Here is a 57,671-nt window from a genome sequence, read left to right on the forward strand (position 1 = left end):
AAGTATAATAGGTATCTTCATAGGTCTAGAAATAAATCCATGATGAAATAAAGGATACACTATTGTGAAAAATCCTCTTTTCTACATTTCATTTATTTCCATGTTAATTTTTCCTATTTAGAACCTAATACACTCACAAAAACACCTCATATTTTATTAAAAAGTTTTTTACTCATTGAAATCTGCCTTATACATAATATAGTACTCATTATTTATATAGAATGTCAACTTTATGCTTAATCAAATATAGCTGAAGAAGAGACTGCAGGGACAAAGTTTAAGAGTTACCAAACATGATTGTGGAAAATCCTCGCTTTGGAAATGTATTTCATTTTATTGTACTTTCTTCAATCATTTAAGATGAAAATTTTCTTTTGTCCCGCCTTATCTTTATCATTATTTTATCCATAACATGAGGATGGATACACTAAAGCTTTACATAAACCGCTCATTATTCACCTAAGAAATTTCTCAATATCTGCTCACCGGCATTTGTTAAAATAGATTCTGGATGAAATTGTACGCCATAGATTTCATACTCAGCATGTTTTACAGCCATAATTTCTCCATCATCAGCTTCCCCTACAATCAAAAGCTCTTGCGACAATGTTTCTTTATTAACTGCAAGCGAATGATATCTTCCTACTTCAATTGTTTCAGGGATGTCCTTAAATATTGTAGCTTCATTATTTACCTTAATTTTAGATACTTTGCCATGCATCAGTTGATCCGCATACGTAATTTCACTTCCAAACACTTCACAAATTGCTTGATGTCCTAAACATACGCCAAATATGGGTATCTTACCTTTGAAAAATTGAATTGCTTCTTCACAAATACCTGCGTCTGAAGGTCTTCCTGGTCCTGGTGAAATAATTAAATGGCTAGGATTCATTTTTTCAATCTCTTCACAAGTAAATTCGTCATTTCTAATTACTTTTATGTTTGGATTTATTCCACCAATCAATTGGTATAGATTATAAGAAAAACTATCATAATTATCTATTAATAAAATCATGATTATCTACCTCCTGAGCTTGCTCTACCGCATTTACTACTGCTTGTGCTTTATTTATACATTCCTCATATTCTTTTTCAGGAATACTGTCAGCAACAATACCCGCACCAGAACGAATAAATACCTTACCATTCTTCTTATAAGCAATTCTTATCGCAATACATGTATCCAAATTTCCTGTAAAATCCATGTATCCTACTGCTCCGCCATAAATTCCTCTTTTATTATTTTCTAGACGATTGATAATTTCACATGCTCTGATTTTAGGTGCTCCAGATAATGTACCTGCTGGTAGTACTGCATCAATTGCATCCATTCCTGAGCAATCCTCTCGAATTATCCCTTTGACGGTGGAACCTATATGCATCACATGGGAGTATCTTTCAATGGACATATATTTCTCCACTTCTACAGAACCGAATTTACTAATTCTCCCTAAGTCATTCCTACCCAAATCTACTAGCATATTGTGCTCTGCAAGTTCTTTTTCATCTGACAGTAAATCACTTTCTAATGCTTTATCTTCTTCCTCATTTGCACCTCTAGGTCTTGTTCCTGCTAACGGAAATGTGTGCAATGCTCCATCATTAAGTTTAACTAATGTTTCAGGTGAAGATCCTGCGACTTCTATTTCATCACCACTAAAATAAAACATGTATGGAGATGGATTCGATGTACGAAGCATTCGATAAGCATCAAACAGACTCCCTTCAAATTCCGCTTCTAATCGATTTGACAAGACGACTTGAAAAATATCCCCTTCAAAAATATATTTCTTCCCTTCCTCGACCATCTGGCAAAATTCTTTTTTATTAAATAAAGGCTTAAATTCTGACTTCAGTTTAGAGGTCGGTATTTTAGAAGTAACTTCTTTACGTATAATAGAAACTAATTGTTTGATATCTTCCACCGCTTGCTTGTAACCAGTTTCCATATCATCTGTCTTGGCATTCGCAATTAGAATGATTTTCTGTCTTAAATTATCAAAGCATATTACCTTATCGAATAACATTAAATCAAAATCATGAAACCCTTCCTCATCCTTCCCATCTAATACCAACGTAGGTTCTACGTATTTTATATAATCATAGGAAAAGTAACCAACTAGACCACCTGTAAAAGTTGGTAACCCTGTTAACTTTGGACTAGCATATTCCTTGAGGAATTTCTTGATATGTTCATTCGGCTGAAGTGTCTTCTCTTCCTGAATAATATTACCTTCCACATCCTTCACCTTCACAACTCCATTTGAACAGGTAATATTTAAAGTTGGATTATAGCCTAAATAAGTATATCTACCACTGTATTCTTGATTGACAACACTTTCTAAAATATAACAATGCTCACTTTCTTGCTTTAGTTTTCTTAATAATTCGATTGGTGTAATGACATCAGACATTATTTCATAACAAATGGGTACTACCTTATACCCCTTGGTTGCTAACGCTTTTGCTTCTGAAAATGTTGGTTTCATCATCTTTATCATCTCCTTATGAAATAACAAAAAAACCGTCCTTGTTTTATATAAATTATATAAAACAAGGACGGGTTATTATTTAACTCGCGGTACCACCTAAATTGATGCATAATGCATCCACTTTACTAAGTGTACTAACATACACTCTTCATTGATAACGGACGAATTTCCGTTGGGTATTACTCGGCAGCTGCCTTTCTTCCCACCCTTATGAGCCCATTCGTCAAACATTTCCTGCTGCAATCTCACCATCTGCAACTCTCTGAATATCAATTATATTTGACTACTCTTCTCAATCATTGGTTTAAATTATTTTTTTATAATAATCTAAGATGAAGGTATATGTCAATATTTTTTATTTATTTTCTTAAAATTCGAAAATCATTTACAGAAAATCACTAAACTTGATCTCCCTTATTTTTATTCATTTGGTGCAATAGCAAAGCAGCGTGCGGTAAATCCTGGCGCATCTACAACAGCAGGGAATGTACAAAAGATTAATGCTCCTTTTGGTGGAAGCTGATCTAAATTACGTAGCATCTCCACTTAATACTTATCTTGTTGTAAATAATATAGCTCACCTGCCCATAGTGCTGTTTTGGCTGTGATAGCTGGGTCAGTATCTGGTGGTTCATGACCAATTGCCGCTACTTTTCTTACCTCACATAAATATTCTAAAGCAGCCTTTGTCCAACCTGGATAATGGGGATCTCCATTTTCATCTTTATTAAAGAAGGCCTCTCCCTCACGCTTGGACCAATCAGTACGCATAGCAACAAAGCAATCTTCTGGAATCTCTCCGTGCTCTGCTTCCCATTTCTTAATGTCTTCTACATCCATACCAAAATCATGATTTTCAGCCACTTCTTTAGAAACATCAATAACACATAGTGGATAAATCATCTCTTTTACACCAATTTTATCGAGTGCTTTTCCATCTTCAATAAAATGGAAAGGTGGGTCAATATGTGTGCCAAATTGACTGATCATCGTATATTCTCTAGCACTTACTTTTTCTTTATCAAAAGTCATAATATCTTTAACCTGCAAATCACGAAATCCTTCATAATGTGGAGTATTTTCGTCGACTTTATAGCTTAAATCCACCCATTTATATTGATCAGACTTCATTTTTTCTAGCATCTTCCATAATTCCATGTAGCCGTCCCCTCTCTTATTTCTCTATCGTTTGAATAATTGCTTTTGTACCTTCTATAAATCGATTAACTTCTTCTTTTGTATTATAAGGGGCAAGCCCTGCACGAATAAATGAACCTTTATCTCTGATTCCTAATTTCTCAGCTAATGTTTTAGCATAGAAATCACCTTCAGCAATGAACACACTATGCTCTTCACACATACGGATACAAAAATCTTTAGGTGAAATACCTTCTACCCGAAATGCAATGGTTGGTGTTTTAGGTACAGAAGCATCAGCCTGATATAATGTCACCTCATCTATTTTTGAAAGCTCAGATCGCATCAAATCAGCCAAATTATTCTCGTAAACTTCGATAGCATGGTAGCCAGACTTAATCTGTTCTTGTAATGTTTCTCCATGACCAAGACTTGCTATAAACTGAATCGCACTTGATACAGTTGGAATTCCTTCATGATTTTGTGTTCCCATTTCAAGACGATCAGGTACATCATCTGGAGCAGGAACAACCTTATAGACATCTAAGTCTTCAAAAATCTCTTTACGGATAATCGCCATTCCGACATGAGCAGCAAAAAACTTATAAGCAGAAGAAAAGAGCATATCAATGTTTTGATCTTCCATATCAACATACATATGTGGGATGGCATGAACTGCATCGACTGCAACTAATGCGCCAACCTTTTTTGCTTGTTCAGCAATCGTTTTCACATCAGTAATTGTCCCAATACAATTAGAAGCAGAACCAACTGCCACTAGCTTTGTTTTAGAAGTTAACAGCTTAGGTAAAACCTCTAAATCTAAAGTGAGTGTAGAAGGATTAAAAGGAATATATTTTACTACAACCCCTCGATCATCAGCAGCTGTTCTCCAGGAATCAATATTGGAATGGTGCTCTAATTCCGTGAGGATAATTTCATCCCCTTCTTCCCAAGAACGTGCTATAGCTCGACTTACCGCAAACATTAAAGTAGTAGCATTAGGTCCAAAAGCAACTTCTGCTTTGTCTGCATTAAATAAGGATTTTATATCTTGTTTTGTCGTCGCAATTAACTCTTCTGTTTCATAGCTTGATGGAAAGTTCCCATGTAGGTTTGCTCCACCTCGAGTAAGGTAATTTGTAATTGCATCGATTGCGCTCTGGAGTGTTTGTGCACCACCAGGACCATCAAAATAGACAGCTGTTTTATCTCGATAAGTACGTTTTAGTGAAGGAAATTGTTTACGAATCTCTTCTATAGGATAAGTTGAAGACATCAAATCTCTCCTTTAATCTGAAATTTTAGTTAATTCTATTTTGTTTACTGCTTATATAAATGATATAATAACGTTCAAGTTAGTGTCATCATGCAATCAATTGACCAAATTTTTTTATAATTAGTATCGTAAAAAGCACATAATATAAAATTTTAACTATAAAATGAATCGAAAAAAGAACAATCTAGAAAAGAGGGACAGACCATCATGCGAAATGATTATCTGAAGGAAAAACTAGAAAAAAATCCCTTTATTGTCTTAGGTGAAGAAGTATATAAAGTTTTATATAATGATATTATTCAGTTAAACATCCTGCCGGGAACAAGATTAAGTGAATCAAAAATTGCTAAAGAGTTTGGTACAAGCAGGACACCAGTTAAAAATGCGATTGATCGCCTAAAAGAAGATGGTTTAGTTATTACGGAACAAGGAAAAGCACATGTAATTACTTTAAATAAAAAAGAAGGACGTCAGCTTTATGAAGCTAGATTAGCTTTAGAAGGATATGCAGTTTTTCTAGCTGCAACCAGAATCAATGAATCACAGTTAGAACAATTACATCAACTGGTCATTGAATATAATCATTCAGCAAATACAGAAGACTTCCTAAATCATGCCTACTATGACCATGAATTTCATAAAATAATTATGAAAGCAGCAGATAGCCCCTATATCATGAATTTATATGAAACAATTGAAAGTAGAATACTGCATTATCGAAATTCTTTATTAATCAATGTACCACCTGATCGCTTTCGTACAATTTTATCACGAGCTGGGAAATGCCATACTGCTATTTACAATGCGATTCGATTAGGGTTTGCTGAAATTGCAAAAAATGAAATGGAACGAGATATTAATGGAATGATGGATGTGTTTGTGGAATGGAATTAGATGGGGAGATTTTATTTAAGAAGAGGAAATCATCCAGTGAACCTCAAAATAAACAAGAGGAGTTAGATAAATCATCTGTCTCCTCTTTTTTTGTATTGCAGGCATTTTTATAAGCTGCAATTCCAAATACTTTAATAATTGGAAATAAATATCAGTATAATTTTGATCATTTTTATTAAAACTAAAAGTGTATTACTTTTTGAATCTAAATAACCATAAAAAGGACGATGACTTTAATGAATAACCGTGTGATTACTTCTTTACTAGCTGTAGGTGCTGCTGGTGCCACAATTTATGGAATACGCAAAGGAATTCAAAACGGAACGTTTCAACGTTTACCTCAGCAACTTTCAAATGCAATGAATAATCCAGCAGCTCAACAATTCGTGCAGAACTTGGGAACCACTAGCCAAGACATGCAACAGTTATCAAGTGTGTTAGACACTGATAAACCAGAGCAACAAGGGGAAACCAATAACCTAAATAATCAATAATGGGTAATCAGAAATTAAATAATAAAAAATTCAACCAGGTGAATACAATGAAATTTAAAAAACTTCTATTAGCTTCTCTTACAGCAATTCTTTCTACTGGATTATTGTTTGGGTGTGGTACACCTAATGATGAACAGGAGCCTGATCCAACTGAAGAGCCTTCAGAACAACGTGATCAAAGAGATAACGAACTAAAAGAAGAGCAAAATCAATAATTGCGGAACAAAGGCAACAACTCCCATTTAGCAACACACTAACTAGTAATGAGATAAAAGAAACATAGCAAACGTAGAGATTTGATATTGATTTATCCTTTGAAGGAGTGTGCAGTTTATACATTGCTTGGTACTGGAGCCAGACAAAACTATAATTGCCAGTTCAATTTAATACTTCTAAGACAAGGGATGAGTTTACGTGTTGTGCGTTTTCAATCCAAATAATCTCCTCCAAAAGCAAAAGGTTTCATTTCCGCCCATTCTCTCACTCAATAAAAAGCGTAAGTAAAGACCATCTACTTAGGATGGTCTTCCTTATGAGGTAAAGTACTTCTGATATAATGTGTCCTTCGACATAAGTAAATATCTAGGCTCAGGCATACTCTTTGACAATGTTGATGATGAAATGAAATGGATAGAGAATAAAGCAAGTTGTTTAAACCATTTATAATATGGGTTTTGTATTGAATATACCTCAAAACCTAATTTACGACATCCTTTATACAGCGATGTAATACCTATCATTCCTTTCACTCTATCGTTATAACCAGTTGTCTCGAGATATTGCACTAAATAGGGGAGTATATCCTTTACTTTCTTATAAATAATCATTGCCCTCCGAATATCATTATTATAGACTTGGAATTGCTTCAACAATTCGGCATTATGAAGATGTATTTTTAACAACAAATCATTTTTATGGATTATTGTTCCATCCTCTAATGTTAAGGTCCTTCCTTTATACTTCGTTAATCGAACACGCATAATAGTTCGTTTACCATCCCTGTCTTCTACATAATTCAGCCTAGTAAATCGAAAATATAGCGTGTCAATTAAATTCCAAAAGAATAAGCAATTTCTTCTAATATTTAAATTCATGTCCTACTATACTCCTTAAATCTTCATTTACCGTTATATTTTGCCTCTATTGATTTGAACTTATGTTGGTAATTAAAGGCTGGGAATAAAATAGAGTTTACTTGAAAAACTAATTTGTAAGGAGGCGTAGTATATGTATCGAGTTCTCTTTATGCCATTATTACAAATTCCATCTGGGCACCACCATGTAGCCGATTGTATCAAAGAGGAGTTAGAACAATTTTCAGGAGTGTTTCAATGTGAAAAAGTAGAGATTCTCTCCTATTGCTATGGCAAAGCAGAAACTTTGATTTCGATTGTCTATTTACAATGGATTCATAAGCTACCACACTTATACAGCAAAGTGTATAAAAAATCTGCTGTGAAAAATGCTAAAACCAACAGACTAATACTTACCTATAAATGGTTATTTTATAAAAAAATTCTTCATTTACTTAGGCAAGTAAATCCAGATATCATTCTTTGTACGCACGCCCTTCCTTCCCATATACTAAATTGCTTAAAAAGTGAAAAACTCTGGTCAGGAAAGGTAATTAATGTGTATACTGACTATTTCATTAATAATTTATGGGGAATCGATCAGATTGATTATCACTTTGTTCCTTCTCAACGTGTCAAACAAGAGTTAATACATAAAGGGGTCAAGGAACAACAGATCTTCATTTCTGGAATCCCCATTCACCCTGTTTTTAAAAAAGCTAAACCATCTATTAAAAAAAGTAAACCGGTTATTCTAATCAGTGGCGGAAACTTAGGTATAGGTTCCATTTCACAGTTACTGCATCGGTTAATCCCATCTGGAACGATACAGTATAAAGTGCTTTGTGGAAAAAACCAGATTCTTTTTGATTACTTAACCAAATTAAATCACCCACACATCCTCCCCATCCCCTATATAGATTCAAAGGAAGAAATGAATAGCTTCTATGAGAAAGCAGACGCGATTCTTACTAAACCCGGTGGCGTTACGGTTGCAGAATGTTTATGGAAGAGATTGCCAATCTTTGTCTATGAAGTATTGCCAGGACAAGAGGAATACAATCTAGAGTATTTAAAGGAACAAGGACTTGTATTCCATTTAGATAACTGGAGTTCTTCCATGAACATAGAAAAAATTGTAATTCATTACTTACAAAATAAATTGGTACACTTTTATAAAAGTGTAGACAGTTTTAATCAAACTTTGGAGGACCATAATACGTCAAATATCATTAGAAATTTTATTGTTTAATCAAAAGCTGTTTAGATAATAAAAAACAAGCCTTACCCCAATATTTACGTGGGAGTAAGGCATTATCTACTTTATTGAACAATTAAACGAAGCACAAATTCTTTAATATCTACAAAACGTGGAAACAAAGGTTTTTCATCTGTACCTGCGATTATCAATGGTACCAGTGATTCCTGTCTGTGTATGGATCCATGTGCTGCACCTGCAAGATGAAAAGGCGTAGATTGGGCTTTAAATTCACAGCCCGGCTTCGCATTCACCACAATGAATCGTCCCGAATGAGAGTGTAATGCACCATACAAACGTGCTAACGCGTCTGGGTAATCTCCATAGGACAATATATTTTGATTAGACGAGGTCAATTGAAGAAGTTCATGATTTCCATCTACGTTCCATGTTTGATTATACACATCTCTATACTCTCCATTCGGGCTATATCGCAATGAACCTTTTCTCAACCCCGATTCAATGTTTACTGAAATCCCATCTTCGTTCTTCCAAGCAATGATATCGATACGATGATCCTTTTTTAGCATTTGAATAATAGGCAGCAATGAGAGACTTTCATCAAGCACATAAATATAAGCCATACGTTGATTCACACTAAAGGCTAGCTGATTACTTTTATGTACTGGCCGTTCAATTCGTGCTATACGGTATTTTTTCAGCAATTTACGTAAATCAATAACAACTTCTCGATATTTGTAACCTGTTGGAGAATGACCGTTATCCCCAATAATCAACCAGACATTCTGGTTAAGCGCTTCCTCTCAACTTGAAAATAAATTCAATGTTTTTTGTATTTCTTTGTCTATTTTAGTAATCCCCTTTATATCCATCGGACCTTTAAAATGAATCCGGGTGTCCATATCCTGAAAGATACAGAAAGTAAACCATGGTAGTTTATTTTTACGAATTAAATATCGGAGTTCCTTGGCTGTATATTTACGATTTCCTGCAGCTATCTTCGTCGGAAAACTCCATGGTCTTAACTTTGAAAAAGTACCTAACGAGAGGATAGATGGGCCTTCAGCTATCCACTTACCATCTTCAAAATGAGTCAACGTGCTAAGTAGCCGCGGAACACGCAAACGTTTAGGAGTATTTCCTCGATAGACAAAGGAGTTAATAGAAGCCGAGGGAATCCCCTTAGAAGCCAATTCTTCATAAATAGTAGTGACTTCACTACTCAAATGTTCATTGTTTAATCGGTACAGCATATTATGAACAGATTTTCGCATACCCATTCGAAATGTTTCACGAAAACCCGTACCGTAGTTAATAAACTGGTTTTCCGAATCATCAAACCAGTTTAAACCTGGAATATGATGTTTATCCGCATATGCACCTGTCAAGAGACTACTGTCAATGGTTACAGACATGGTTGGAAATGAAGTTACCATATTAGATATATAATTTCCGTTTTCCATTAAAAATTGTAGGGCAGGAGCACGTCCTGTTTGGGTAGCTACTTCCAATGGGCCGCTCATCAATGAATCAATATTTAGTAAAATAACTGGTTTTCGAAAAGATTGGGATTCTTTCATGTCATTTTCATCCTCACCGCGTTTGTTTGCAGAAAAATAGAAATTAAGAGTAGTTTTTCTTGAAAATATTGTATCCTTTTGATGATAAAATTATGCCACTTATCTCGCGTCCTATCCGACTACATTTCCATTTTTTAGATAATCAAATTTTTCCAACTTAGAAATCAAGTGAGTTTTATTAATAGACAATGACATTGTTGAATTTGTCCAAAAATGAAAGTTTTCAAAAGAATAAAAACCATAAAAAATAACCCCTCATGCACTTTAGCAGGTTCGTGAGGGATTATTTCTTCTCGCCGCCTGACCCCTCTTGTCGGGGTTCAGTCTATTGCTAACCGATCCATGTTCCAGCATGGCCGGTCTTTTTATGCATTAAGAACAGCTATTTATTTCCATCCTATTGAATGGGGAGATCTATGTTATTTGTCTTCGCATTATCTTAAACCATAAGCATTGAGCATTTCTTCAATGTCGCTATTGAGATTTTCTATTGAAAAATCTAATTTCTTTTCAGCTTCTAAATGATATTCTTTTTTCAACTGTAGGATACGTGTTAAACTCTCATTCAACCTTTCCTCTGTAATATCACCATTTTCAACAGCACCCTTTAATGAATTAAAAACGGTAGCGATATCCTCATAGTTATGAGCGACTAAAATAACATCTGTTCCTGCTTTTATCGACTGGACAGCCGCTTCACCAATATCGAAATGATTCGTCAACCCTTCCATTGTCATATCATCTGTCATTACAACCCCATCAAACGCCAGTTCTTCACGTAGTACACCCTGAATGATATTTTTTGAAATGGAGGCCGGATAATCCGGATCTATCTCCGGCAGTAAAATGTGTGCTGTCATGACAACATCAGCACCTGCTTCAATGGCCTGTTTAAACGGTAGTAATTCAAGTTCCTCTAATTCTTGTAAGGTTTTATTAACTTGTGGCAACTCAAGATGTGAATCTGTATCTGTATCGCCATGACCTGGAAAATGTTTAATGACTGGAATCACATTCTCAGATTGAATTCCCTTCATCACTTCAACACCATGCTCCCCTACTATTTCTGGTCTAGTACCAAACGAACGATCACCAATCACCGGATTATTTGGATTGCTATTTACATCAAGTACAGGTGCAAAATCAAGATTAAAACCATACAATTGAACTTGTTTGCTTAATAGCTCACCGAATTCAAATGACAAATCCAAATTATCTTGCTCTCCGATTGATGCTGCGGTGGGTAATTTTTCAACCTCTTCTGAAAGCCTTACAACCCTGCCTCCCTCTTGATCGACACCTAAGAAAAGTGGTGTATTGTTTTGATCATTTTCATGCTCTATTTCCTCTAACAATGCTGATGTCTGTTCCTGACTTTCAATATTATCAGAAAACAGGATGATACCGCCTACTTTATAATCGTTAATCAAGCGTTTTGTTTCATCTGTCATCATTGTTCCATCAATCCCGGCGAACATCAATTGCCCTATTTTTTCATCTAAAGTCATATCATCAATCCACTCAGAAATAGGATGCTTCTTTTTTGGCATGTTTTCAGCTGTTTTTTCATCCATTTCTTCACCATCCATCACAAAGTAAAAAAAGATAACAAGGAATAATAAACCGAATAAAAGTAAATAACCTACAATTTTTCTCATTCATCTTCCCCCATTCTTGGTGTATAACTTTCTAAGATAGGCCACTTGCTTTAGGGTTCTTTTACTGACTACTTCAGTTGTATGCTTAATGAAAGCCTGTCTTTATCCATCTACTGCAAACAAGGCATTAAATGCTTCTGTCATTACTGGGTGATTATATACCTGATCTCTTAAATACGTATAAGGAATATCAAAATCCATAGCTAACTTTATCAGATTAATTATTTCTGGGGACTCAGGTCCAAACAGACTGGCACCTAGAATTTTATTTGTCTGTTTATCGATAACCACTTTAAATATTCCCCGCAAGTCATTAATTACATGCGCTCTAGGATGAGATGCAACTGGCATCTTCCCTTCTACGATAATATATCCCTTCTCTTCTGCTTCTTTCGCTGTAAGTCCTACTCTAGAAAAAGGAGGATCAATGAAAATAGAATAAGGTATATTTTTTCGACTTTCTAAAGTATATTTTTTATCGCCAAATAGATAGTCCTCCACAATTCGATCGTCATCTAGCGAGATATACGTGAATTGCATTTCTCCTCGTACATCACCAAGTGCCCATACATTATTCGCTGTTGTTTCAAGATGTTTATTAACCTTAATTGCTTCTTTTTCTGTAAGCTCAATCGTTGTATTTTCAAGCTCAAGATTTTTCACATTGGGTTTTCTGCCAGTAGCAAGCAACACTGCATTCGCCTTTACCGTTTTATCATTGGATAATGAAATCGAAACCTCATCTTTACTTAACTCATTGATTTCCTCTGCTCTAGCTCCAAATATAAAACAAATCCCTTTTTCTTCCATCTCCTTCTGAACTTCTGCAGTAATTTCATGATCTTCACCAACCAAGAGTTCTTCATCAGGAGTAATTACCGTGACCTGGGAGCCAAAGCTTCGATACATCGAAGCGTATTCCATTCCAATATATCCTCCACCTATAATCGCAAGGTTTGGCGGAAGCTCTTTACGCTTAATCAAGGACGTACTTGTATAGATTTTATCTAAGGTTAGATCTCCTTTAATCGATGGAATATTGCTGATTGCACCTGTATTGATAAAAATATGTTCAGCTGTTAAAACCTCCGTACTTCCATTTAACTCTATTTCTACCTCTTTATCAGAACGAAATTTTGCTTCAGAATCATAAATAGTAATATTTCTATTATCAGCTAAGCTTTTGTAGTTTTTCTCACGTAGTACTTCCACCACATTGTCTTTTCTTTCTATCGCTTCTTGATAAGGAATACCCTTCAATCCATCCTCCACAAGCGCCTTTGTAGGAATACATGCAATATTAATGCACGTCCCGCCGTACATATTGGAATCTCTTTCAATTAGCGCTAACTTCCAATCTTTTTGAGCTAGGTTTCCAGCTAAAGTTTTCCCTGCTTTACCAAATCCAATGATTATTGCATCATAAACTAACATTTACATATACACTCCCATTAATCGTATTCAATAATCTGTCCAAAAATAGTTAAAATATGTCTATTATTAGTTGCTATACCCTTTACTGTAAGAATTCAAGCTGATGAACCTATCTAGTTTGTTTCTAAAGAAAAGCCGCAAAATCATACATACTGTAGATTCAGTTGGAGGTGTTTCAAATGTTGGTACCAAGCAACCCTCAAATACTAAAACTTTATATTTATTTCTCCTTCCGTCGGAGGTCACATTTGATATGAATTTCTTTATCTGTACATAAAATAACGATCAAAGGAGCTTGTTTTAAAAGACCTAGAGCTCTAAAAAATGTAGTTCTAGAAATGAATGTCAACGAATAATGAAAAAATATGTCTTCCTAATTGGTAAAAACCTATCACAAATCCTTTCCATAATATAGAAATTATTCTTTATCTTGTGATACAATACGCAACTATGGAGGGAAATATAATATGGAAAGAAAATTATTATTGCCGCTAGTAATACTTATTACATTACTAGCCGCTTGTTCTAATGAAACGAAGGAAGCGGAAAGTAAAGATACAGAAGATAAGGAGGCGACGAAAAAGGTTGAGGATAGCATAGAAGAGTTGGCATCCTATGAAATTTCAAACGAAGATATGTTCGACATGTATAATTTTAAATCTACATATGAGGGTGACAAGCTCATCTTTTCTGGTAACAGAACAAACAAGAGAGATGACATCCGTAAACGATATGTTATCACTGCAGATAAAGCGTTAATTTCCACAGAAGATTTAGCGAAAGAAGACAATGAAAGAGATCATTGCATTGATGGCGAGCTATCCCCTGACGGTAATTACTTTGTATTTAATTGCTCGAATGATAATACAGTGTTCTCCTTGTACGACTTTGATAAAGAAGAAGTAATCTATCGCGAGGAGAATGAGAATCAAACATTTGATCACTATGAATCATCGACATTACACGCAATGGCCATAACGAATGATCAAGAGATTATTTTAGGTCAAAAACATGAAGGCTACTTCAAAATTTATGATTTGAAAGACGCTTCTATAAAAGAAGTAGATGTTGCAAGTGAAATAAGTGATGATGACCGATTAGTTGACATAATACTTACGGATGACGATTCGAAGATATTCATTAGTACTGAGCAACAAGTATTTGAATATGATCGTTCTACCGAAAAGTTTCATCCACTGATAGATGATACAGACGAAGAAACTAGAGTAAGCTCCTTTAAAATGTCTGAAAACGGCAAGTATGCAACATACCATAAAAAAGAAAACAGAATAAATGGTCCACTTCAGGAATATGATGTATTTGTCAATCTGGAATCTGGTGAGCAAAAGGCATATGATAAACTTGATTATTCAGGCTATTCTACACCTGATGATAATGGAAATATTGTATTCTATGATGCTAAAGAGCAAGCAATGTTCTTATATAATTTTGAAATAGAGGAGAACAAAATAATCCCTATTGATAAGGACAAGCTTTTCATGGCGGCAAATAACTTCAGCTTCTCTTCCAATGGTAAACACTTATTTGTTTATGATATAGACTATGGAGATGAAAAGACTACTTATACATTTTACCGATTCACATTTGGAGATATTGATAGCTATGAAGAGGATGAATTTCGAGGTAATCTATTGAACGCATCAAATAATAACGTTGATGAAAATAAGGACAATGACACTGATCAGCCTATCACATTGAATGATTACGACGAAGATCCTCGTGAGGGATATAAGAAGCGATGGGAGAAAAGTGTAGATGCACAGTTTCCAACGCAGTTCCCGTTTGAACCTGATGAAATACAATATAGTATGTATGGGAATAGATACGAACAAGAAATAATAAATGGCCGAGAAGAAATTGAATACTCGACATTTTTGAATGGTAATATCACAAACTCTAAAGATTGTGCGGCAGATGATCTTGAAAAGGATATAGAAAAAGATGGTATCGAGTACTATTATTATGATTTTACCATGGAGCATGAATTAGCTTTTGCTAAAGATGGCGATTGTTATACAATTGTGCAGGAAGACTTTGATAAAGAAACGAGCTATTCTATTGCCGACTCCATTCAGACAATAAATGATCCGCCATTTGATTTACCGATTGATCAAATAAAATTCCCGACAAAGCTACCAATGAACGAACTAAATATTTCTACACAGCATATTAATTATAATACGGAAACAACAGAGCTTCGAATTTTTCATACATTTGAATCAAGAGATGACAAGAAGTTTAATATAGGATATGCTGCCTCAACAGAAGATACACTAAAATCACAAAGCGAAAAGCATGAAGAAGTGGAATCTTCGGATTGGGAAGAAATAACGTATTATGAAGATATGCATGAGCTTGTCATGTATGATGGTGATTTTTATTATCGTCTTACTGCAGACAGAATAGATAACGAATACCAAGAAGAACTTGGTGAAGAAAATATTAAACAAATACTAATAGACGTAGCTGAAACAATGGAGAAATAATGATTAAGAAGATGAGCTTCCCTTTTTAAGGTGTAGCAAGGCTTATAGTTTCTTGTCCCTTTTAGGGGAAGTTTTTTGTTTTGAAAATCCAACAAGATTATTTTCATGTTATATCTTATTTTAACTATAGATTTTGTGGTAAATAATATTTCTTCTCGTTTTTTTCTGCAGAAACATAATTACCCCTCTGTATAATAATTTAAAAAAGCCCTTCATCTCCAGTATTTTTCCGGAGACGAAAGACTTATTCTTACGCAGTGTCCCTCCTGTAGACATCTTGGTAGGTATTACTCCCTGTTGTTCAGAACCAGTATTCTTAGTTTTCCCTTACTATCCATTACCTATCAAGCCTTCATAAAAATGTTTACTTTATTCATCAAGTTTTTCAATACTCTTGTCAACTGCCTCTAGCTGCTTCTTTTTCTCGTCATCCTCTAATTTGTCATCATCATTAATCTGTTTCTTCTTTAATTGTAGACTTTCCTTTTGTAAAGCTTTATTATCTAATTGCTGTGCCAGCTTTAATGCATCATCTGGTCTTTTGAGTTTTAATAAGCTTCTTGTTGCCAAATAAACAATGCGTTGATTATCTTTCCTCTCATCTGCGATTTGCAGAACTGTTTCGTGGTTCTCCCCTAAGTATGCCTGCTCTGCTAAAATTTGAGGATTATTTGATTCATAATCTAATACAATTTTATTTGCTTCTTCATTTCCAAGCACTGCTAATCTTCGGATAATATCACTTTCATTCTCTTCCGTTGACATAGCCAATGCTTTTGTCAGGCTTTCAACTGTACCGCTTTGTTTGTACTGTGATAATAACAATTTTTCTGTTTCTTCATCTTTATTTTCAATTGATTCCAATGTTTTAATTGCTGCCTCTACATCATCATTTACGATAGCATGGTAGGCACTTAATATTTCTTCTTTTACTTGCGCATTTTGTTCAAAATTTACAATTTCTGCTTCAAATTGTTCTACAGCAGCTTCTTGCTTTTCAAGCATAGCCTCTTGATTTTCTATTTTATCATTTAAAGAAGATATTTTTGTCATATAGGTTATTCCTATGCCAATTAATATCCCAATAATACCCACCAATAAAACTAACTTAGTAGTCTTACTTTTTAGTTGTTTTTCATTTTTTTCTTTTAAAGGCTGAAAATCTTGGTTATGTTCATTCGTTTGATTAGAATCACTAAAATTATTTATTATATGTAATAATTCCTCAGCGTGCGTACATTGATGTAACTGATGTAATATATGTTCATTATTGAAATGAACTTTAAATAGTTCACAAATAATTGTTTTACAATCATTAAAAATATCACTTCGCGTTATTTCTATATTTGTAGTTACCATCCGTAAGCCACGAAAAGCGAATTTCACAGTATTTACATCATCTACAAAAATATTCTCTTTCGTCACTAATGGTGTATAAGGGGTTCCTGCAAGTTTTTCCACTGTAAGTATTTGCTGAACTATCTTTTGGAACTGTTCTTTACCTGTAAACGCAATATTTTTTAACATTTTAAATGTTTGTGGAGCTTTATAATCTAAGCGAAGTCCCTGCTCTTCATATTCAAAACTTTCTAATGGAAAAAATAAAGAATCCTCTTTAGATAATTCATCTAATTGAACATCATCGATTATCTTCATATTTTCACGATCCACATATACCTGCACGAGATCACCATGATATGTTAAGTTAATGATCTGATTTTTCTTTTCAGTTATACTCATTTAGTCACTTCCTGAGACTTACTAATTTTTGAAAATAATTAACTACTTTATCCGTACGCGACATTTTTATGTTATGAAATACAGCCGCAACTTCTGTAATACTTTGGTATCGATTATTAAGATTCATCTGAGTTAGTCGCTCCACCATCTTCAAATAAGATCTAGGAATGTTCGGAATTATAACAGCTTCCTCTATTGAAGCTGTGTACACATTTTTCCCACCTGATATTAAGTAGAATAGTATCGCACCTAGGGAAAATAAATCGGATTGCAGACTTGCCTGGCCTACTTCAAATTGTTCTGGTGCTGCAAAGCCAATTGTTCCTAAAGATATATTTTGCAGCTCAGAGCCAACTTCTGTTGCACTACCAAAATCAACTATATAAATCGAATAGCTTTCCGTAATTAATATATTTGATGGTTTTAAATCTAATAACATGATTGGTCTCTTCAACTGATGAAAGTATAAAAGTAATTCCACTAATTGTTCGGTTATGGCAATAATATCACTCCATAACAGGAATGCATTTTTTCTTTCAACCATTTCAGATAACGTTATTCCTGGCATCTTTTCCATCACAATGCAATCATATTTATCAGCATAGATAAACTTATCATACAACTGTGGTACCATTGGATGGTGGATTCGAGCTAAATATTTCGCTTCATTTTTTATTTGTTGATTAATTTGTGTATCTAAATATTTAGCGACTTTCAGTATTTTCGGGGTTCTTGAATGATCAGAAACCTCGTATATTAAAGAAGTTTTTGTTTCTGCATATTTATTTAAGATACAGTATTTATCTTCAAGCCTCTCGTTTATACAAAGCACCTGATTTCATTCCTTTCCCCAAAAATTCAACCAAAAATTAGGACAGCTGTAACATCATCCTGAATGCTCTGTTTATTAAAATGTTCATATAACACTTTTATTTTTTCATCAATCGAATTATTTTCCTTTAAAATTTGTGTCATTTCATTTTGCGATAGTACTTTCATTACTCCATCAGTAGCTAATAAAAATCTATCTCCATCCAGATAATCACCTGTTTTTATAAAAGGGTTTACTTCCCCTTGTACACCGATGCATTGTGTTAACATATTGGAAGAAAGCGCACCATTTTTTTGTTTTACTTGTTTTACATGGTCAATTGTTAATTTATGTAAAGATTGAAACTCAAGTAAATCTATTGTATCCTCATTTACTTCTTGAATTTTTATGGCTGCCTTATATTGATAAACAGCACTATCACCAACATGAACAATAATATATTTATTTTGTACCATAATAAATACTATTAATGTGGTGCCGATTTTCTTATTTTCTATGTCCCCTATTGAAATTAAACGGTCATTGATAAGGTGAAATTGCTCTTTAAGTTGTTCTTGGGCACATTGAAAGAAAGTTTCCAGCGAATGATGTTCCCAACAAAATGCTTTCCACCAAGCTAGAATTTGCTGTACAGCAAATAAACTTGCTGCTTCACCATCATCATGTCCACCCATTCCATCAGCAATTACAAATATATCTGCTTTTTCTCCGCCAGATATATTTGTAGTCACATATGCATAGTAGTCTTCATTTACTTTTTTAAATTCAGGCTTTATGGTAAAAGACTTCACTAACGGTTGTTCTTCTTCCTTTTTTATCATATTTCCACCTTATATACGTAGGTTTCTTTCCCAATCAGAATACTATCTTCATGATTTAACTCATGGATTTTATATGGAATAATCTTTTCACCATTTAGAAAAGTACCATTTTTAGAACCTAAATCTTTAATACCATATGTATCTGATAGTTTGATTAGTTCGGCATGAAACCTTGAAACTCCAGCACTTTTTGTACTTATTTCCGTTCCCTTTTCTGCTCTTCCGATGACTATTGTTTCATTTACTAATTCAATTTCGGTCAGTTCATCATTCTGATTGATTAAATAATTCTTTGTAGTTGGTGCGAGTTGAATTTCGCTATCATTCTCATAATCAAGTAAAATAGTTTGGTCATTATAAAATGCAGCTTTTTCTGTTTCTTGCTCCACATTATTTTCATTGTTTAGTGCTATTTCATCTAACTTATTAGCAGAACTATTAAAAGCTATTTCTTCTGCAAAGTTAAAATCCTTTGTAGTGTTAGGTTCTTCCGCTGTCATTGATTCTGGGGAATGCACAGGTTCTTTCTTTTTCGCTTTTGCTTGTTTTTCCCCTTTAGTTTTAGATGGTTTAGCCGCTTTCTTTTCCTTGTCCCTCTTCAAACTAAACTGTTTCATATTTGGTATTCCTTTTAGATTTATAAATAATAAGATACCAATTATTAATACTGAGATAACAGAAGCAATAATTATACCAGTAGAGCTTTCCCCTAAAAGATTCCATACAACTGCAGCAAGTAATAATCCAAATAAAACACTATACAGTTTATACTTCGAATTTAATTGTTTTAATGGTTCTTTTGGTTTCTTTTGCTTTTGTTTTACTTGTACTTCTTCCGTTTCTTCTTCCGTTTCTTCAATTTCTTGATGAAGTGAAATAAGCAGTTGTTTTACTCCCTGTAAACTGAAGGAAGAATCTTTAATATAATTTAAAATTAACTTGAACCTTTTACCATCTAATCCAATTACCTCACTTGCTAAATGCAACAATAATTGTTTTAACTTTTCCTCATTATTTGCTGGATTTTCAACTTTCACAGGTAAGTAGACTAGCTTCAATGTTTGAAGATTGTTATTTACAAAAATATAATCTTCTTCCAAAACAAAGGATGCTTCATCCAACATATTGTTACTGGATTCCTCCAAGGCATTAAGTAGTTTAATAAAAAACGAATAATAGCTTTCCATTGTAAAGGAATTTTCTTTTAAATAGTTTCGAATACTTTTCAATCCATCTATTTTATAAAATAATGTACATTCATCATTGAGTTCTTCAAAATGAATTGGTAAAACAGCAGGAAAAGCATTTGACTCAAGCATCTTTCTCTGCAAATCCTGCAGTTCCGTGTTTTTGAAAGGTATTCCATTACTTTTTTGTACTTTAATATAATTTCCATTTTTATTTACTTTTTCAAAGTAAAAATCTTTCTCAATGGTTTGCATAAGATCCTCCTTTTCTACTGTTAAATATTTACTAAAAGTGTGTGTTCAAAAAGGTCAGTGAAAAGGACCGTCATCGGTTAAATTCGCAACGTCACACGAGCAACACCGATACTAGCACTTCGTGTCCGTCGAAAGTTCAAGGCAGCGCAGCTTAGAGTAGCGGACTTCTACAGGATGTAGTGACTTCTGTGTTGTCCACAGGATGTGGACGGTTTTAACAGAAGTTCCGCTGTGGTTTTAATACATGAGCAGACGCTCTTGCACGCAGAAAAAGTGATTTTCTTTTTCAAGGAACGGAAAAGCAAGCTAACGACTTTCATAGGATGTGATGACTTCGACGTTCGACACAGGACGTGTTGGAACTTAGTCGAAGTTCCACTGCTTACCGTGTCATTTTTATTGAACTTTTTGAACAACCTCTATAAACATATAGTAATACGTTACTATTACACCTGGCACTACGGCATAAATAAACGGAAATCGATTTGATATATTATTCTTAAACTCATCTAATGGAGTCAATGATTTCTTTTTAATTGATTCTAATATATGTAACCCAGCTAACGTTAAATTAACCAGCAACGTTTTTGTAAAAATTAAAATGATAATAGCAATTATTCCCGCAAAAATGATGGAATACATAATCGAATATAAAGTAAATAAAGTTCCAGATATGGCACCAATTGCCGCAAATAATTTTACATCTCCAGCACCAATCGCTTTGAAAACGTATAATACTAGCATAATACCTAACCCGACCAGGAGTCCGAATATTGAAAATAGAAAACCATCAAGTTTGTTTACCAACAAATGATAAAAGATTCCCGTCAGCATACCGGTCACATTTAACCAATTTGGAATTTTGTGTTTTCGTACATCATAAAAAGCTACTATAATTAAAAAAACTGCTAAAATAATCGTGTTCCACAACATTTTTTTACCTCATCATTTTTCATTTTCTATTTTTACCATTACGCTTAAGAAGTTTGATTTAATTGCCAACCCAGCCTCGCTCGATGCCAATTTTTTTTATTTTTATATCTTTTTGATAGAATGGTAAAACTAGTTTCAATGTATTCTCTACCTCAACCACTATATCAGCACTATCTCCACTTGTTGCTGTAGTGTAGTGTGATGTTAAAACCTTTATGCCTCCGGGGTTGTAAAATGAGGATGATGGAACATATTTCTCATATTTCTCTTTAACTAGTGTTTCAAATAAGCCATCAGAAAAATGGTTAACAACATCACCACTGCTAGGGATTTCCCCTTTTACCTGGTCAACTAATTTATCCAACAAATACTTTGCAACAGTATCATTGTCCATAGCACCTTTTGCACTATCTGTAAGTGCACCAATAAAAGATTCACCAGTATCATCGATTAGCCCTTGAACTGCAAGACCGAGATATGCATAATGGGCACTTGTTTGTACGGTTTCATCTACTGCTTTTTGTAAAGAAATCTCCGCAATGCTGATTTTTACAAAGGAGGACAATAATAGGATAAAAGAAAGAAATATTGGAATAATTAATGCTGCTTCTAAGGTAATACTTCCTTCTTTATTTTTAAGTAGTCTCACTTTATTATCCTCCTCTGGCTTACTTAACTGTATTTGGGAGTTCCCAAACTGTTTCCTCATCTGACATTACTTCATATTTAAACCAATATCCTTCAATATCATCACCCTCGTTGATTGTTACATGGTAGATGATATCACCTGTAATAGAATCTCCAGGAGCTAAGTCCTCTTCCACTTCTGGAAAATAATCATCCACAGATGTATCTCCTGCTTCTTGGCCAATCTGAGATAAATTTGCAGAGAACATACGGTTTGGTACATAGGTTTGATCAGTAATGTTTTTTATCGTTACGTTGACAATAGCGATATATTTTCCCTCACTATCCTCCTCAAAGCCTTGATAAAATTCATTCATATCATATTTCTCACTACTATTCGTAATCTCATAATCATTTACCGTAATTTCATAATCAAAATCATATAAATCGCTTGTAACAACAGCTGTTTCTCCTACTTGATAGATTTTATCTTCTGCTGTTTCTTCGTTTTCGTTCTGATCATCTGTTGTTGCTCCTGCATCATTTTGATTATCACCCGTATCCGTATCTCCAGAGTCACAAGCTCCAAGGATGAATAATATAGCACTTAATGTAAGTATGACACTTATTTTTTTCATGTTTACCTCCTGTTTAATACGAATATACTTTGTGTTTTTCAATTTTATATCGATTTCCTTCCACCTTACCTGGAAGAACTTCTGCAAGCTGTGGGATAAACCATAATTTTATATCCCCGCTTACATGTCCCTCTATATAGGAAGGACTCTCTAATAAATTACGGTTTGTTTCATGTGATGCAGCCGCTTGAATCCGTCTTATTTTCCCATCATTATACGTTGGATCAATCGATTTGACTGCGAGAAATATTCTTAAAAACATGGTTCCTGTAAAAGTAAATCTTTTAGATGGGGCAAACATTTTAAAGGGATTCCATTCTAATTTCCCATCATCTAAAAAGCTTGTAAGCTCTGTTAAAGTCATAACCATTGCAGTTGCAATCGCCTTATAAAAACCTAACGGCCCTGCAAATCCACCTCTTTTTAACTCATCTAATAAATTTACAATAAGTAATATACAAGTGATATCTAATAAGAAATGGAAATAATTCATTCCTGATACATGATGTCCATAAGCGATATACTGCCCTTTTTTGGTATCATATTTGTAGAAATCACTTGAGGTAAACGCATAAGGCTCTTTTGTAGCGAAATTCGCCAATACATATTCGTTAATATATAATTCATTCCTTATCGATTCAGGGAATCCTTCGACAAATTCAATGAAATACTTAAATCTATCAAATGCATCTTGGATAAAAGCAAAAACACCCGAATTATCTGCTTCCTCTTCCCCTGCAAAAGCGCCATCATATTGTAAAACGTACTCTTCCAATTTATTATATGTAGCTTGGTCATCGCTTAAATTTTTCAGTTCATTTAGCATTTCAAAAATATCCGACAAACCGGTTTCAGCTTTTTCTTCTTCAGCATCTACATCTGCATTGTCGAGTTCTTTTTTGATCAATTCATACTTATCAAATTCACTTTTTATTTTTTTGAAATGTTCATTTTCAAAATCGGTGAATTTATCATCAATTGCTTGAAGAATAACTCCTAATAAATCTTCATCATCTAGCAATAAGGAGTTATAAAAATAGTGTATTAATTCTAGTAAACTAAGCTGGCTTAAATCGTTGGGATTATCAAGATTATTTTCTTCTAGAATTAATTTGTCATAGACTTCGTCTGTATTGTTTAATAATATTTCAAAAAAGGAATCCTCTATAACTAGACTTTTTAAATCATCAAATTCCTCTTCTGTGCCAACCATGCCCTTTATCTCATCATTATATGCCTTGGCAGTAGAATCCTCTGGGTTAGAGAGTGTACCATTATTTCCAATTAAGTGCAGAGGAACATCATCGTAATAGAGTTTTACGCCAATAGCAGTTAATAAATCTTTACTATCAATGGAAGCCTTGTAGTTTTGGAATTCTTCTTCCTCGTCATCATCACGCTCTTCCATTTCTTTAAGCGTTATATACCTTGAATGATATGCTTTTAATTCATGAAAAGTTTTTAAGTTTTTAGGAATTTTGTCTTTAACATCTGTCACTCTTTTACCAGTGATCTTAGTCTGTAGTGCTTTAACCTCTTCTATGAACTTATCAATTTTCTCTTTTCCACTGTCTATTTTATTATTTCTTTTTTTCATCAATTCTAGTATTTCTTCATAGTTATCTACTAGATCCTGCATGTTATCCACATCACCAGAAGACATTTCATTTAGCTTAAACATATCGAAAATATCTGTTCCAATTTGGACTGGTGCTTGATATTTCATCGTTTCAATAACTTGTGAACGGAAAACATCCAAATCAACTAAATTTCGCTCAAAATCAAACGATATCGAAGATTCTCCCATATCAATGTTTGGTACAGCAATGTTGTTATACCCTGATAGGGATGAATCAGTAGTTGCCTTCTGTAAATAACTTTGAAAGTCACCATTTGCTGCTCCTTCGTCTCCACTGTATGCAAACAAGCCCAAATTAGCTAATTTTGTATCGAACTTTGCCATTGTTGATCTAAGCGCTGCATCTAGAGAACTTTCAATTTGACGTTCAGCAACTAAGATACGCATCGTATCAATAAAAAGTGCATTCATTAAGAAAACTGGCAAGATAATGATGATAGCGTAAATAGATACTGATCCACGGTTATTAAATAATAAATTTTTCATAATTTGTTTTATATTTCGCACATCAACTACCACCAAAAAAGTTTTTTATTGATTCCTTTGCCTTACCCATTACATCATCTAACCCAAATTCACTCCATAAATACTTTGAAAAATTATGCGTACGTATCAATTCAGGTGTTTCTGTAACTGTATGTGTGGAGGAAACTGTTATACTGTCACTTACCACACTTTTCATAAAAGATGGAATATATAAATTAGAAGTTGCTGTAACCTTTACTTCACCATCCAATATATTTGACTTATATTCCGATTTTAAAGTAACAGTACCATTATTAAACTTGGTTACTCTTCTCAGTTTGCCACCCGTGTTACCTGTAGATTGAAAGTCGTTCAAATTAAATAATGATAATAAATCAAACTCTTGAACTCGCCAATATAAGCCATCACTTTGATTTCCTGGCAAACCAGTATATGTTGATTTTCCAAATTCACCGGTAACAATGTCCTTCTGGGAGTTGTTCCACACATAGGCTAAATTTGTTGAAGCACGATGAGCAGAATAACTAGCTGTTCCTGTTTGAAAAAGAATGATACAAAAGAAAACACCGATTAAAGTAAAAATTAATAAAGAAGGGAAGACGAGTGACGATTCAATCGTGAAGGATCCTCGCTCATCTTTTAGAAAAATTTTCATTATAAACATCCCTTCATGTCCTTATTTAAAATCGGTTTGCGTTATTTCCCATTGTGCATAAGTAACAATTTGATCTGTTTCACTTCCATAAATTAAATGATACTCATCCGATTTTTTTGTGTCATAAACGGATACCATGGTAACTTCCTCACCTGGTGCGATTTCATCATCGATTGTTATTTCTTGCCCATCTTTAGTAATTTCCTCATCAAATGTTGATAACTGATGATTTAAACTGGCTGTATCTTCCTCACCAGCATATGGAGCTAAGGATGGTAGCATAATGTTGCTTAACGAATATGCTTCGTCACCTGTATTCTTAATTTTGGCAGTATATTTAACAAGCACTTCTTCCCATGCTTCTTGCACACCATTTTCATCTTCATATTCATCAATAAATTCAATGGATTCTGGTGTCACTTCCATTTGATAATTCTCTGACACATCTCCAGAAATAACGGTACCTGTTTCACCAAATTTTAAACCTGTTTGATGATCAACTGTTTCTTCTGATCCGTCATCTCCTTCTGTTTCATCCTCTGAATTTGCATCCTCTGTATTTTCGTCTTCTACATTTTCATCTTGCGAATTTTCATCTGTATTTGGCTCTTCACCAATTTCTGTATTTTCTTCTGGTTCCTCATTATCATTACTATCTGAACAAGCAGCTAATAGTAAAGATAAACTGAAAAGTGTAATGATTATCATTGATAGACGTTTTATTTTCACCATTCCATTTACATCCTTTCTATTACGCTAATAACTTATGATGTTTTTACCTTACATAAATAGAATATATGTAATCGTTTTATAGTTGTTCTTCCCAGTTATATGTCTTTTACATATTGTAAGAATTAAACTAAATATCTTCGGTTGAAATCTATTCTAAAATATCATTATCAATTCTATTGAATAAATTATTTGCCCATTGGCTAATCTTATCTTTAAACATAACTGCTATTACTACCAAAACAGATAAAATTAATAAAATCTCAATCGTTTCTAACCCTTCTTCATCTTTCCAAAAATCTTTTACAAAATTCATCATTAAAACACTCCTTATAAAATAATTTAAAATATTGCTATTGCAGGGTACGCAACAATTAGTAGGATAGCTACAAAGATAAGCATAATCGGGAATATTAGTTTTGAGGAAGCTTCTTCCCCTTTAACTCTAGTTAATGTCTTTCGCTTATCCCAAAGTGTAACCGATAATTCTTTTAAGGATTCTACTAATAATGCACCACCTTTTCTATAGTTCATCATTACAGTTGTAGTAAACACAGATACTTCTTGAATACTACATCGATAACTTAAATCTTTCATCACCTCCTGAAAGGAAACATTAGCATCCAATTTTGCTACCGCTTCATTTAATTCAAAATACAAGGGTGATTTTTGAATATTTGCCCTGTTTTGCAAGACACTCTTTTTCATTGCACCTTGTATCGTATCACCAGCATTGACTAACAAAATAACCTTATTTAGGAATTCTGGCATTTCCAAAATAATCGCATCTCTTCGTTCCTTTACTTTCTTTTCTAAATCCCTCACTAAGTAAACTGCAACAATGACAATAATAACTGCACCATAAACTAAGTTACTATAGCCTTCATCACCTAGCTCTACTAAAATAAGTGTCATCAATGTCATCAAATAAATTAGTGTAATAACTTTAGCCAGATAAATTTTTGTATAATCATTTGATAATTTACTTCCTTTAAGAATGATCATTTTCTGGTGAATAAAGTTAACTATTTTAGGGAACTTTTTATATATTTTAAGCTTATCAATGATTGCAAAAGCAAATGGAGAAAATCCAGGTAATGTTATGTCTTCTTTATAATTTTTTACAAAATCCGCATATATTTTTTTGTTTTTTAATACAACTAAGATTAATAAAACAAGCATTATTAAAATGATTATCCTCAATACCATGTGAATTCACTACTTTCAAGCTATTAAATTTTTATGTCCATGATTTTCTGGCTAATCAATAAACTTACTCCAATACTTGCAAGTGCAACCGTCATAATAACTGGTCCTGGAGTACCTAAACCATATAATGGAGCTACGTAATCTGGCGATGAAGTTTTCAAAAATAAGATCATTCCAATTGGCGCTATCGCCATAATTTTCGATTCAAACTTCTTTTGAGATACTAGTACACGAATATCTTGTTGAATTTCAATTTTGTCAGCTATAATATCTGCGGTTCTTTTAATAATTTCAACCAAGTCCCCACCAGTACGTTTACAAGTGATAAAAACATCTGCGAAATTCCGAATGTCGTCCAAGTTCGAACGATTTGCAAAATCGTCTATTGCTCTTTCTACTATTTCTCCATTAGCAATTCTTCGCGTAATTAATTCAAATTCTTGAATAATATACGTGTTTTTATCTGGATATAGTAATTTAAGATCTTTTAATGCTTCTTTGAATGCATTTTCTATTGATTGCCCTGCAGCAAGTGAAGATGCCAATGATGCTATTGCCTCTTTAAATTGAAGATTCAATTCATTTTGCCGTTTAGCAATAAGGTTTTTCTTTTTAAATCTCGGATAAAAGATTCCAGTTGCAGAGAGAATCGCCGAGAAAATAATACTATCGTAAAATAAATAGGCAATTCCAAAAATCACTATAGCTGCGAAAATCGTATATTTTATTTTCTCTTTGATCGTCAAGTTATACACTGCATAATCAATTAGCAGCTCTCCGCCAAGTGTACGTTTCCTAATTGCAGAAATAGTTTTCTGACGTTTTTGGAATTCGTCTTTTCCTATCTTTTTTTGTTGACGGCTGTTCATTATTCTACGAAATATAATAATGCCTAACAGGATAACAATTGCTATGGAACCTATTATTTTATCCATTTCCATAGTATTCGCCTACTTTCTATTTACCCTATTAAGTGTTTCAAGTATTTGTGATTTTCCTGCCTGTTTTATTTTACTAATGGAATGAAACTTTGCTTCTGTTCGTTCCAAATGCCCAAGTACTTTTCCATTTTCATCCTCACCTGATTCTCGAAACACAAATAAATCCGATAACTTTACTTCTCCATCTTCTATTCCTAATACTTCAGAGATTTGTACGACTTTACGTGAATGATCACGAAATCGGGTTAAATGTATCATAATGTCTATTGATGAACTAATTTGCTTTCGAATTACTTCGACTGGTAATTCAGCACCACTTAATACCATTGTTTCTAAACGGCTTAACATATCAACTATAGAGTTAGCATGACCAGTAGAAAGTGAACCATCATGACCAGTATTCATAGCTTGTAGCATATCTAATGCTTCAGCGCCACGGACCTCCCCTACAATGATTCTTGATGGACGCATTCGTAGGGATGATTTAATTAAATCACGAATTGTTATTTCCCCTTTTCCCTCTGTGTTTCTGTTTCGAGTTTCTAAGCTAACTAAATTCGGGACTTTCTTAATTTGTAATTCTGCTGAATCTTCTATCGTTATAATCCGTTCATCCTCTGGTATAAAGTTAGATAAAACATTCAAAAATGTAGTTTTACCAGAACCCGTACCACCACTAATAAAAACATTATATTTTGCTTCTACTAGATGTTGAATGAAAGATGCCGCCTCTTCGTTGATTGCACCAAAGTTCATCAAATCCTCAATCGTTATTGGCTTACTTGGGAATTTACGAATAGTCATTGCCGGTCCTTTTAATGCGATTGGGGGTAAAACGACATTGACACGTGAACCATCATCTAATCTAGCATCAACAATTGGACTTGATTCATTTACTACACGGTTTACTTTCGATACGATTGATTGGATAGTATCTTCCAAACGTTGTCTACTTTCAAACTTTGCTTCTGTTTGAAATACTTGACCATCTCTTTCAATAAATATTTCATCAAAATCATTTATCATTATCTCCGTAACTGTTGGATCATCAAGAATTGGTTGTAACACACCTAGTCCTCTAAATGCATGATATATCCGGTCAATTATTTTCTTCATCTCATCCGTATGTAAGGTATTCTCTTTTGCATATTCAATCACTGTCTCTTCTATCAAATCCATTAATTCTTCATTTGTAGGAGAATGCATAAAGTCTAAAATATCTCTTAATTTTTCAATTAAATGATGGACACTCTCATCTAAATTATCTTTTTCGACTTGTTGTATTGTTTTTAACTTTTGCGACAAATGCTCTACACCTCCACTACAAAATGCTGTTCATCTTGAATAATTTGATATAATCGTCTACCAACCTCAGAATCTATTTGCAATTTATCTACTTCATCTAGCAGATCCCAATTCTTTTGGTAATCAATTTTTTCCTCAATACTAAAATTGTAGCTATTATACGAAGGAAACATAACATCCTTTTTCTTGTTTAGAATGAAATGAATCGGAATATTTTGTGAATTCCTATCCCACTTTAATTGCTTCTCTAGTAAAAACTGTGTATGATGGAAGCTTTTTTCTGTGCTTTCTAATATCCAAAATACTTCATTCGTAATAGATAACAAATGTTCACATTTTTCATCTATTTTTGCGTCTGTATCCACAATAATATAGTCATAATTATTCGTACGTTTTATTGCTTCAATCAAATCATCAATATTTTCGTTTGATAACATCCCTATTTCATCCGGCGATACAGGATAATAGACATAATCAATATTTGTTTGTGAATCAGTTGATTTTAATCCTTCAATTTTCGCCACTAATTTATCGACATTATTTTTTAAGTAATAGAAAAGTTCAATAGATGATTGCTCTTTGTTTGCAAAATACAAATCCATCGTATGGTGTGTTTCTAAATTTAAATACAGAACATTTTTATTATATTGTGCTAAACACTTTGCTAAACAAAGCGAGAGAATTGTCTTTCCTTCTCCACCTGAGCCGCTGAGGAATGTGATTACCTTCTCCTCATTTACTGCTCCCTTCTCATTTTTAGGCGCACCATTATTTTCATAATATATAGCTAAAGACTGAGAAATTATTGTATTTATTGGACGGAATTTGTAAATAGTATTATCTTTTTCAATATTTTGCCCCATTAAAAATACAATTTCATTAAAATTTCCTTTAGCAAAATCTATGTCAGTTTCATCTGTCAGTAAAATATCCATTTTTTGATTACTAATTGCTTGAGCAAATTTTTCCTTATCTGTGTATACCTTCAGTGTGTATCTATTTTCATTTGTAAGCTGTCGATTATATCGAATAAAGTACTGTGCATATGTCTCATCATTCGTAAATAAATTCATTGTAATTTTTTTCATTTCTTCACCTTCTATATGTATTAATAAATAAATTCCAATGAAGGAGACTAAACTCCTTAATACCTCATTAGTTATTTATTTCCTATCCCTGTATCCATTTTATGTATTTTTACTATATCGAGATTACTAACATAATAGACCCACTCTTATATACCTATCGTAAATAAATGTCTCTAAAACTTGTGTTCATGAATTATATTTATGTCTGGAAAAATTTTCAAGTAATTTTTTGTTTTGTTGCATAATCATTACGATTTTTTAATGATTTTGTAATAAATAATTACCCGTTTCACCTTCAATAAACCGCCTTAACAACAGCATTTAAGGCGGTTTTTGGGGAATTTAATTATTTCAAAATGTGACATTTACAATTCATTTAAAGCCCTCGATATAAATAGGTCTTTGTAATCATTACCAAGGAAGCTCTTCAATATCTGATAGCAAATTAATTACAGGACATGATGGTATTTAGCACTGTTTACACTTTTCGATTTGCCAATCGTTATTCTTCTTTTCTCCCATAGAGGAAGAAAAAAATGTTTGTTAGTCGGTTGAAATTTCACTTTTTCTAACGTAAAAAAAGACGTTCATTTTAATTGAACGTCTACAGTATCTATTTATTTTTTTATATTTCTATACACTAGGCCTAGGCTAAAACATAAATATAATTTTTTCAGTTCTATATAATTTGGTGTCTCTAGAATAAGTAATCATCAAGAAACCCACCTGTTGAACTATCTATAATCAAATCACCATCTACAATTGCTTTAAATCCTGCAAACTATTCTTCAGAAGTAAGTTGGAATTTTCCATATTACCTATAAATATGTTTTTAGTTCACTAATGTTTTTTATAATTAAATCTGCTTCATCTAGTTCTCCTTCAAGAGAAAATCCATAACTACATCCAATGGTGTATATCTCATTTTTCTTTCCTGCCTCCATATCCTGAAATCTATCACCGATTATGACCATTTCTTCCGAATATTTATCTTTTATATCCCTCAAAATTTCATGCTTTGGTATGAAATTATATTCCTCTGAGGATACTAGCTCCTCAAAATATTCGTCAAGGCCAAAAAGAGTACTATGACGGTCTCGATAAGAAAGTTTGCAGTTACTTATAAATATTAACACATATCCTTTGCTTTTAAGATATTTTAGTGTATCTAAGGAACCTTCATAAAGCTCTGCCTTTCCTTTTTCAGTCAACTTAAGCATCTCTTCACCAATTATTGCACTACATTTTTCCCTTGTATTTTCTTCTAAATTTGGCATAAAATTTTTCCACATTTCCTGAGGGTTAAAGCCAAGCCAATAGCTTATTTCTTTGTCAGACCAATATCTTTGATTTGCAAACCCCTGTTCAACAAGATAAGTATAAGCTTTCCTAAAAGCAGGTCCATATATCTTTATGCTGTTATGGAGAGTCCCATCATAATCAAAGAAGATAGTCTTTATGTCATTAAATGGTGTCAAGTTTGCCAAATCCATTATTATAACTGTTTAAGCAGGTTTGCCATTTCAATAGCTGTAACAGCTGCATCATAACCCTTATTGCCAGCTTTTGTTCCTGCCCTCTCTATTGCCTGCTCAATTGTATCAGTAGTTAATACTCCAAATATTACTGGGACTTCAGTTTCTAAAGATACACTTGCAATTCCCTTCGTTACTTCTGCTGATACATAATCAAAATGAGGTGTGGACCCTCTTATTACTGCACCAAGACAAATAACAACATCATACATATTAGATTTAACCATTTTTTTCGCTACAAGTGGAATTTCAAAAGCACCTGGAACCCAGGTTATTTCAATTTCCTTTTCCTCGACTCCATGTCTCCTTAATGCATCTAGAGCCCCCTCTAGAAGTTTACCACCAATAAACTCATTAAATCTTCCTACTATAATACCAAACCTTAACCCTTGTGCTATTAAATTCCCTTCAAACATTTTCATTTTGGTTCCTCACTTTTTATTTAATATTATTGTTATTTATCTTTCACTAAAATTAAGCATATGTCCTAGCTTTTGCTTCTTGGTTCTTAGGTAAAAATCATTTCTTTCATTGTGATTCATTTGGATCGGCTCCCTGTTTACAATCTCAACTCCATATCCAGTAAGTCCTGCTATTTTCTTAGGGTTATTAGTCATAAGCTTTACTTTCTTCACACCTAAATCTGATAGAATCTGAGCTCCAACTCCATAATCTCTTAAGTCTGCGGAAAAACCTAAAGCTAAGTTAGCTTCGACAGTATCCATACCCTGATCTTGTAGCGCATAAGCCTTTATTTTATTTATAAGCCCTATACCTCTTCCTTCCTGTCTCATATAAATGAGAATTCCACTACCTTCATCTTCTATCTTCCTCATAGCTGCTACAAATTGTTCCCCACAGTCACATCTTAAGGAACCAAAAGCATCCCCTGTAAGACATTCTGAATGAATCCTTATTAGGACTGGCTGACTTCCCGAAACATTACCCTTTACAAGTGCTATATGATGTTCATCATTTAAGGTATCTACATATCCTAACATTCTAAACTCACCGTATTTTGTAGGCAACTTTGCTTCAGTTACTCTTTTTATATAGGATTCGTTCTTCCTTCTGTATGCAATCAAGTCTTCTATAGTAATAATCTTTAAATTATGTTCTTTTACAAATTCCATAAGTTGCGGAACTCTTGCCATCGTTCCATCTTCGTTCATTATTTCGCAAATGACACCTGCCGGATATAAGTCTGCCATCTTGGACAAATCTACTGCTGCTTCTGTGTGTCCTGCTCTCTTTAATACTCCGCCATCCTTTGCCTCCAATGGAAACATATGCCCAGGTCTTTTAAAATCTGTCCCTGTTGCATTAAAATCAAGAACCTTAAGTACAGTGGCGGCTCTCTCATGAGCTGATATTCCTGTTACTGTTTCAACAGCATCAATGGAAGCAGTGAACGCGGTCTGAAGTGAATCTGTATTTCTTTCTACCATTGGAAGAATATTTAATTCTCTTAATCTCTCCCTTGTAATCGGCATACATATAAGCCCTCTCCCGTACTTTGTCATGAAATTGATAGCTTCTGGCGTTACCTTCTCTGCAGCCATAAGAAGATCTCCTTCATTCTCTCTATCTTCATTGTCTACTACAACTATAATCTTTCCTTCTTTGATATCTGCTATTGCTTCCTCAATTGTGTTAAACTTATTCACTCTCTGACCTCCATCTCTATTTATGCAAATCCTTTTTCACTTAAATAATTAAAATCTATGCCTTTATTAATTGACACTTGTTCATTAGCATCCAGTAATTTTTCGATATATTTTCCTATCATGTCACATTCCAGATTTACTTCATCTCCTACCTTCTTTCGAAACAGAGTAGTCGTATCCTTGGTGTGAGGAATAATTGATACTTTGAATACGGGTTCATCTATATATGCTACCGTAAGACTAACACCATCAATAGCTATCGATCCTTTCTGCACTATATATTTAAAAAGTTCAGGTGAGGTTACGATCGTAATCCATAACGCATTATCTTCCTGCTTGAAATTTTCAATAATTCCAGTACCATCAATATGACCATTGACAATATGTCCACCCAGTCTATCGCCTAATCTTAAAGCTCTTTCAAGATTAATCTCGTCATCAGGTAAGAAGCTCCTCAAATTGCTTCGTCTTATTGTCTCTGGCATTACATCAACACTAAATCTTCCACTATCAAAGGAGCTTACAGTAAGGCATACACCATTAGTGCATATACTATCCCCCAGCTTTACTCCTTCAAGAACCTTTTTTGCCTTAATGGTTATTCTGGATGACTTTGTAGATTTAATAATGGATTCAACTTTACCAATTTCTTCTACCAATCCTGTAAACATAAACTTCTAGTTCCCCCTTCTTATATAGGTTTCTAGCATGATGTCTTCACCAAAACGATGAATATCAAAACAATCAAGATTTATTGCTTCTTCCATATGCGCTCTTCCCTGTCCATCAACTGGAGTTTTAGCGGTATTCCCCCCAATAATTTTAGGAGCTATAAATGCATTTACCTTATCAACAATCCCCTGCTCAAGTGCGGCATAATTTAATTCGCTTCCGCCTTCTAGCAAAATACTATCAATCTTTCGTTCACCAAGCTTCTTCATAAGCAAAGTCAAATCAACTCTCGCATTTTTGGAAGGTATCACAATAACTTCGGCACATTTTTTCTCAAGCATCTTTATTTTTTTCATATCTGCTTTTTCAGTAACTGCTATAATAGTTCTCGCATTAGATGCAAGGTTTAATACCTTCGCTTCAAGAGGAATTCTCGCACTACTATCTACAATTATTCTTATTGGATCACAGCCTTTTCTATCTTTTAATCTCGTTGTTAAAGACGGATTATCAGCAAGCACTGTACCTACTCCAATCATAATTCCAGCCACTTTATGTCTAAGCTCATGTACATATTTCCTGGACAGTTCCCCAGTTATCCACTTGGATGAGTTTGTGCGAGTGGCAATTTTACCATCAAGAGTCATTGCAGTTTTCATTATGACAAAGGGCAATTTTGTAGTTATATATTTCAGAAATATTTCGTTTATTTTTTTGTTATCCTCCTCTAGAACACCTGAAACTACTTCTATTCCTGCCTCCTCAAGGATTTTTATTCCCCGTCCGGTTACAAGAGGATTAGGATCTTTTAACCCGATAACTACCTTCTTTATTCTTTTTTCAACTATTGCCTCTACACAAGGTGGTGTTTTACCGTAATGTGAGCAAGGTTCTAAAGTAACATACATAGTTGCATCTTTAACATCCTCAGTTGCATTTAGAAAGGCGTTAATCTCTGCATGATGACTACCATAAGCTTTGTGATAACCTTCACCAATGATTCTGCCTTTTTTAACTATTAATGCACCTACCAGTGGATTAGGATTTACATATCCTAATCCACCTTTAGCCAATTCAAGAGCTCTTCTCATATACTTAATATCCAAACTATCACTCCAATCTTCTGGTGCAATCAAGTAGAGGAGAAAGTTAGCTGAAACACCTTCGCGAACAGATATAATCTTCCGCTTTTCTAATGTCTTTAAAACTTAATGAGCAATAATAAGTTCCTGGCTCTATTTTCTTTTCTAAATGAATCTAATTTCCTTGTAAAAATGATTGTCCTTACAGTGCGATTTTGAACTACATTTGCAAACGTTGGAATTTGAAATTCCATTTCTAACACAATTCGAATGGGATTTATTCCACCTCGGGGTCTTCTGGTGGTTAAAAGAGGGTCGTCATGTAAGATATTCCTACCAGCATTCTAACAAGCTCATGACAGTGCTGATGTAGAACTTGACGTGAATCAGGAGAGCTAATCCATTTATTATCTCCCGATTTCGCTGCTATTTAAATGCCTATGACCGCTTTAATTGTTACGATTGGAGTGTTTGTTTGAATAAAATGGGAAAACTCTCCATTGAGTTGTATAGCATAATCCGATTTCCACCCTAATACCTGGCTTGTAAGCTTTTCAACACTCCCTTCTGAAGCTAGTGGATTTAGAATTGCTACAATGACCTTTTGAATACCAATTTAGTCAGCACATAGAGGTATTTCCCTTCATGGCTACACAGATTAAGTGTAATACAACTTCTACTAAAGAGTTATCAGCTTCATCGATAGCGCGAACTTCTATGGGGGAATGTCAATTTCACCAATCCCCACGAACTGACCGTTCTCGATTAATCCAGTACCTAAACTCGGGTTAGGAATTGGCTTAAAGTAAAACGCGCTAGTGAAAGCAGATTCATATATTCATGTTCATTCATTTCAAAAAACCTTTCCTAATAATCCTCTCCATACAAACAAATCTCCCTTACCTATTTCGGCAAGGGAGAAAAAAGAGCATAACAAATAAACATCAAAAACAGCATTAGTTTGAAGAATTTGTTTTTCCTTCTCCCATCCAGACTTTTACTGTCGGTTTTGGAATTTCACCAAATCCACCGTTTTCATATTATCTATGAATCCGGGTCACGGACTAAGAGGCATGCCTCATCACCGCCGGTTAGGAATTACACCTGACCCCGAAGGAAATCCTATTGAATTGAAAAAATTGTAACACAACTAAATCGCTTATACAAGAATTACACTTTATTGAAAATTAAAATGAGTTTTAGAAACAGAGAGCTTCTTGCTCATCTAAAGGAATGACCCCCTAGCATAGTGAAGTGACCCCCAAATAGACGATGGTATATCAACCTTCGCCCAGCCAATCGGAAATGCTTCAAGGATTTCCTTCTCGGATTGGAGTTCATTAAAAGTTAAGGTATTCATTGATATACTCCTTTTTTAATTATTACAACATATTAACTTATTTGTATTCCCAATATTCAACATACCAAATTTCCCTTTTTAATTTACGAAATATTTTATTGTTCTATCTTCATTTTATTTACCTTCTTTAATTCTCAAATACTACTATTTCATAAGACTAGTTTACATTAATTTTACTAGTTGTGTAGATTTATTAATCAAAAAATTCAAATTTCCCCTATCTATATTATTCTATAATTAAAGTTTACCTAATAATAACTATTCTCTATTTTCTTGAACTATGATAATTTTCTCAGTATAATGTAAATACAAATTAAATATCACCACTAGGGGTGCTTCATAGAAGCTGAGAGAAGAAAGTTTATTCTTTAACCCTTTGAACCTGATTTGGCCAGTACCAACGTAGGGAAGTGAATGAAGCTTTTTTAATTATGGGTAACAAGCAGAATTCACTTATTTTAGTGATTCTGCTTTTTTTATTATAAGAAAATATGAGAGAGGAACTTCAAAATGGAAGAAAAAATATCAATTGGATTAGAATGGTTTTTAAACCCTGACCATATTCCTTTAATTATTGGAATGGAAAAGGGGTGGTTTAAGAAAGAAAATATTAGCATTAATATGGTGGAGCCAGAGGAACATTTTGATGCAATAAATGAGATTAAAAAGGGAAACATGGATATCGCTATCACTGAGCCTCTCCATCTTGTTGAAGACCGTGCAAACGATGAATCTGTAATTGGATTTTCCCGGTTCTTACATACAAATGGTGGAGTAATGTATGTTAAAGAGAAAGGAATTACCCGTCCCAAAGATTTAATTGGCAAGAGAATTCAATATCCAGGTGCTCCAGGATTAGGTGGTCTTGCAATTGTTAAAACAATGGTCGAATCTGATGGTGGTGTATGTAAACTAGAGGATTTTATCCCTGTTAACAATGGTTTTTATCATAGTGACGCTTTACTAGAGGACAAAGCTGATGCTGCCACACTTACCTTTCAAAACTTTGAAATCATAGAAGCGAAACACAAAGGGCTGGATGTTGAGTACTTTGCACTAAAGGATTGGGGTATCCCTGACTTTTGCCAGTTGATTTTTATTACTTCCCCAAAAATACTTCGCAACCGCAAGTCGGCTATTGCGCGATTTTTAAAAGTTATTCGCCAGGCCATTGACTTTATTTATGAAAAGCCTGCAGAAGCAAAAGATATTTATAATGCGTTCACCAATATGGATAAAGCTGACCCGCTTTCCAATAAAATTACAGACGCCACACTACCTTGCTTCACATATGACTTTTCAATGGCATACGAATATTACGATGATTTACAAATTTGGCTAAAAAAATCTGGAAAAATCAACAAAATAATAGATCCTAAAAAATATTGGACAAATGAACTTTCTCAGTAGAATGAATATACATCCATTTTGAAAAATTAATCAAAATGGATGTGTTTCTAGTAAAGCCCTCTGAAAACCTGTATTACTCTCTACTTAAAAGTCGTAATTTTTATAGATTATTCATCCTATTCAATCATGGCAACTATCCCTTTTATATTCATTATCCTTTCTATTTCTTCTGCATTTCGCGGATAAATTACACACCATTCTTCATGACTGCTTGTTGCCAGCCAAACTTCATCATTTTTAAAAAAGTATAAATCCTCTGCATGCTTAGGCATTTCCCATTATTTATCACTTTAGAAAAATACATATAATCATTTGATATTATCTTAAACCTCGTATATTGTTATTGACTAGTATTTTTACTAGTTTTAAAATCGTTGTACCTTTTTATAGGTATAATGTATTTAATCAGATAGAGGTTGTCGTGTGTAACCTTGAAGCTTTGTCTTCGTTGGATAGACTGACACCTCTGTCTTTATAGAATCATTCGTATGAGCTGGATGGCACATTAGTTGTCGCATATCGGACGAGGTTGGATATCTATAAAGAATAGAGGATTTTCCTCCATCTGAAATACTTAATTTAGGTGGTGCTTTTTATGTTTTATGTTGGGATTGATATTGGTAAACGTCATCATGAAGTTGGGGTGATTGACGATAAAGGACAACCTGTTGAGAATACCTTACGGTTTGCCAACACAAAGGCTGGTAGTCATAAACTTCTTGAATATTTTAAAATGTACCCTATAAGATAGACACTTTAAAAAGTCTCTCTTATGGGGTACTTTTATTTATAATGAAAGAAATTGCGAATGGGGCGGATGAAAATGTCGAAAATATTATTTACAGATCAAGAACAGTACTTATTGATGAAACATCCTTATGTAAAAGCGGTTAGTAAAAAGGCAATTACATACACGGATGAATTTAAAGCAATAGCTGTTAAAGAATATGGAGAAGGAAAATTTCCTCGTCAAATATTTGAAGATGCAGGATTTGATATTGAAATCGTTGGGATTGAACGCGCTAAATCGGCTTTAAAAAGATGGCGTACTGCCTATCAAGAAAAGGGTTTGGAAGGGCTTGAGGATTCACGTAACTCTTCTTCAAGACGTCTTCTTGCGCGTGAATTAAGTATAGAAGAAAAGTATGCTCGATTAGAAGCACAAAACGCATTATTACGCGCAGAAAATGAATTACTAAAAAAGATCGATCTAGCAGAAAGACTAACTATATAAAGTCAAGTGGAAAAGTAAAGTGATTTTTAGAAAAATGTATGGAAAAAACTCATGTCAAATAAGCATCAGATAAGCTGCCTTTTTTTCGCTTACTGACGAATTTCATAAGGTTCATTTTTAGTTAATATCGCATGAATGATGTAACAGAGTTTTCGAGACACGGCACCTATTGATGTGAGATGATGCTTTCCTTCAGACCGTTTTTTCTCATAAAAAGCTTTCAAAACAGGATCACTTCTTGAAGCGACAATGGCAGCTTGAAACAGTGCTTTTCTAAGATAAGGAGAGCCACGCTTGCTCATGACATTATGGGTTGAGTCAAATTGGCCGGATTGTGATACAGATGCATCAATACCAGCATAAGCGACTAATTTTTTAGGATTAGAAAATTTGTGAATATCACCAATTTCTCCTAATATCGTTGCACCAATTACTGGACCGATACCTGGAATCGTTTCAATAACTGAGTCAATAGATGTCATCAATTGGTTTATTTCTTCTTCTGTTTGTTTTATTTGCGTTTCTAGAAAATTGAGCTGTTCAATCATGGAGCGGAATTGGAAAGTAAATGCATCCTGTGCAAACCGAATTCCAAAGGAGTTTGAAGCTGCTTTCTTTAGCGCTTCGGCTTTAATTAACCCCACACGATTACGGCTTGCTAAACCGAGTGTTTCAGCAAGCATATCGGCTGTAATTTCATTAAATGCATCCGGTGTGGAATATTCAAGTAGAGCAGCTCTTGAAGCTTTCCCAAACACACCAACTTTAGAAAAAACGGTATCGTATTCGGGGAAGATTTGATCTAAAACAGCAATGATTTTACGTTTAAAATCACCAGCAGTTCCAACGAGGTAAGAACGATAACGCGTCAATTGACGTAAGGAGAACATATCCTCATTCGCTAAGGTAGTGTCTTCAAATGAACCGTAACGAATAAGATCGGCTATTAATACCGAATCAATGATGTCAGTTTTTCGCTTTCGAATTTCAGTCCCTTTCCTCCAACCATCAGTTTGGATGGGGTTAATGACATGGACGAAATAATTGGCTTCTTCTAGGAAGGAAAAAAGAGCGAGCCAATAATGACCGGTCGCTTCCATTCCTGTAAGGAAATATGATGGATCATCTGAAATAGCATTTAAACGAGTGAGTAATGAGTGACCGCCTTCAAGTGTGTTAGGGAAAGAAAATCCTTTTAAGACTACTTTCCCTGCATCGTCCATAACAGAAGCAACATGTGTACGTTTACCAATATCAATACCAAGATAAAACATCGCTTCACCTTCTTTACTTGTTTTGGATTGAATGCCACTCAACTGAAAAGCGTCACGACCTTGTGCTAAATACGGAGTAAGGCAATACGCCTTCAACATCTAACTCATTCGCAATCAGCTTAACAGAGAGAGGGATCAGTCTTTCGATAACGAGTTTTATCACCCAAGGTTGGAACGATCCACCTCTCAATCCATTAAGTATATTTTCTCAAATAATTGAGGAAATACCAACTTAGAAACAACTTAGGTTCATAAGGTTTTCCTTTCAAAGTCGGGAGACTAAAACCTTAAATATAATATACAAGGTTGTTGATAAAGGAAAAGAAAAACTAACTGCGGAACAGAAATTTCAGTTAGTCCAATTCGTCATTGAAAAATACGGTTTAAATCGAATGGTGAGGTATCTTTGTGAATTAGTTGGCGTCTCTAGATCAGGTTATTATCGTTATTTTTCAGAAGAAGCACAACTGAATAGACAAGCACGAGATAAAGCAGATGAAGAAGTAAAGGCAATCATTTTAAAAGCGTTCAATTTCCGCCGTCGTAAGAAAGGTGCACGTCAAATCAAAATGACATTAGAACATCAGTATCACATTACCTATAACTTGAAACGCATTCGTCGTATCATGAAAAAGTTTCAAATTATTTGTCCCATTCGAAAAGCCAATCCTTATCGAAGAATCGCGAAAGCAACGAAAGAACATAGAACACTACCGAACCTATTAAACCGTGAATTTAAACAAGGAATCGCTAGAAAAGTATTATTGACAGACATTACCTACTTGAGTTATGGAAAAGGAAAACGTGCTTACTTATCCACTATCAAAGATGCCGAAACCAATGAAATTTTAGCCTATGAAACATCTGATAGAATCACCCTAGATATTGCATTAAATACAGTCAAGAAGTTAAAAAACAGTAAGATAAAGTTGGCTGAAGACGCATTCATTCACTCAGATCAAGGAGTTCACTATACGAACCCCCATTTTCAAAAGAAGGTGAAGGTAATGGGGCTAGGTCAGTCAATGTCCCGCCGTGGAAACTGTTGGGACAATGCCCCTCAAGAATCATTCTTTGGGCATTTTAAAGATGAAACAGACTTTAAATCGTGTGAAACATTAGAAGAGGTAAAAAGAGAGATTAAGAGTTATATGATTTATTACAATCATTATCGAGGTCAATGGAACTTAAAAAAGATGACGCCTGCACAATACAGTCATCATCTTCTTCAAGTTACTTAATTCCCTAGAGTCTTTTTAAAAATGTCCTTTACAAAGGGTACACTTTATTTTAACCAACATAGACTAACACCTGATAACTCCGTAATTGGGCTTGAAGCCACAGGTCATTACTGGTTATCTGTTTTTTCATTTATTCATAAGCTCGGATTTAAAACAACAGTTTTTAATCCACTACAGTCTGATGCTTTACGTCATTTTTATATACGTAAAACAAAAACAGATGTAAAAGATGCCTATCTTATTGCTCAAGTCATTCGAATTGACTCACCAGACGAAACTCCGTTTATAGAAGAAGATTTACTCAGGTTAAAGCATTTAGAACGTTTGCGTTATAATTTTGTCGATCAAGCCTCTGACATCAAAAGAAAGGTAATTTCGTTACTTGATCAAGTTTTTCCAGAATATGAAAAGCTATTTTCTGATACTTTTGGCAAATCTTCTACTGAGATATTAATGAATTACACGTTACCTGAAGAATTTATCGAAATTGATACAAATGAGTTAGCTAATCTTCTTCTGGAAGCAAGTAACGGAAGATTTGGTGAATCTAGAGTACTTAAGAAAGCTACTCAAATAAGAGAAAGTGCATTAAATACCTTTGGTATCACCATTGGTACTGATGTGTTTAAATTGCAAATTCAACTTCTTCTTGAACAGATTCAATTAATCGAAAAGCATCTGTCTGAAATTGAAGAAGCAATGATTGAAATATCCAATCGACAAAAACATTATCTAACAACAATCACAGGCATTAGCGATGTAACCGCGTGTGTTATTCTTGGCGAAATTGGTTCTATTAAGCGCTTTGAACGTCCCGAACAACTTGTAGCTTTTGCTGGTTTAGATGCGTCTGTACATCAGTCAGGTGATTTTAATAGCCAGAATACACGTATGTCTAAACGTGGATCACCTTACATGAGACGAGCTATTTGGCAAGCTTCTTTTGTTGCTAGCAATCATGATCCAGCACTTTCTTTACATTACCAAAAGTTACGTAAACGTGGAAAAGCTCATGGAACTGCCGTTGGTGCCGTTGCGTGGAAGTTAACTCACATTATTTTTGCTATATTACGCGACAACAAACGATATGAGCCAAGACCACAGCCTAATCCAAACAAAAAAGTCCTACCAACCTTAATTTAAAAATTTCAAAAATAAGGTTTATTTGGTGTGCCCAATTTTAGATAAATGAATTAAATTTCACTCCTAAAATTATTTTTATAATTCTCTTGACTTTTTATACCTTAAAATAGTCCCCCACCACTCCAGTACGTTTACACTATAATATCATAAATTCAATTTCATTTATTTTAGCAGTTCTTTCATCATTGGAACACAATTCAGCTTGTAATATCAGAAATAACACCATATTCTTTCATTAATTTATTTTTAAACATATAATATTCTTTCTCAGTAATCAATTTACGGGTTAGCAGTTGTTTTAACATAGCAATTTGCATACTATAAGGAATCAAGTTCTGTTTCAAAAAACACGCCCCCTTATAATTAATCAATTAAAATCAGACGGCTGTTGGTACAGCTCCACGGGAATTTCACCCTGCAAGTATTCCTTCCAGCTCTACTCATAGCTTGCGACGCTTTGAACGCTCGAACCATGACGGTAGAGGAGTATAATGCAAAATAACGTAATTCATCGCTTCTGGATCACCCTTATTTGCAGCTAAAATAATTGGATACGGTAATAAGCCACATTCGTTGTCTTTTGTGTTAGCATCAATCATCCCAGTCATCTGCATGTTCCTCCAAAAATCGCTTTAACCTTTTAAAAGAGCTTGTCCGTCTATACTGAACCGTACTACGAGGAATCTCTAATAGTTCGGCTATTTCTACATCTGATTTATCAAAAAAGTAATATAGTAGGACTGTCTTACGCTTTTCTATTGGCAAATTATGCAGCGCTTCAGCAAGTAATTTTGGAGTGATTTTCTTTCCAGCCACTTGAAAACTTTGTCCTTCTTCTCCTTCATATTGCTTATCTAAGGTAAAGGGTTGATTTTCTTCTTGTGGCGTGAGATCCGAAAATGTCATCTCCTTTGTTAGACGTTGTTGCCTTTCGTTGAAAATATTGATTGCTTCATTCTTCAATACACGTTTACAAAAAGCATTAAATGCACAGCGAACTTGCCACACGGTACGATCTGGTTCTATCATGCATTTCCGCTCCCTTCGCAACTGCAAAGGTGGGTGATGATTTCCCCTTTCATAACCTTCAACAAGATTTTTTATGAAATGCCAAAAATAAAAGCAATATTTTAAAAAATATTCATTAAATACAAAAAAGCCCAACTGAACATAAGCCAGGTGGGAGTAAAAATTTATACATATTATTAAATGGAAAATTCTATTTAAAAAAGTGAAAAGCCTTAGTTCAAAAAGAAAACAAATTACGACAAAACAAAAAGTAAAAGTAATATATGAGCTAAGGCACGATTATCCTGTGAAGACATTACTCAAAATTTCCGGTATTCCACGTAACACTTATTATTATAAAATTAATACTTTTGAGCACTCAGATAAAAATTCCAAGTGGAAAAGGCTCATTAGTTCTATTTTTGAGAAGCATAAGGGCAGATATGGTTATCTATAAATGATACTCTAACAATGTACAAAAACGATTGGATAAGAATGTACAGTTTTGATTATAGTGCTTTAAAAACTTTATATGGAGAAGTGGACATGATAGCCTGATAGCTATGCCAGACTCTGTAGGGCCTGGCTTCCTGGCATGTCAATCATGTCCACAGGGGCTCCATGTAAAGTTCGCATATTGATTGACAAATCATTAAAAGTCATTTCTGTACATCATTTTACAATCAAAAGTGTACATATTTAAAACATCATTTATAGTTATCGTCGTATCCTCTTTTTTTCTTTAATATTCACCATCCTAAAGAATCTTTGACGCAAAGGGAATCTGCTTAATTATATAACTTAACAAGAAGCAAAGTGGTATCGTGATCAGAATCATAGCTAGAAACATGAAGGATGGTGGAAAGTGGATGACCTTCAATCCAGCAATAACAATAGCGATAATCGGTATATGAATGATGTAAATCACGAAAGAATGGGCTGACAAGAAGCTCCAACCTTTTCCTTGATGAAAAACTCTTCTCCGAAAGAATATGATTAATCCGAGAATGACGCCAACACAAAATAGAGCTTCCCACAGAGAATAAACCAAAGATGTCCAGTTCCAGCCACCAGAAAACTGTAATCCGTCTACCCCAAATAACAAAACTAAGGGAAGAAGAAGAATCGATGCTCCAATTGCAATTCCAAAACCCGCCCTACCCATAGAATCAGGAATATTTCGAAACCAATTGCGCTGGTAAGCGATGATGCCCAAAATGAATAGCCCGACATATTGTGGGAGATCATAGCCGCTTGCTGTAAAAAGTCCAACGAATGATTGAACCCCGGGAGATCCACCGGGTAAATCAAGAGCAGGGACCCACAGTCTTATGATGAAGTATCCTACCGCTAATATCATGACAAAGACTGTAAACATCCTGTAGGTGGGTGGCGTACTCTGACGAACTACTGATAGCTTATTTTTACTCATAAATTTCGCCCAGACTGCGTATAAACAAACGAATACGAAAAGTAGCTCGACGTACCACATCGGCCCGTAAGTTAAATGTGAAAAATAGGTTTGCCATGTAAATGGCTCCTGGTTAAGCATATAGACTTCAATTGATTGAACTTGGCTAAGAATGAGAACGTAGAAGATAAACGGGACTAGGAACCGGATGAATCTATCTTTGATAAATCGGGTTGCTCCATTACGTTCAAAAGATGAAGGAACAAAATATCCGGAAATAAGAAAAAACGTCCCCATGAAAAAAGTCTGATTAAAAGCAAGGAATAGAAGGCCCATAACAGCCCCAATAGATCCTTGTGATAATACCTCGTTATAGATGGAAAAATACACTAAATGATGTAGCACTACTAACATTGTAAGAGCTGCCCTTAGGTTATCGATAAAGTATAACCGACCTTCCCTTTGGAGAGACGAGCTCCCTATATGTCTTGAATTCATAATAATTCTTATGTTCCCCCTATTAATATTTAAAAATATATCTCAACGGAGCATCCGCCAAGCTGGACGGCTATGTATAATCCGTCCTATTTGCTCTATATTCTAATTTTCACTTTTAGTTGATCCGCCTATTTTCCAAGAGGCTAAACCTATGATCCCGCCAACTACAATAAATATAATGTCCATAACAATTTCAAATCCCTGAAACGCATTAATATAATTTACCAAAAACCAACTTTTTCCACCATTAGTCAAATGATTGATTAATCCGCCTACTCCCTGTATAACGAAAAGTAGACCAAGTCCACTGATAATTTCTTTCATGATGAACACCTCATTAATAATTTTTTAATTTAATATGCCTCTAATACCGATGTTGAAAAAAACCGCACCTACTACTCCTATCGCTACCAAGAGTGAGGAAATCGGTGCTTCATTTAATTTTGATCTAATTTTATTTAGAAATTGTTGCAGTCTCTCTTTAAACATAATATTAACCCCTAACAAAAGAAGAGAAGGAAGCACCATTACAAGATTGTAGCCAATTATAATAAAGATAGAAGAGGAAGGCTCAATTGTTAGGTGATTCATTAACAAAATTGAATAAAAGTAAGGCAAGGCAGTTACAAATTCAATTAGAAAAACAATGATACCTAATATGATCATCCCTTTCATCGTTGTTTTTTGGGGCATAAATGAAATTAAACGTTTTTTTGTAGTATCATTTGGTTTACTGAAGCTAATTAGAACAATAGCTGCTCCAAAAAGGATATAAAACCAATTGATAAAGTCAAATTCAGATAATTTTCCAATTCCTTTCAATAGTGAATCTCCACCAAAGTATAGGAATAAGCCCACTACGAAGTAGCCAAACTGCGTAATAAACAAAAAAACAAGCAAGCGAGAAGATAATTGATTAGGCTGTGTCAATAATAAATAGGCAGTTACAGCAAGTACACCAGGACTTAATATATCAATTAATGCGCAAATAGAAATAATTAGCAAAGCTATTGATGTGTCTATTGATGAAGAAGGCATTAATGCTTCAATACTTTCGATCAAATATAGAGTCCCTCCTTTTTATATGTTATAATTTAAATAACACAGTGTGTTGAAAACATAGTAACACACTGTGCTAAAAAAGGGAAGTGATTTTTTATGCCGAGGATTGTTAATCATGAAAAAAAGAGGAAGTCAATTGCTGAGGCCGCTTGGAGTATTATTAAGGAAGAGGGAATCGAAAAGGCATCTATAAGAAGAGTTGCTATTGAAGCAGGCATGTCTGCTGGAGCGTTAAGACATTATTTTTCAACTAAGGATGAAATGTTATTATTTATCATGGATTATTATCTGGAAGAAGGGAAAAAACGTTCTCAAAGTAAAAGTTGGTCAGACAATCCATTGCAGGCGGTTGCGGAAGTTTTATTAGAGCTTATACCAATTGATGAAGAAAAGAAAATCGAAACGAGCGTTTGGTGGATCCTTGCACTTCAGTCACTTACAAGTGATACATTAAAAGAAAAAAAAGATGAGATGACTAACGGTATGTATGAATTAGCAAGTTCAATGATCGAGATATTAGTTCTACAAGGGATTTTATCTGATTCAACTAATGTAAAATTAGAAAAGAGTAGGCTAGCGGCATTAATTGATGGATTGTCCATTCATGCTCTTTTAAGACCTGATGTCTACACTCCAGAAAAGGTGAAGGAAGTAATCCGTTATCATTTAGAAACACTCTGCGATGAAAGTCAATTGAGTTAATTGATCATGTATCAATATTATTCAATGATTTAGTAGATTTTGTTTTTTAGAAAATTTTTTTCACTTAAAAGCTGCAATAGCCGAGCAAGGAGTGACCCAAATTTGGCAACTACTATTGTTTTAAAAAAGCAGATTAGTGGAAGAAATCAACTGTTCGTTTGTCTATATTCGAATCGATGTTCTGATACCGATTTTTCTCTGTTTTTGAACTCAAAGAAAAAAGCAAGCGGCCTAAAAGACACACCATCTGACCAGCCAAGAGTGAGCATACGAAATCCCTTGAAAACCTTCCAGTTGTGTGGTTCTTCATTCTGCTAAGCAGTTCAATCTCCTTACTTTGATTAGATGAAAATAAGGAGGATGATTCTGAACCTCAAGAGAAGACAAAAAGAAGAAAGCTGACCCAATGCTTGTTTTATTCACGATGGCCGTGGCCAGTTAATAAATGAAAGTCGTTTAGTAACTGTTATGCAACTGTAACTGGATTGTATTAGCTATAGGAGCATATCTGTCTAAGGTTTTTGGGTGGTTTCGATCACTTGCTTTAGGAATGATGTTTGTCTTAGCATTGGGGGTACTAAAAGGAACAAATATGACAACGACAATCTCACTAACAAGACTCTGCATAGCTCTTCCTCCTTTAGGTGTTCAAGTTTTGAAAAGTGGGAGTAAGTCCAAATTGAAAACCGTACTTTTTTACGTAATTATTATTGTATTGGTGCTCGTTCGTGGTCATTCATGAGTGAAATGGAAAGACCTAATTAAATTCATATTGTGTTTACTACAATTAAAGATATATGTAAAAGGTGCTTCTGTTGATGTAATAGGACTTCCCTAATCGACAGGAGCTTTGCATCTCTTTCACATTTCAATCTTCCACAATCGGGAGCTATTCTTATAAAGAAATTAGCCCATTTAAGGCCATTTTCTTTGTGAATCAGATGTGGATTTGAAAAAATTGTTATTAATTCAAGTTTCGGACATGAAAAATAAGCTCTAACGATTGGTATGAAAGGGATAGGTGCAATTCTATTATCTTACAATCAACCGGATATCAGAAAGCAAATTGAAGTGCTAAGAGAACAAAAGGAAAGCCATACACGTACAAAAAATTAAAAACAGATAATGGATAAAGGTAAGGATCTCCTCCTGGCAGCAAAGAATGAGCGTATCAAAAAACTTGAAGAGGAAAACAGACAGCTCAAAGTGAACTAAAAAGTTTCGTGGGAAGCTTTATGGGACACTTTTAGAATAAAGATCAACAATGTCACAGAGATTTACCCATGTACACTCATTATTCTCATGGCGCAGCTTCATCCGCCGGCAATATTGATCAACTGATTCAATAATTCCGTGCAGTATCAATTGATCATAAGAGTAAAAAAACTTTACATAGATGTTTGTTTACTGGTCTATAGCATCAGAAATCGTTCCAGCAACCTCTTCTATTCGCTAAACATAAGGAAAATGCAACGTGAACTAACGTTTCCCTTCCTCATTTTTGCAATGTCATAATTTGCCCTGTAGGGTTATGTATTTCTGGCACCATTTGTACCATCATATTGAGTAATGTTAATTCGTTACTATTAGCACTAAAAGTAAGTGGAGGCATATTCAGATGAGGTTGCGACACTAACAATTGGGGTTTTAATCTCGCATCTTCTAAAATCTGAATTATATCAAATGATTCATTAGCAAGTGTAAGAGCTTCTTTTTTTGATAAATGAAGCCCTCGCTCAAACTCTTTATCTCTATCTCCTTTATCTGCTACATTAAAAAATACTCTTTCAAATCGTTGAGGCACTGGACCTTTTATATGAGATATTAGATTTATACCTATTTCTACGTCGTAAAATAAATTCCCTTCTTAGCTACCTGCTAGTTCGCTTAAAAACTTCAACAAAAAAGCATTAATTCTTACTCAATTAACTACCTCTTTAACAGAATATGGATGCCTTGGCATTCCCTTCAGATTTTTAAGTAAAGATGTTCAGCTATAAGAATGATGGGAAAATTGACATGTACGCGATGTTAAAGGGAGTTTTATTTATACCGGAAAAATTTTTCATATTCATCAATTTGATCCGGACTTATTCCAGTTTTATTAATCGCTTCTTGTTGAGATGAATTATTGCAACTTTTACATATATAGTATTTATTTTCTCCTTTTTTGATTTTATAATATTGTGAATCGGAGCGATTAATCGTAAATTTATTTTTGCAGAAAAAACATATAGTATCTAACATATTTTTTTACACTTCCTATCAGATTTTTATTGAAAAGTAACTATTTTTTAAACCTATGATTCAAAATGTGAATTTTACCTCTAATTTACTGCCATCCTAAAATAATTTATTTTTAACTTCAACAATTAGTTACAAGTTTATCCGTGAACTGTATTTTTACTAAAAATAGGACAGCTGTGCCTGTAATGGAAGGAAAAGCCATAATATAATAAAGTTACTTCATGCAACTGTTCAACAAAATGCCCCTTTGAAGTGCAGCTCGTTATAACACAAACGGACTATAACTTCAAAGGCATATTCAATGTATTTTATCTACCTCAAGCCATTTAGGAGGCTCAAACTTAAATAATGAGTAGTCTTTAAAGATTTTCTGACGGTAACCACATTCAGGATAACGTTATGGTGGGTCAATTGCTTCCACTGGCAATTTTCCCGAACTGGAACTGATCCCTTATCTGTGTTTTCGTGATATTACCATTCTAGTAAGTTCAAAAAATGACTGATGTGGTCGGAAACGTCCTTAGGATGTGTCAAAGTGATGATGTGATTAGCACCAGGTATACGCACAAAGTTAATATTGGAAATTTCCTTATATAATTGTGCGATTTTAAAGAGATCTTCTGAGTCCTCCTCGCCTATGATAAAAAGTGTCTTCGTTTTAATTTCTCCCAATCTTTCCATCGCTGAATTTGAGGAAACAGTTTCGAATGTTTTCCAATCAAAAGTCTTTTGAATATTGTGTATCATCATTTCGCGCAATAAATCGTATGCTTTTCCGAAAGAAACACTCCAGGAAGGCTCGCTTAATGTTATATTAGTCATTTTCTCGACATCTGGTGCAACTTCAGAAACTCGGCTCTCTAATTCAGCATGTTCGGAAGAAAATTTAAACCCCGACAGGCCTGGAGCGATCAATACCAGTTGTGACACCCTTTTTGGATAGGACAGAGTAAAATCAGTTGCAATTTGTCCACCTAGGGAATGTCCAACGAGGGCACCTTTCTTAATTTTAAGATGATCCAAGAGTTTTCTAAGATCCTTAACATAATCAATGGGTTCATTCGGAACAGGTGACTTCCCTGCACCCCGGACATCAAGAGTGATTACTTTGAACGACTTTGAAAGATGTGGTGTGATGAATTCCCAGTCACGTGAATCCATAGCTCCACTATGAAGTAGTATAACCGGCTTTCCGTTTCCTTTAATTTCGTAATGAAGATCCATCTATTTCAATCTCCTTTCCCTGAAAAAAGTAGTCACTGCTCATGACTATCTTCGTTTCATTTCTATGATTCCTTCCCTTTCCCCAAACTGTTTATAAAACCATTTATTAAACTTATTTGGTCATAAAGGAAGTTCAATGTTCCTTACAAATGATTTAATTGCTCAACAAGGTCCTATTTCACCACTTTGATAATGTCCATCCGATTTAATGTTCCAATATTTATTTATTTCACACACTGTAATAAAACAACAATAACACAGTGTGTGAAATAAAAGCAAGAGGTGATTTAAATGCCGAAAATATTTGATCATGATCACAAAAGAAAAATGATTGCTGAAAGACCTTGGAAAACTATTGAAACGGAAGGTATTGAAAAAGCATCTATCCGAAGAATTGCATCTGAAGCTCGAATATCTTACCTGAGCACTTAGACATTATTTCTTAAACCAAAATGAATTACTATTATTTATTATGGAATATTTTCTTGCTCATAAGAAAGAACGGTCGGAGAATAAATCATGGTCAAAAACCCTCTTATTGCGGTATAAGCGTTGTTAGAACTAGTTACTGTGAAAATAGGGATAATCAAACTGAACCTTGCGTTTGGCTAGTTTTCCCATTCACCCACTTACACGATGGCGGTAGGGGAGTATCATTATCCTACTGATGGGTTATGATGGGTTATCGCCAGTAATATACCACGATTACATTAGATTTATTGGTTTCACTCGTTTCTATGAAAAGTCATAGCGCAAGAGTGAGGTAGCTCATCATCAGCAGAACCTATCTGAATTTATTTCCAAAACCGCCGTTTGATATATTGGCTCACTAGCGTCGCATTAAAAAACAAAAGTATAAAGTAAAATACTGAATTTTCTTTAACTATATTTTTCCATAAAAAAATCCTTTATAATGGGGTTTGGTAGTAAACTATCCAAATCCAATATAAAGGACATACACATGGATAAGTTTACACGAAAAACATCATTTGAACAATGGTTTTCACCGATTTCGACTGAACTTTTTAATGAAATGGTTGGAAACTTTCAATTAGATTACTATACAAAGAAGCTTTATATGGCGCCATTCATGAAGTTACTGCTGTTTGCGCAACTTCATGGTACCGAAAGTTTACGGGCGTTAGCTGACGCTGTTTTTTCAGATGATCTTCAAAAAGCAGTTGGGTTTGAATCCATTAGCTTTTCACAATTAGGCAGAAGACTAAATGAAGTGCCTACTTCTTTTTTTATGATTTTAGAAAACCCCTGGCTATGCCGGGGGTTCTAAAGAGCTTCAAGCGTGGGGTCAAAAAAAGCCTCTCTTCATGGTAAGCTAAGGTTGGTTTCCCGACCACCAAAACTCACCAAAGAAGGAGGCAAAGCCCTATGCAGGACAAGAATAGTTTAGCACATACAAAGTGGAGATGTAAGTATCATATAGTATTTGCTCCAAAATATAGAAGACAAGTGATTTATGGAAAATACAAACAAAGTATTGGAGAAATTATAAGAGAGCTTTGTGAAAGAAAAGAAGTTGATATACACGAGGCAAATGCGTGTAGAGATCATATTCATATGTTAGTGAGTATACCACCGAAATTAAGTGTATCTTCCTTCATGGGATACTTAAAAGGAAAAAGTAGCTTAATGATATTTGATCGTCACGCGAATTTAAAGTACAGATACGGTAATCGAAAATTCTGGTGTCGAGGCTACTTTGTAGATACAGTGGGAAGAAATAAAAATCAAATACAAGAATACATAAGAAATCAGCTTAAAGATGACTACATGAGTGATCAATTAACTTTATTCGAAGAATTTGATCCATTTACAGGGAAGAAAAATAAAAAGAAATAAGAGATTCTTTTAGAATCAGTGAGTAAGTGTGGTGCAAAAGGGAAACCCATTCAGTGGGCCTTTAAGGCCAAGGCCGGTAACAGAGGCTTCTAGCCGCAGAACAAACCACCAGTTCACACTGGTGGTTTTGATTTGAAGCCATCTTCTTAAATCTAGTAGCGAAAATTCATGAAAAAACAGACTTTCAGCACAGAAGAAAAACGTCTACACCTTGGATGTTGATTGATTCTACCACATTACCTTTAAATTTAACGAATCACAGATGGGCTGAATTCCGAAAAACAAAGTCTGGCGTAAAGCTTCATCTGCGCCTTGTATTTATGGAAAAAGGCCTTTCTTATCCGGACAAAGCAGTCATGACGAACGCAATAGAACACGACCGTGGACAGTTAGAAGTATTTGTTGACGATAAAGAATGCATGTACGTTTTTGACCGTGGCTACTTGGATTACGAGCGTTTCGATCGCATGACAGATGACGGCTATTTCTTTGTATCACGTTTAAGGAAAAACGCTGTCGTTCGGGTAATTAAAACACTTGAAGTTCCATCAAACTCATCTATTTTATCAGATGAAATGGTCGTTCTCGGATCAACTCAAAACCGAACAGAACACGTTTTTCGTAAAATAAAAGTACTGGATGATAAAGGGAAAGAACTCACGTTAATTTCAAATCGGTTTGACATTAGCGCAGTTGAAATCGCCGATGTTTACAAGTCCAGATGGGCAATCGAACTCTTTTTCAAATGGATGAAACAACATCTCTCAATCAAAAAGTTCTACGGGCATAGCGAACAAGCAGTCCATAATCAAGTGTACGTAGCGATGATTGTCTATTGTTTAAACGTACTCGCGCAGCTAAGCACAAACAGCTCGCGGACTTATCTCCAAATCAGTCGTTATTTAAAAGCCGCAATTTGGAAATCTGCCCATATTTGGATTCGTAAAATCAAAGGAAAAGGTGTCCCGTAAAACTTTTTAATTTTTGTCGCACTCGTCTTTGGCTATAGTCAAAAAAATGGATGTTTACTACCTTTGTTTAGGTGCTTTCAATTTTTTCTTTAAAACCAGAAATGTAGTTCAGAACATTCTGCATTTATTTATGCGACGCTAGTGATATTGGCTGTATATATAATTTTGCACTCTTAACAAACAACGGTTTTATATTGTATTAGTAAATAAAGAATAGAGAAATATCATCAATACCTTAATCATGAATTAATACAGTCCAATATTTGATGAAAAAATAAACAATGGACTTCTTGAACAAGCCGTAATTGAAACCATTCCAGGCTTTGGTTCAATTATAGGTGCAACGATTTTAGGAGAAATTGGTAATATTCGCAAATTTTCTAACCCTAATAAATTAGTTGCCTATGCAGGTATTGATGCCTTTGGTATGCATTTATTTCGGATTATTTATCGATCTTAATTTTGTTTATTCACTTGACTTTATATAGTTAGTCTTTCTTATTGCTCGCCGGCTAAAAGCACGACGTCCTGGGACTGCGATTACTCGCCCCATCGAAAAGCCTTGTCGCAACGCCAGTACTTGTACGTCCTGTGCGTCGTAAGTGCAACTTTAGTTCTCTCAGTAAAGGCGTAGCGAAAGTCAAGTTTTCTAAGCTTGCTTTTTTAGGTACTCATGTATGTAAAAGCTTTAGGGGATCTTTCGTTACATTCGCCCACGTCTTGTTCGGTTAAAAGCGTCACGTCCTGGGACATGGAGTTTTTAGCCAATGGAACTTCTCAGGGCTTCTTTTATCGGCCTTTTTGAACACACATTTATAATGCAAAATATTACTTAAAACAGAAGCAAAATAACGTTTAAAGTGACAATCTTTGGCTAGAAACCTAAATCCAGAGATCTTCCGGTTTCCGCAATTGTCTTAATGTTACTCAGTATCATCCACCAGTATTGCTCTGTTTTACTGAAGAGAGGATTGTTCTCTGTCCATTGATCATTAATAAGATGTAGTTTTGTACATGCCCCTACTAATTCCAAAGATAAGGTAACTCGACTTTCCATCTGAGCATGTTCGGCATAGTGAGATGGGCCAGGGTGATCCGTGTAGCTTAAAATTCGATTTGGTTCATATTGAAGTAGTTTGCCATAAATGTGAACAGTCTCATTTCCATCGGCACCTGGTCCTATAAATTTAATGTCATCGCCCACCTGATATGTTGAGTGGATAACTCCACCCATAAATGCTTTAACCGATTTTTCTGGGTTGACCAAAACATCCCACACTTGCTCAGGATTCGTATCGATATAAAATACATACTCCAACTTCATTGTTTAATTCCTCCATCTATAAACTAATATTTTCTGCTCGTTTAATGAATATTGCTCCTTCCGTTAGGATTAATGGTAGTTTATAATGAAATCATAGCATGTCTCATACATTAATTATTGTAAAATCGCGCCAACCATGAGTGTAAGATAGATTTTCGTGCCGGGGGGTGAAACAAGTGAAAGACAATCGCAATCCGAATATGGGTATTTTGAATTATGAAACGGGCAAAAATAAGTTTTCAATTACTCGTCACGCTCCATCCGACAGTCTCCAATTTTTTATACAGCATTATTGGCTTGTCGAGTGGGACTTACGTGGACAGCCCCCATATACCCAAGAAGTTTTACAGCATCCGGGAGTAAATGTAGTTTTCCAGCCTGGCAATTCGTACATATGCGGAATAGAAAGCAGAAAATCTGTACATATTTTACAAGATGAAGGGCAGATTGTAGGCGTTCTTTTTAGACCCGGAGCTTTTCATTGTTATTTCCAAGCGCCTGTTTCTACACTTACAGATCAAGTCGTCAATATATCCGATTACTTTAGCTTAGATATTAATGCTTTGGAAGAGCAACTATTTGCAGTTAAGAATAAAGAAGATAAGATTGTGATCGTTGAACAGTTATTACGGAAAAGTATGCCTGAACATGATAAAACGGTTGACTTACTGAATGAAATGATCGATGAAATCGTCCACAATGTTGGCATCACCAAAGTCGAACACTTAGTGGATCAATTCGGCATTTCCAAGAGGACATTACAACGTTGGTTCAATCAATATATAGGAGTGAGCCCTAAATGGGTAATTCGGCGTTATCGAATGCATGAGGCGATCGAGTTAATAGAACGTGGAGTGGATATGACTGTATTGGCGATGGATCTCGGCTATTTCGACCAAGCTCACTTTAGCAAAGATTTCAAAGCAGTAATCGGCAAATCTCCGAAGCAATATGCGAAGAACAACGATTAGTGCAAAGGTACCTGAAGAGTAAAAAACAAGTTGGATATTGCTTTTTATCCTCTGCTTTCAGGGTGTCCCACCTTACTAAGATAAGAGGGCAATTTATAGTCGTGTTTCTCCGTGGGAGATTGAGAAATTAAATCAGGATGACATTGATTTTGGAGGTCATTCGGAATTGTATATAGGAAAGGGATCTCGTCAAGCAAAGCAGCGCTAATGTTTTATTATTAGTCATGAATTAGCGTTGGACGTAGATATGGTTATTGCTCCAGTTACAGGTCAAGGGGCTAGGAATCAACTGGATGTTGCTTTGGAGTGTTGGGAAGGAGCTGGATTATTGAAGCTTTCTACCCGCGTACTTCTAAAAATATTTCTTGTTTTATAATACAAACCATGACGTTCAGCAATTTTTATAATGCTCTCAACTTTAATAATAGCCATAAAGACAATCATGGACCCTCCATGTTTTAAAACTCTAACAGATTCTTCAAAGAAGTTGTCCATTGATTCTTCCCATTCCTCAAAACTTAAATCATCCCATCCCGCAGATACAAAGAAATTATCTCTCATTTTTTTCAAGTTTGTATCCCGATCTTTCATAAAATTCCCCAAATTATAAGGCGGATCCGTTAAAATTAAATCCACGGAGTTATCTTCAATACTTTTCATTGCTTCTATACAATCTTTATTATGTAAAATCGAATTAGCCACAACTAATTTTCCCTCGTTTCAACTATATACTATTTAATTAAGTTTGATTTTCAAACTCTACTTCAACAATTTCACTCAACTGACAATTTAATGCATTACATATTCTAACAAGCACATCCAAACAGGGTTTTATTTAGAATTAATAAGGGGGGAATGGCACCCTAGTCTTCAACTTGTGGATTTCGTTACATTACTCGGCTCCATACTGGTATTTTCCTTTA

General features: G+C 34.5%; 54 protein-coding genes, 5 pseudogenes, 2 riboswitches and 1 other annotated feature. Of the genes and pseudogenes, 17 read left to right on the forward strand and 42 right to left on the reverse strand.

Translation table 11 applies throughout. From position 1 onward, the window contains the following. Window positions 1–451: 451 nt before the first annotated feature. The 4 genes from AB4Y30_RS14620 to AB4Y30_RS14635 form a co-directional block, all read right to left on the reverse strand. Window positions 452–1,018, reverse strand: a complete 567-nt coding sequence (locus tag AB4Y30_RS14620) for an aminodeoxychorismate/anthranilate synthase component II (RefSeq protein ID WP_368652956.1) — start codon at window positions 1,016–1,018, stop codon at window positions 452–454. Then, complete coding sequence (gene trpE / locus AB4Y30_RS14625) at window positions 999–2,495, reverse strand: anthranilate synthase component I (protein ID WP_368652957.1); 1,497 nt, start codon at window positions 2,493–2,495, stop codon at window positions 999–1,001. The genes AB4Y30_RS14620 and trpE overlap by 20 nt, the downstream gene beginning before the upstream one ends. Window positions 2,496–2,555: 60 nt before the next feature. Further along, window positions 2,556–2,804: a binding site (T-box leader), on the reverse strand. A 237-nt stretch (window positions 2,805–3,041) separates the two neighbouring features. Beyond that, window positions 3,042–3,653, reverse strand: coding sequence for a cyclase family protein (locus tag AB4Y30_RS14630; protein WP_368652958.1), 612 nt, complete (start codon window positions 3,651–3,653; stop codon window positions 3,042–3,044). Between the two features lie 16 nt (window positions 3,654–3,669). Then, a complete protein-coding gene (locus tag AB4Y30_RS14635; RefSeq protein WP_368652959.1) occupies window positions 3,670–4,911 on the reverse strand; it encodes a cysteine desulfurase-like protein in 1,242 nt (413 codons plus the stop codon). 207 nt (window positions 4,912–5,118) lie between these two features. On the opposite strand from AB4Y30_RS14635, the gene AB4Y30_RS14640 reads away from it, so the two are divergent. The 3 genes from AB4Y30_RS14640 (at window position 5,119) to AB4Y30_RS14650 (ending at window position 6,514) form a co-directional block, all read left to right on the forward strand. Then, window positions 5,119–5,805, forward strand: a complete 687-nt coding sequence (locus tag AB4Y30_RS14640; protein ID WP_368652960.1) for a GntR family transcriptional regulator — start codon at window positions 5,119–5,121, stop codon at window positions 5,803–5,805. Window positions 5,806–6,041: 236 nt separating this feature from the next. Then, complete coding sequence (locus tag AB4Y30_RS14645; protein WP_368652961.1) at window positions 6,042–6,299, forward strand: hypothetical protein; 258 nt, start codon at window positions 6,042–6,044, stop codon at window positions 6,297–6,299. Window positions 6,300–6,346: 47 nt separating this feature from the next. Next, on the forward strand, window positions 6,347–6,514 hold the full coding sequence (locus AB4Y30_RS14650) for a hypothetical protein (protein ID WP_368652962.1): 168 nt from the start codon (window positions 6,347–6,349) through the stop codon (window positions 6,512–6,514). A 315-nt stretch (window positions 6,515–6,829) separates the two neighbouring features. Here the strand turns inward: AB4Y30_RS14650 and AB4Y30_RS14655 are convergent, their stop codons facing one another. Then, window positions 6,830–7,393: a hypothetical protein gene (locus AB4Y30_RS14655; protein ID WP_368652963.1), complete on the reverse strand. Its 564-nt coding sequence runs from the start codon at window positions 7,391–7,393 to the stop codon at window positions 6,830–6,832. Between the two features lie 133 nt (window positions 7,394–7,526). Between AB4Y30_RS14655 and AB4Y30_RS14660 the strand changes: the two genes are divergently transcribed. Beyond that, window positions 7,527–8,624 (forward strand): hypothetical protein, encoded by a 1,098-nt coding sequence (locus AB4Y30_RS14660; RefSeq protein WP_368652964.1) that lies wholly within the window; start codon window positions 7,527–7,529, stop codon window positions 8,622–8,624. 71 nt (window positions 8,625–8,695) lie between these two features. Here the strand turns inward: AB4Y30_RS14660 and AB4Y30_RS14665 are convergent, their stop codons facing one another. The 4 genes from AB4Y30_RS14665 to AB4Y30_RS14680 form a co-directional block, all read right to left on the reverse strand. Beyond that, window positions 8,696–9,367, reverse strand: coding sequence for a hypothetical protein (locus AB4Y30_RS14665; protein ID WP_368652965.1), 672 nt, complete (start codon window positions 9,365–9,367; stop codon window positions 8,696–8,698). Window positions 9,368–9,394: 27 nt separating this feature from the next. Further along, window positions 9,395–10,171 carry an alkaline phosphatase family protein gene (locus tag AB4Y30_RS14670; RefSeq protein ID WP_368652966.1) on the reverse strand — a complete coding sequence of 259 codons (777 nt, stop codon included), beginning with the start codon at window positions 10,169–10,171 and terminating at the stop codon, window positions 9,395–9,397. Window positions 10,172–10,605: 434 nt separating this feature from the next. Continuing rightward, the gene (nagZ, locus tag AB4Y30_RS14675; RefSeq protein ID WP_368652967.1) at window positions 10,606–11,829 is read right to left on the reverse strand and encodes a beta-N-acetylhexosaminidase; all 1,224 of its coding nucleotides are present in this window, start codon (window positions 11,827–11,829) and stop codon (window positions 10,606–10,608) included. Window positions 11,830–11,931: 102 nt separating this feature from the next. Next, entirely contained in the window at window positions 11,932–13,263 is a 1,332-nt protein-coding gene (locus AB4Y30_RS14680) for an FAD-containing oxidoreductase (RefSeq protein ID WP_368652968.1), read from the reverse strand. Window positions 13,264–13,730: 467 nt separating this feature from the next. Between AB4Y30_RS14680 and AB4Y30_RS14685 the strand changes: the two genes are divergently transcribed. Next, on the forward strand, window positions 13,731–15,770 hold the full coding sequence (locus AB4Y30_RS14685; protein ID WP_368652969.1) for a hypothetical protein: 2,040 nt from the start codon (window positions 13,731–13,733) through the stop codon (window positions 15,768–15,770). 369 nt (window positions 15,771–16,139) lie between these two features. Here AB4Y30_RS14685 and AB4Y30_RS14690 read toward each other — a convergent pair whose 3' ends face one another. The 20 genes from AB4Y30_RS14690 to ribD form a co-directional block, all read right to left on the reverse strand. Continuing rightward, window positions 16,140–17,510 (reverse strand): type VII secretion protein EssB/YukC, encoded by a 1,371-nt coding sequence (locus tag AB4Y30_RS14690; protein ID WP_368652970.1) that lies wholly within the window; start codon window positions 17,508–17,510, stop codon window positions 16,140–16,142. A gap of 4 nt (window positions 17,511–17,514) precedes the next feature. After that, entirely contained in the window at window positions 17,515–18,342 is an 828-nt protein-coding gene (locus tag AB4Y30_RS14695) for a serine/threonine protein kinase (protein ID WP_368652971.1), read from the reverse strand. A 26-nt stretch (window positions 18,343–18,368) separates the two neighbouring features. Next, complete coding sequence (locus AB4Y30_RS14700) at window positions 18,369–19,163, reverse strand: PP2C family serine/threonine-protein phosphatase (RefSeq protein WP_368652972.1); 795 nt, start codon at window positions 19,161–19,163, stop codon at window positions 18,369–18,371. Continuing rightward, the gene (locus AB4Y30_RS14705; RefSeq protein ID WP_368652973.1) at window positions 19,160–20,605 is read right to left on the reverse strand and encodes a DUF6382 domain-containing protein; all 1,446 of its coding nucleotides are present in this window, start codon (window positions 20,603–20,605) and stop codon (window positions 19,160–19,162) included. The genes AB4Y30_RS14700 and AB4Y30_RS14705 overlap by 4 nt, the downstream gene beginning before the upstream one ends. Before the next feature lie 396 nt (window positions 20,606–21,001). Then, window positions 21,002–21,538, reverse strand: a complete 537-nt coding sequence (locus tag AB4Y30_RS14710) for a prepilin peptidase (RefSeq protein WP_368652974.1) — start codon at window positions 21,536–21,538, stop codon at window positions 21,002–21,004. Window positions 21,539–21,596: 58 nt separating this feature from the next. Further along, on the reverse strand, window positions 21,597–22,187 hold the full coding sequence (locus AB4Y30_RS14715; protein ID WP_368652975.1) for a TadE/TadG family type IV pilus assembly protein: 591 nt from the start codon (window positions 22,185–22,187) through the stop codon (window positions 21,597–21,599). 19 nt (window positions 22,188–22,206) lie between these two features. Beyond that, on the reverse strand, window positions 22,207–22,803 hold the full coding sequence (locus tag AB4Y30_RS14720; RefSeq protein ID WP_368652976.1) for a DUF4352 domain-containing protein: 597 nt from the start codon (window positions 22,801–22,803) through the stop codon (window positions 22,207–22,209). A gap of 13 nt (window positions 22,804–22,816) precedes the next feature. Then, window positions 22,817–24,949 (reverse strand): TadE/TadG family type IV pilus assembly protein, encoded by a 2,133-nt coding sequence (locus AB4Y30_RS14725; protein WP_368652977.1) that lies wholly within the window; start codon window positions 24,947–24,949, stop codon window positions 22,817–22,819. Window position 24,950: 1 nt separating this feature from the next. Beyond that, a complete protein-coding gene (locus AB4Y30_RS14730; RefSeq protein WP_368652978.1) occupies window positions 24,951–25,583 on the reverse strand; it encodes a TadE/TadG family type IV pilus assembly protein in 633 nt (210 codons plus the stop codon). Window positions 25,584–25,604: 21 nt separating this feature from the next. Beyond that, window positions 25,605–26,315 (reverse strand): hypothetical protein, encoded by a 711-nt coding sequence (locus tag AB4Y30_RS14735; RefSeq protein WP_368652979.1) that lies wholly within the window; start codon window positions 26,313–26,315, stop codon window positions 25,605–25,607. 148 nt (window positions 26,316–26,463) lie between these two features. Then, a complete protein-coding gene (locus AB4Y30_RS14740; protein ID WP_368652980.1) occupies window positions 26,464–26,628 on the reverse strand; it encodes a Flp1 family type IVb pilin in 165 nt (54 codons plus the stop codon). Window positions 26,629–26,654: 26 nt separating this feature from the next. Further along, window positions 26,655–27,494 (reverse strand): type II secretion system F family protein, encoded by an 840-nt coding sequence (locus tag AB4Y30_RS14745; protein ID WP_368652981.1) that lies wholly within the window; start codon window positions 27,492–27,494, stop codon window positions 26,655–26,657. Window positions 27,495–27,544: 50 nt separating this feature from the next. Then, on the reverse strand, window positions 27,545–28,456 hold the full coding sequence (locus AB4Y30_RS14750; protein ID WP_368652982.1) for a type II secretion system F family protein: 912 nt from the start codon (window positions 28,454–28,456) through the stop codon (window positions 27,545–27,547). Between the two features lie 15 nt (window positions 28,457–28,471). After that, complete coding sequence (locus AB4Y30_RS14755; protein ID WP_368655236.1) at window positions 28,472–29,668, reverse strand: CpaF family protein; 1,197 nt, start codon at window positions 29,666–29,668, stop codon at window positions 28,472–28,474. Between the two features lie 104 nt (window positions 29,669–29,772). Beyond that, the gene (locus tag AB4Y30_RS14760) at window positions 29,773–30,855 is read right to left on the reverse strand and encodes an AAA family ATPase (protein WP_368652983.1); all 1,083 of its coding nucleotides are present in this window, start codon (window positions 30,853–30,855) and stop codon (window positions 29,773–29,775) included. An 818-nt stretch (window positions 30,856–31,673) separates the two neighbouring features. Next, window positions 31,674–32,333, reverse strand: coding sequence for an HAD family hydrolase (locus AB4Y30_RS14765; protein WP_368652984.1), 660 nt, complete (start codon window positions 32,331–32,333; stop codon window positions 31,674–31,676). 17 nt (window positions 32,334–32,350) lie between these two features. Next, on the reverse strand, window positions 32,351–32,812 hold the full coding sequence (ribE, locus tag AB4Y30_RS14770; protein ID WP_368652985.1) for a 6,7-dimethyl-8-ribityllumazine synthase: 462 nt from the start codon (window positions 32,810–32,812) through the stop codon (window positions 32,351–32,353). 36 nt (window positions 32,813–32,848) lie between these two features. After that, entirely contained in the window at window positions 32,849–34,057 is a 1,209-nt protein-coding gene (locus tag AB4Y30_RS14775; RefSeq protein ID WP_368652986.1) for a bifunctional 3,4-dihydroxy-2-butanone-4-phosphate synthase/GTP cyclohydrolase II, read from the reverse strand. A 20-nt stretch (window positions 34,058–34,077) separates the two neighbouring features. Further along, a complete protein-coding gene (locus AB4Y30_RS14780) occupies window positions 34,078–34,728 on the reverse strand; it encodes a riboflavin synthase (RefSeq protein WP_368652987.1) in 651 nt (216 codons plus the stop codon). Between the two features lie 6 nt (window positions 34,729–34,734). Next, window positions 34,735–35,835: a bifunctional diaminohydroxyphosphoribosylaminopyrimidine deaminase/5-amino-6-(5-phosphoribosylamino)uracil reductase RibD gene (gene ribD / locus AB4Y30_RS14785; RefSeq protein WP_368652988.1), complete on the reverse strand. Its 1,101-nt coding sequence runs from the start codon at window positions 35,833–35,835 to the stop codon at window positions 34,735–34,737. A gap of 949 nt (window positions 35,836–36,784) precedes the next feature. Continuing rightward, window positions 36,785–36,933: riboswitch (FMN riboswitch) on the reverse strand. 556 nt (window positions 36,934–37,489) lie between these two features. Continuing rightward, a riboswitch (TPP riboswitch) is annotated at window positions 37,490–37,597 on the forward strand. Between the two features lie 84 nt (window positions 37,598–37,681). Here ribD and AB4Y30_RS14790 point away from each other — a divergent pair. Beyond that, on the forward strand, window positions 37,682–38,581 hold the full coding sequence (locus AB4Y30_RS14790; protein WP_368652989.1) for an ABC transporter substrate-binding protein: 900 nt from the start codon (window positions 37,682–37,684) through the stop codon (window positions 38,579–38,581). Between the two features lie 116 nt (window positions 38,582–38,697). Here the strand turns inward: AB4Y30_RS14790 and AB4Y30_RS14795 are convergent, their stop codons facing one another. Then, on the reverse strand, window positions 38,698–38,853 hold the full coding sequence (locus AB4Y30_RS14795; protein WP_368652990.1) for a hypothetical protein: 156 nt from the start codon (window positions 38,851–38,853) through the stop codon (window positions 38,698–38,700). Window positions 38,854–39,176: 323 nt separating this feature from the next. Between AB4Y30_RS14795 and AB4Y30_RS14800 the strand changes: the two genes are divergently transcribed. Next, window positions 39,177–39,332, forward strand: coding sequence for a transposase (locus tag AB4Y30_RS14800; protein ID WP_368652991.1), 156 nt, complete (start codon window positions 39,177–39,179; stop codon window positions 39,330–39,332). Window positions 39,333–39,404: 72 nt separating this feature from the next. After that, window positions 39,405–39,815, forward strand: a complete 411-nt coding sequence (locus tag AB4Y30_RS14805) for an HTH domain-containing protein (RefSeq protein ID WP_368652992.1) — start codon at window positions 39,405–39,407, stop codon at window positions 39,813–39,815. An 89-nt stretch (window positions 39,816–39,904) separates the two neighbouring features. On the opposite strand, the gene AB4Y30_RS14810 is transcribed toward AB4Y30_RS14805, so the two are convergent. Continuing rightward, window positions 39,905–41,089 (reverse strand): IS110 family transposase, encoded by a 1,185-nt coding sequence (locus tag AB4Y30_RS14810; protein WP_368655145.1) that lies wholly within the window; start codon window positions 41,087–41,089, stop codon window positions 39,905–39,907. 311 nt (window positions 41,090–41,400) lie between these two features. On the opposite strand from AB4Y30_RS14810, the pseudogene AB4Y30_RS14815 reads away from it, so the two are divergent. Both AB4Y30_RS14815 and AB4Y30_RS14820 read left to right on the forward strand, forming a co-directional pair. Beyond that, window positions 41,401–42,330: pseudogene (locus tag AB4Y30_RS14815) on the forward strand (IS3 family transposase); the annotation flags it as partial. A 21-nt stretch (window positions 42,331–42,351) separates the two neighbouring features. Continuing rightward, window positions 42,352–43,473: an IS110 family transposase gene (locus AB4Y30_RS14820; RefSeq protein ID WP_368652993.1), complete on the forward strand. Its 1,122-nt coding sequence runs from the start codon at window positions 42,352–42,354 to the stop codon at window positions 43,471–43,473. Window positions 43,474–43,670: 197 nt separating this feature from the next. Here the strand turns inward: AB4Y30_RS14820 and AB4Y30_RS14825 are convergent, their stop codons facing one another. From AB4Y30_RS14825 to AB4Y30_RS14850, 6 genes and pseudogenes are all read right to left on the reverse strand, one after another. Continuing rightward, the gene (locus tag AB4Y30_RS14825) at window positions 43,671–43,817 is read right to left on the reverse strand and encodes an SHOCT domain-containing protein (protein WP_368652994.1); all 147 of its coding nucleotides are present in this window, start codon (window positions 43,815–43,817) and stop codon (window positions 43,671–43,673) included. 144 nt (window positions 43,818–43,961) lie between these two features. Beyond that, window positions 43,962–44,081, reverse strand: a pseudogene (locus AB4Y30_RS14830) (helix-turn-helix domain-containing protein); the annotation flags it as partial. Next, a complete protein-coding gene (locus AB4Y30_RS14835; RefSeq protein WP_368652995.1) occupies window positions 44,065–44,502 on the reverse strand; it encodes an RNA polymerase sigma factor in 438 nt (145 codons plus the stop codon). The pseudogene AB4Y30_RS14830 and the gene AB4Y30_RS14835, both read right to left, overlap by 17 nt. A 736-nt stretch (window positions 44,503–45,238) precedes the next feature. Next, a complete protein-coding gene (locus AB4Y30_RS14840) occupies window positions 45,239–46,390 on the reverse strand; it encodes an acyltransferase family protein (protein ID WP_368652996.1) in 1,152 nt (383 codons plus the stop codon). A gap of 102 nt (window positions 46,391–46,492) precedes the next feature. After that, a complete protein-coding gene (locus AB4Y30_RS14845) occupies window positions 46,493–46,714 on the reverse strand; it encodes a hypothetical protein (RefSeq protein ID WP_368652997.1) in 222 nt (73 codons plus the stop codon). 24 nt (window positions 46,715–46,738) lie between these two features. Then, window positions 46,739–47,452, reverse strand: a complete 714-nt coding sequence (locus AB4Y30_RS14850) for a GAP family protein (RefSeq protein ID WP_368652998.1) — start codon at window positions 47,450–47,452, stop codon at window positions 46,739–46,741. A gap of 96 nt (window positions 47,453–47,548) precedes the next feature. Between AB4Y30_RS14850 and AB4Y30_RS14855 the strand changes: the two genes are divergently transcribed. Continuing rightward, window positions 47,549–48,154 carry a TetR/AcrR family transcriptional regulator gene (locus AB4Y30_RS14855; RefSeq protein ID WP_368652999.1) on the forward strand — a complete coding sequence of 202 codons (606 nt, stop codon included), beginning with the start codon at window positions 47,549–47,551 and terminating at the stop codon, window positions 48,152–48,154. 1,495 nt (window positions 48,155–49,649) lie between these two features. Here AB4Y30_RS14855 and AB4Y30_RS14860 read toward each other — a convergent pair. Next, window positions 49,650–49,958: a hypothetical protein gene (locus tag AB4Y30_RS14860; RefSeq protein ID WP_368653000.1), complete on the reverse strand. Its 309-nt coding sequence runs from the start codon at window positions 49,956–49,958 to the stop codon at window positions 49,650–49,652. A gap of 914 nt (window positions 49,959–50,872) precedes the next feature. Continuing rightward, a complete protein-coding gene (locus tag AB4Y30_RS14865; RefSeq protein WP_368653001.1) occupies window positions 50,873–51,625 on the reverse strand; it encodes an alpha/beta fold hydrolase in 753 nt (250 codons plus the stop codon). Window positions 51,626–51,916: 291 nt separating this feature from the next. On the opposite strand from AB4Y30_RS14865, the gene AB4Y30_RS14870 reads away from it, so the two are divergent. The 5 genes and pseudogenes from AB4Y30_RS14870 to AB4Y30_RS14890 form a co-directional block, all read left to right on the forward strand. After that, window positions 51,917–52,057 carry a hypothetical protein gene (locus AB4Y30_RS14870; RefSeq protein ID WP_368653002.1) on the forward strand — a complete coding sequence of 47 codons (141 nt, stop codon included), beginning with the start codon at window positions 51,917–51,919 and terminating at the stop codon, window positions 52,055–52,057. Window positions 52,058–52,586: 529 nt separating this feature from the next. Then, window positions 52,587–52,865 (forward strand): annotated as a pseudogene (locus AB4Y30_RS14875) (DUF4372 domain-containing protein); the annotation flags it as partial. Between the two features lie 146 nt (window positions 52,866–53,011). Next, entirely contained in the window at window positions 53,012–53,482 is a 471-nt protein-coding gene (gene tnpA / locus AB4Y30_RS14880; protein ID WP_368652045.1) for an IS200/IS605 family transposase, read from the forward strand. 131 nt (window positions 53,483–53,613) lie between these two features. Beyond that, window positions 53,614–54,453: pseudogene (locus tag AB4Y30_RS14885) on the forward strand (IS4 family transposase); the annotation flags it as partial. 310 nt (window positions 54,454–54,763) lie between these two features. After that, window positions 54,764–54,874: pseudogene (locus AB4Y30_RS14890) on the forward strand (transposase); the annotation flags it as partial. Window positions 54,875–55,327: 453 nt separating this feature from the next. Here the strand turns inward: AB4Y30_RS14890 and AB4Y30_RS14895 are convergent. Further along, window positions 55,328–55,777, reverse strand: coding sequence for an SRPBCC domain-containing protein (locus tag AB4Y30_RS14895; RefSeq protein ID WP_368653003.1), 450 nt, complete (start codon window positions 55,775–55,777; stop codon window positions 55,328–55,330). Window positions 55,778–55,953: 176 nt separating this feature from the next. On the opposite strand from AB4Y30_RS14895, the gene AB4Y30_RS14900 reads away from it, so the two are divergent. Next, window positions 55,954–56,748, forward strand: coding sequence for a helix-turn-helix domain-containing protein (locus AB4Y30_RS14900; RefSeq protein WP_368653004.1), 795 nt, complete (start codon window positions 55,954–55,956; stop codon window positions 56,746–56,748). 285 nt (window positions 56,749–57,033) lie between these two features. On the opposite strand, the gene AB4Y30_RS14905 is transcribed toward AB4Y30_RS14900, so the two are convergent. Together AB4Y30_RS14905 and AB4Y30_RS14910 are read right to left on the reverse strand one after the other, a co-directional pair. Next, on the reverse strand, window positions 57,034–57,450 hold the full coding sequence (locus AB4Y30_RS14905; RefSeq protein WP_368653005.1) for a DNA methyltransferase: 417 nt from the start codon (window positions 57,448–57,450) through the stop codon (window positions 57,034–57,036). Between the two features lie 37 nt (window positions 57,451–57,487). After that, complete coding sequence (locus tag AB4Y30_RS14910) at window positions 57,488–57,565, reverse strand: helix-turn-helix domain-containing protein (protein WP_368655237.1); 78 nt, start codon at window positions 57,563–57,565, stop codon at window positions 57,488–57,490. Window positions 57,566–57,671: the final 106 nt, after the last annotated feature.

Origin of the sequence: Ornithinibacillus sp. 4-3 (assembly GCF_040958695.1) — a bacterium.
Classification (GTDB): domain Bacteria; phylum Bacillota; class Bacilli; order Bacillales; family Amphibacillaceae; genus CALAMD01.

Coding starts and splice junctions, on each gene's coding strand:
- trpE (WP_368652957.1), bottom strand. CDS start 2,495: ATGATGAAACCAACATTTTCAGAAGCAAAAGCGTTAGCAACCAAGGGG.
- AB4Y30_RS14810 (WP_368655145.1), bottom strand. CDS start 41,089: ATGTTTTATCTTGGTATTGATATTGGTAAACGTACACATGTTGCTTCT.
- AB4Y30_RS14835 (WP_368652995.1), bottom strand. CDS start 44,502: ATGATAGAACCAGATCGTACCGTGTGGCAAGTTCGCTGTGCATTTAAT.
- AB4Y30_RS14805 (WP_368652992.1), top strand. CDS start 39,405: ATGTCGAAAATATTATTTACAGATCAAGAACAGTACTTATTGATGAAA.
- AB4Y30_RS14895 (WP_368653003.1), bottom strand. CDS start 55,777: ATGAAGTTGGAGTATGTATTTTATATCGATACGAATCCTGAGCAAGTG.
- AB4Y30_RS14855 (WP_368652999.1), top strand. CDS start 47,549: ATGCCGAGGATTGTTAATCATGAAAAAAAGAGGAAGTCAATTGCTGAG.
- AB4Y30_RS14685 (WP_368652969.1), top strand. CDS start 13,731: ATGGAAAGAAAATTATTATTGCCGCTAGTAATACTTATTACATTACTA.
- AB4Y30_RS14755 (WP_368655236.1), bottom strand. CDS start 29,668: ATGCATTCTCCTACAAATGAAGAATTAATGGATTTGATAGAAGAGACA.
- AB4Y30_RS14620 (WP_368652956.1), bottom strand. CDS start 1,018: ATGATTTTATTAATAGATAATTATGATAGTTTTTCTTATAATCTATAC.
- AB4Y30_RS14735 (WP_368652979.1), bottom strand. CDS start 26,315: ATGGTGAAAATAAAACGTCTATCAATGATAATCATTACACTTTTCAGT.
- AB4Y30_RS14730 (WP_368652978.1), bottom strand. CDS start 25,583: ATGAAAATTTTTCTAAAAGATGAGCGAGGATCCTTCACGATTGAATCG.
- AB4Y30_RS14720 (WP_368652976.1), bottom strand. CDS start 22,803: ATGAAAAAAATAAGTGTCATACTTACATTAAGTGCTATATTATTCATC.
- tnpA (WP_368652045.1), top strand. CDS start 53,012: ATGCAGGACAAGAATAGTTTAGCACATACAAAGTGGAGATGTAAGTAT.
- AB4Y30_RS14680 (WP_368652968.1), bottom strand. CDS start 13,263: ATGTTAGTTTATGATGCAATAATCATTGGATTTGGTAAAGCAGGGAAA.
- AB4Y30_RS14640 (WP_368652960.1), top strand. CDS start 5,119: ATGCGAAATGATTATCTGAAGGAAAAACTAGAAAAAAATCCCTTTATT.
- ribE (WP_368652985.1), bottom strand. CDS start 32,812: ATGAAAATGTTTGAAGGGAATTTAATAGCACAAGGGTTAAGGTTTGGT.
- AB4Y30_RS14740 (WP_368652980.1), bottom strand. CDS start 26,628: ATGAATTTTGTAAAAGATTTTTGGAAAGATGAAGAAGGGTTAGAAACG.
- AB4Y30_RS14690 (WP_368652970.1), bottom strand. CDS start 17,510: ATGAGTATAACTGAAAAGAAAAATCAGATCATTAACTTAACATATCAT.
- AB4Y30_RS14660 (WP_368652964.1), top strand. CDS start 7,527: ATGTATCGAGTTCTCTTTATGCCATTATTACAAATTCCATCTGGGCAC.
- AB4Y30_RS14780 (WP_368652987.1), bottom strand. CDS start 34,728: ATGTTTACAGGATTGGTAGAAGAAATTGGTAAAGTTGAATCCATTATT.
- AB4Y30_RS14745 (WP_368652981.1), bottom strand. CDS start 27,494: ATGCTTGTTTTATTAATCTTAGTTGTATTAAAAAACAAAAAAATATAT.
- AB4Y30_RS14750 (WP_368652982.1), bottom strand. CDS start 28,456: ATGGATAAAATAATAGGTTCCATAGCAATTGTTATCCTGTTAGGCATT.
- AB4Y30_RS14630 (WP_368652958.1), bottom strand. CDS start 3,653: ATGGAATTATGGAAGATGCTAGAAAAAATGAAGTCTGATCAATATAAA.
- AB4Y30_RS14670 (WP_368652966.1), bottom strand. CDS start 10,171: ATGAAAGAATCCCAATCTTTTCGAAAACCAGTTATTTTACTAAATATT.
- AB4Y30_RS14710 (WP_368652974.1), bottom strand. CDS start 21,538: ATGTTGTGGAACACGATTATTTTAGCAGTTTTTTTAATTATAGTAGCT.
- AB4Y30_RS14870 (WP_368653002.1), top strand. CDS start 51,917: ATGCCGAAAATATTTGATCATGATCACAAAAGAAAAATGATTGCTGAA.
- AB4Y30_RS14790 (WP_368652989.1), top strand. CDS start 37,682: ATGGAAGAAAAAATATCAATTGGATTAGAATGGTTTTTAAACCCTGAC.
- AB4Y30_RS14650 (WP_368652962.1), top strand. CDS start 6,347: ATGAAATTTAAAAAACTTCTATTAGCTTCTCTTACAGCAATTCTTTCT.
- AB4Y30_RS14820 (WP_368652993.1), top strand. CDS start 42,352: ATGTCCTTTACAAAGGGTACACTTTATTTTAACCAACATAGACTAACA.
- AB4Y30_RS14645 (WP_368652961.1), top strand. CDS start 6,042: ATGAATAACCGTGTGATTACTTCTTTACTAGCTGTAGGTGCTGCTGGT.
- AB4Y30_RS14700 (WP_368652972.1), bottom strand. CDS start 19,163: ATGATAAAAAAGGAAGAAGAACAACCGTTAGTGAAGTCTTTTACCATA.
- nagZ (WP_368652967.1), bottom strand. CDS start 11,829: ATGAGAAAAATTGTAGGTTATTTACTTTTATTCGGTTTATTATTCCTT.
- AB4Y30_RS14635 (WP_368652959.1), bottom strand. CDS start 4,911: ATGTCTTCAACTTATCCTATAGAAGAGATTCGTAAACAATTTCCTTCA.
- AB4Y30_RS14845 (WP_368652997.1), bottom strand. CDS start 46,714: ATGAAAGAAATTATCAGTGGACTTGGTCTACTTTTCGTTATACAGGGA.
- AB4Y30_RS14800 (WP_368652991.1), top strand. CDS start 39,177: ATGTTTTATGTTGGGATTGATATTGGTAAACGTCATCATGAAGTTGGG.
- AB4Y30_RS14840 (WP_368652996.1), bottom strand. CDS start 46,390: ATGAATTCAAGACATATAGGGAGCTCGTCTCTCCAAAGGGAAGGTCGG.
- AB4Y30_RS14705 (WP_368652973.1), bottom strand. CDS start 20,605: ATGCAAACCATTGAGAAAGATTTTTACTTTGAAAAAGTAAATAAAAAT.
- AB4Y30_RS14760 (WP_368652983.1), bottom strand. CDS start 30,855: ATGAAAAAAATTACAATGAATTTATTTACGAATGATGAGACATATGCA.
- AB4Y30_RS14865 (WP_368653001.1), bottom strand. CDS start 51,625: ATGGATCTTCATTACGAAATTAAAGGAAACGGAAAGCCGGTTATACTA.
- AB4Y30_RS14795 (WP_368652990.1), bottom strand. CDS start 38,853: ATGCCTAAGCATGCAGAGGATTTATACTTTTTTAAAAATGATGAAGTT.
- AB4Y30_RS14655 (WP_368652963.1), bottom strand. CDS start 7,393: ATGAATTTAAATATTAGAAGAAATTGCTTATTCTTTTGGAATTTAATT.